Consider the following 57,671-nt stretch of genomic DNA (forward strand, 5'->3'; position numbering starts at 1 on the left):
CAAGTGCCATCATGGAGAACAAACAAGAGAGTGAAATCAGTGTTATTCAACAACTGCTATCACAACTTAAGTTGGAAAACCATGTATTTACGATGGATGCTTTACATTGTCAAAAAAAGACAGTAGCAGCAATTGTCGAGAGCAAAAACGACTACATCATTAAGGTAAAAAAAAATCAACCAAAACTCCAAGCCGCAATTCAATCCCAGACAGACCATGCAACTCCTCTGCAAGTCAAGATGGAGCATGATTTATCGAAAGGACGTACAGTCCAAAGATTGGTGGAGGTATTTTCCCCACCAGCAACCCTTGACCCAAGTTGGGAAAATGTCCAATCGGTGATACGAGTTACTCGTTCTGGAGAACGTGATGGCAATGTATTCAGTACTTTGAGTTACTATCTCAGTTCTTTGAGTCCAACATCTGAACGGATTGCCAAAGCGATTCGAGGGCATTGGCATATTGAAAATCGCCTACATTGGGTCAAAGATGTCATTTTTAACGAGGACAAGAGTCTTCAAAGGGCTGGGAATGCACCAATTAATCTATCAATTATCAAGACTTGGGTACTATCTATATTTAGAATGCATGGGTTTGAGTCGATAAAGTCTGCTATCGACCAAATATCTCACAATATACCTGCCATGTCATCTTTACTCTTTTAATCTCTCTATTACCCATTCTTGAAACAGCCCTGCCTTTTTTAAGGGGGGCTGGGGGGGATCTAGTGAATTCTTAAATGGTTTCTGAGAGGAAATAGCTATAAATGGGAAGTTACATCGGGAATGAAGTTCTGTAAATAGAGGGGAGGACGCACATAGGTCATTTTATTCTGCAAAGGTGGGAGATCGAAAGGCTTAGGCAAAACATCCTCGTAAGGAATTTTCGCCAATAGATGATTGATACAGTTGAGTCTTGCCCGTCGCTTGTCATCGCCATCGATTACATACCAAGGCGATAGCTGAGTGTCTGTAGCATTAAACATATCATCCTTGGCTTTAGAATATTCTACCCAACGCGATCGCGCCTCTAAATCCATCGGGCTGAACTTCCATCGCTTGCGAGGATCCTTAATCCGATCTTGAAATCGAGCCTCCTGTTCGGTATCGTTCACTGAAAACCAATATTTAATTAAAATAATGCCCGATCGCTGAATCATGTTTTCAAACTCAGGACAGGAACGCAGAAACTCCACATATTCTTCGTGGGTACAATATCCCATGACATGCTCGACCCCTGCACGGTTATACCAACTGCGATCGAACAGCACCATTTCACCCGCCGCAGGTAATTCCGCCGTATAGCGCTGGAAATACCATTGCGTACGTTCTTGGTCGGAAGGTTTACCCAGAGCCACAATTCGGCAGATCCGTGGGTTGAGAGACTGGGTAATGCTTTTAATCGCACCACCCTTGCCAGCCGCATCTCTTCCCTCAAAGAGCACAACTACCTTCAAGCCCTCATGCTTCACCCATTCCTGTAGCTTGACGAGTTCTATCTGTAGGTGTTTTAGTTCCTTTTCGTAAATCTTTTTGGACAGCTTGGGCAACTCTAATAATTTAGACGGGATCGGATTATTTGTAGCTACCTCCGAATTGCCTAAATCTAATAAACTCTCTTCTCGCTTTGGCTCAGATTTCGCAGACTTGTCGCCATGATGCTTCTTAGATTTCGACATATGCTTATGCTCCTTGTTATACCAATTCACGAAAGCGTGATCGCACTTTGCGAACTAAAAACTAAACCTAGTAAGGGTTTTCAAGTTAAGAAATGGCTATGCCATTTCTTAACTTGGCATTAGAAATAGCTCTTAGAAAAAAATTAACGCCCAATACCAATATACTGATATCCCAAGGCTTTGAGAGCTTTTCCATCAAGGAAATTGCGGGCATCGACAATCACAGGATGGTGCATGAGTCTTAGCATCTTGGCATAATCGATCGCTAAAAACTCCTGCCAATCCGTTACTAGGACTACCGCATCACAGCCATCGGCTAAACGCTCTAAATCCGTTTCCACAATGACATTGGAAAAACCCTGCCGCAATCCCGATTGTGAAACGAGGGGATCGTAAGCTTTTACTCTTGCGCCTAAACGACTGAGTTGATCGATTAAGGTCAGGGCAGGAGCATCGCGCATATCGTCCGTATCGGGTTTAAAGGTCATTCCCAATAAGCCAATGGTTTTTCCCTTTAATATCTTCAGCGCTTGCTGTAATTTCTCAACTACCAGAATGCGCTGTAACTCATTCACCCGCACACAGGCCTTGAGGATTTCCGTAGAATATCCGTAGTCTTCCGCCGTATATATCAGCGCCGATACATCTTTACCAAAGCAAGAGCCTCCCCAGCCGATGCCAGCTTGTAAGAATTTCGAGCCAATCCGCGAGTCCAACCCGATCCCGCGAGCCACTTCTTTGACATCTGCGCCGACGCGATCGCAAATATTGGCGATCTCATTGACAAAGCTGATCTTGGTTGCCAAAAATGCGTTGGCGGCATACTTGATCATCTCGGCGGAGTTCAAATCGGTCACGACTACGGGCACTGGCGCAAGGGTTTTGTCTTCCGCAAAAGAGCGATCGATAATTGGCGTATAGAGTTCTTGCATTAGTTTGAGTGCGCGATCGCTATCACTACCAACCACAATGCGATCGGGATTAAACGTATCGTAAACCGCGACCCCTTCACGGAGAAATTCGGGATTGCTGACCACATCAAATTGAATTTGATCGTTACTTTGACCAGCCATGCCATCAAGGACGATCATCTTCACCCAATCCCCAGAACCAATGGGAACGGTGGATTTATTGACAATGACACGATATCCATCCGTCAGGCTTTCGCCGATGCTCCGAGCTACGGCCTCTACATAGCGCATATCACTGCGTCCATCGGCAAGTGAAGGTGTGCCCACAGCAATGAATAGAACTTCTCCATGCTTTACACCTGTGGCGATATCCGTTGTAAATTCAATCTTGCCTTGACGGATTGACTCGGTGAGGATTTCTGGTAGCCCTGGTTCATGAATCGGCGACTGTCCCGATTTCATCAGCTTAACCTTCTCTTCGTTATTGTCAACACAGATCACGTCATGTCCGATGTAGGCAAGACAAGCACCTGTGACTAAGCCGACATAACCCGTTCCAATTACACAAACACGCATACTTTTTTATCCATTTAAATATATCTTAATCCAGCAATTGGAGCTTGAGGAGAAATTCTAGCTCGCTCAATTCGCTAGGCGATCGCGAAAATAGGCGATCGTTTTTGACAGCCCTTCTTCCAAGGGGACAGTTGGTTCCCAGCCTAAGTGGAACTTGGCCCGCGAGATATCGGGTTGACGACGTTGAGGATCGTCTTGGGGTAAAGGTTTAAACACTAAGGCTGCTGTCGGATCGATCATCCGTTGAATTGTCTGCGCTAGTTGTAGAATCGTATATTCACCAGGATTACCCAAATTCACGGGACCAATATATTTGCCATTCATCAAGCGCATCAATCCTTCGACGAGATCCGATACGTAGCAGAAACTGCGAGTTTGGGAGCCATCTCCATAAATAGTGAGCGGGATTCCCTTAAGGGCTTGAACGATGAAATTACTAACGACACGCCCATCATTTTCGAGCATTCTCGCGCCATGGGTGTTAAAAATCCTCGCTACCCGAATTTCTACCCCAAATTGGCGATGGTAATCAAATGCTAGTGTCTCGGAAATCCGTTTGCCTTCGTCATAGCAGCTACGAATCCCTGTACAGTTGACATTGCCCCAATAGTCTTCAGTCTGAGGATGGATGAGCGGATCGCCGTAAACCTCAGAAGTTGAAGCGAGCAAAAGTCTGGCTCTACATTGTTTTGCTAATTCCAACATATGGAGAGTTCCTAGGAAGTTGGTTTTAGCAGTTTGAATCGGATCGGATTGATAATGAACGGGTGAGGCTGGGCAAGCTAGATGATAGATCTGATCGATATTTTCGATATTTTCGATCGCAATAGAATTGATAATGTCATGTTCTATAAATTGGAAGTTGGGATGATCGAGCCACTGTTCGTTATTCGATTTTCTGCCCGTATAGAGGTTATCTATACATATAACTGCATGACCAGAGGTCATTAAGCGATCGACTAGGTGTGATCCAATGAAGCCTGCACCGCCAGTAACGAGGATTTTCATGAATTTCTTTTTGCAAAAATGATTGATGACTTGATAAGTAATACCAAGTTAAGAAATGGCGTAGCCATTTCTTAACTCGAAAACCCTTACTAGATTTAGTTTTTAATTCACAAAAGTGTGACAACACTTTCGTGAATTGGTATAAGTGGGCTTAATTAAATATAAAACCCTAAAAGCTGCGGTGCACGCGCCGCGTGCGCCGCAGCTTTTAGATTTGGATTTTAATTATGCTGAGGTGCTTAACAATATTTCGCCAGATATTATTTAGCCAGATATTATTTAGCTAGATATTAAAAAGCCGTGGCGCACGCGTAGCGTGCGCCACGGCTTTTAGGGTTTTATATTTAATTGTGCTTACTTAACTTATTTTCTAAACACATTATTGATGAGAGAGTAGGGATTGATAATATTCCCCAAAAATCTAGTGGTCGAGTTCAGTAAGCTAGAGCCAAAGGATGGACGCACGACGATGACATCGCGATCGCGTAATCCAGGATTAGATTCCTCACTCATTGGTAAATTGAGATCGGCAACCAGATCCCGACGCATAATCGTGCCATCGGGATTGACGCGATAAAGCTCGACCGCCCGCCAGTCTGCGTCATTGGTGAGCCCGCCTGCATAGGAGATCGCTTCTGTAAACGAACTGTTGGGTCTGAGTTGCAAAGCTCCAGGACGCACGGCTTCTCCTACGACCTGTACGGTAATCGTTGTCGGCGAAAATGTTGCCTTAGCAACCTGTAGATATTCAGAGGGGTTCGTTTTCGCTAACCTTGGAACGGTGATCAGATCGCCATCGGTGAGGGTAATATCCTGACTGAGATCGGCTTTCGTAATTAGGTCTAGTAAGTTTGCTTTAACAATGGTGCGCTGTCCCTTATCATTCAGTCTTGAAATTTGGACGTTGCGAATATCGGCGATTTCCGTTACGCCATTGGCGGCTTGTAACGCGCGACTGAGGGTAACTGGTCCACCACCTGAGGCAGTTCCCGCCGAGGTCGAGGCTCCCGTAAGCCCTGTGGAAAGTACCCCATTCCTTGAGTAGACTAAGGTTTGCGGGCCGACTCGATTCACCTCACCCACGATCGCTACTTGAATGGTGAAGGTGTCAGGAGAAAAGGTGGAATTGCCAACCAGTCTGGTCTGTGATGCACCTGCCTCAGCTAGAGGTGGCACGAGGATCGAATCACCATCAAGAATGCGAACATCTTGGCTAATATCTCCCTTTTCCAATAAATCTTGGAGGTTGATCTTGATAATGCGCCGACCTGCAATGCCATCACGACGAGAAATTTGAATATTGCTAATATCGGCTCTTGAGGTGATTCCTGCGGCGGATTCGAGCGCTCTGGTTAGAGTTGCCGCACTAGCCCCCGTGGATGCAGTGCCAGCATAATTCAAAAATCTTGGGCCAGGGCGATTTACCTCTCCTACGACGGCAATATTGAGGGGGCGAGGCGTGAGCAAGGATATATTAACGATATTGCGGACGAGGAAGGGGTCGAGCTTTGTGCGGAGTAACGTAGTGGCTTCATCGAGTCCCAATCCCTCTAATTTAATGGCTCCAATTAAAGAAATATTAATAGTTCCATCGGGAGCGATCGTTTGGGTTCCCGATAGTTCGGGGACATTAAAAACATCGATCTTAATGTTATCTCCCGCGCCTAGGGTGTAGCGAAAGGAATCCTGAGATTCGCCCACGTTTAATTTGGGGGTAGCCAGATTAAACTGAGCCGATGGCTTGAGATTAGAAGTAGGAGGCTGGGGTGATGTTGACGGAGTTTGGTTTGTGGTTGTTTGCGCCCAAATCGGTAAAGGAGTACAAGCTATGACTGTAAATAGAATTAATTTGCCAAATTGAGATATATGCATAAAAGTACTCCTTAATCCAACCATCTCATCCTTAGAAAATGAACATCTGCCATAATAGGCTGACCCTTGTACAATATTAGAGGCAGTTTTTGCAAGATTTGGCTGTCATTGTATCAGTACAACTCGTAATTTATCTCAGTAATTTTCTCAGTAATTTCCCCGAAATATAATGCGATCGCCTCAGGTTATTTATATAGATGCAGTAGGTACTTTGTTTGGGGTGGATGGTAGTGTGGGTGAGCAGTATGCACAGGTTGCGGCGAATTTTGATGTTAAGCTCGACCCTACATTAATTAATCGTGCATTTTATCAAAGTTTTCAAGCGGCTCCAAGGATGGCTTTTCCCCATTTGCAGGGGGCTGATATTGCTGAGGCTGAATATGTATGGTGGCGATCGCTTGCGGAGCAGACCTTTAGGCAAACAGGGGATTTTGCGAAGTTTTCCGATTTTGATGCTTTCTTTCAGAGTCTCTATGCATACTTTGCTACGGCTGCGCCTTGGTTTGTTTATGAAGAGGTCTTCCTCGCCTTGGATTTTTGGCAGCAGCAAGGGATCTCCCTCGGCTTACTATCCAATTTTGACAGTCGTCTCTATTCCGTAATATCAGAGTTAGGATTAGCAGATTACTTTCATTCCATCACAATATCGACGGAGGTTGGTGCTGCCAAGCCCGATCCCTTGATCTTCCAGAGCGCCCTTGCCAAACATCACCTAGAGCGATCGCCTGATTTGGCTTGGCATATTGGCGATAGTTTCAGTGAAGATTATCAAGGAGCGACATCGGTAGGAATGAATGCTTTTTGGCTAAATCGCGATCGCTCTATTGCTAACGCTCCCCATTCTAACGATCCTCAAAAGCAAGCAGCCCGCAGTATTAATCAGTTAACTGATTTACTGAGTTAACCCCATATAAGCAAAAAAGCAAAGCATCTCTCTACCTAATTACAATCCAGATAGACCTGCGCCGCAGGTCTTACCCACTGCTCTCTCTTATTTCTACTAATATTTCTCTACTAACAATGTTTACAGGACTCGTACAAACCATCGGTATCATCGAACATCGCGATCGCGATCGCTTGGCGATCTATTGTCCCGATCTCGTCGGTAAAATTGCGATCGGTGATAGCGTCGCGGTGAATGGGGTCTGTCTGACGGCAACTCAAGTTTCTGCTACCAATTTTGTTGCCGATGTTTCGCCCGAAACTCTCGGTCGCACTAACTTTGGCGATCGCCGTTTGAAATATGTAAACCTCGAAACCGCTTTAGCAGTGGGCGATAAAATTGGCGGGCATTTTGTATCGGGACATATTGATGGTATGGGGAAACTAAGCGATCGCATCCTCGTCGGTAATTCATGGGAACTCAGCTTTGAAGCAATTCCCGAAGTCGCTCGCTACATTGTATTTAAAGGCAGTATTGCGATTAACGGAATTAGTCTTACCGTCTCCTATTGCAATGAATCAGGTACGAATTTTCGTGTTGCTGTCATTCCCCATACCTATGAAAACACTACTTTAAAGGATTTAGATATCGGTAGTTGGGTGCATTTAGAAGGCGATCTACTGGGTAAATATGTCGAAAAATTTCTGAAAGTAGCCAATAATTCCGCTTTGCCCCAGACCAGATCGGTAATTACTCCAGAGTTTTTGCTAGAACATGGATGGGGATAAATATCTCAAAGTGAGTTCGGGATAATTTGAAATGGGTTTTGAGAAAGGGTTTGCTACGCAAACCCTTTCTCAAAACCCCAAAGTAAAAGCCTTGCGTAGCAAGGCTTTTACTTTGGGGCTTTTAATATTTGCCAGCTTAACCCGAACTTTAACCCGAACTGACGTTAGAGCTACATTCACTTGATTTAGGACAAATCAAACCGCAAGAGTTGGTTGGCGGCGCTTCGCGCCGCCAACCAACTCTTGCGGTTTATGTCTACACTTAGCGACAGCTATAAATTTAATAAATCCTTAGTGATTATTGAGGCTCATGCAAAATCAAATTTCCGATGATGCTGATTTGCGCGATCGCTTTGTTCCAATAGTTGATACCCAGATTGAAGGTCGCAAAATTTATGACTACGCCTTAGAAGGCTTACGAGGACTGGCAGCGCTCTGGGTTGCTTACTCGCATATATTTTTCTACGAATTTAAGCTCGATCCTGCTTACCATCCCACCTTTTCCTTTGGCTCCCTTTTTAATGCAGCTCATGGTGGGATTTTAATCTTCTTTGCCTTATCTGGGTATGTAATTGGACTCACCAATCAACTACCCTTTACCAAATCCAATGCCATTCGGTATTTATTAAGAAGATTTATTCGCCTATATCCTATCTATATAATTGCGATTATTTTAGGCGTACTGTCTTCTCCCACGGACTCATGGAAAACGATCGTGGGCAATTTGTTTTTCTTGCAAGGTGGCGTATCGGCATTGTTATCTGGCAATGGAGTGCTGTGGACTTTACATTATGAAATCGTTTACTACATAGTCTTTCTCGCTATTTGGTATTTTCGTCCCCAAGTTATGCCGTTAATGCTTGGCTCTCTAGTGGTGGCGATCGTCTCTCCTTGGATTCCTTGGTTCCCATCCATTATTTCGGGTTATGCCGTAGGCTGGATATTTTGGCTATTTGGATTATGGCTGGCTTGGAAAAAGCCAAGTTCTGGATCTTTGGCGAAATTGCCAGTTGTCTCCTATATCCTGCTCTTTATCGCTACAGACAAGCTAACCATTGGTAAAACCTTACTCGCTAACCTTGGGTTTACAGGAATTGCCCTACCAGAAATTAGTATCACCGACTTTGTTTACTTTCCTCTATGCGTTTTGCTGTTTGCCGCCCTCACCAAACGCCAAATTCCTCATTTACGTCTGCTTGGTGCGATCGCGATCGCTTTGCCCCTATTTCAAACCAGCTATCTTTTGGCAACCAAACAACTTTTTAACGCTGAGGGTTGGGTAATTGCCGCAGTGCAAATGTTCTTGGGCTTTGGGCTTTGGGGCTGGACAATGAGTCCCGATATATTTTCCAAGCTGACGTTTTTTGGCAGTATCTCCTACGGTATATACGTCTTGCATATGCCGATGCTGAATTTTATGCATAGATTTCCCGCTGTGAGTGGCTCCCCCAGCAGTTTTATAATTCGCCTACTGATTTGGCTGGCGCTAACTCTTGGTATTGCTTATCTGTTGGAACTCAAAATGCAACCTCAGATCAAGCGATGGTTTCAAAAAAATGTCCTCGATCGCATCTAATACCAATTCCCAAAATGGCAACGCCATTTTGGGAATCTCAAAACCTTACGGGGTTTATTTTTTAATTCACTGAAGTGTTGGCTCACTTTAGTGAATGGGTATAATACCAAATCACAAAATAGCTACGCCATTTTGTGATTTTAAAACCCTTACTAGGTTTGTTTTTCAATTCCCAAAAGTGTAGCCACACTTTTGGGAATTGGTATAAGTAGCTAGGCGCAATTAAATATAAAACCTAAAAGCCTGTGGCGCACGCGCAGCGTGCACTAAAGGCTTTGATTCTGGGTTTTAATTATGTCCAGCTACATAGGGTGATTGCCATAACTTTATTTTATTTGCGTTCCTTAAAATGAAATAATGCTTTCTGTAAACTTCTTTACAATTGCTTAATACTCTTAGGAATACTTTTACAGAGATCATGGAACGTACTTTTTTGGCAGTTAAGCCCGATGGCGTGCAACGTCACCTAGTCGGAGAAATTATTCGTCGTTATGAAACTAAAGGCTTCAAGCTCGTCGGACTGAAATTGTTGCAACCCACCCGCGAATTAGCCGAAAGCCACTATGCAGTACATAAAGAAAGACCATTTTTTGTAGGGCTGGTTGACTTTATTACCTCAGGGCCTGTTGTGGCAATGGTATGGGAAGGGGATGGCGTAGTGGCTTCAGCACGCAAAATTATTGGAGCGACCAATCCTCTAACCGCTGAGCCAGGAACAGTTCGTGGTGATTTTGGTGTAAATATTGGACGCAATATCATTCACGGTTCTGATGCGATCGAGACTGCTCAAACGGAGATTGCGCTGTGGTTTAAGCCCGAAGAGCTGGTGGAGTGGAAACCTAGCCTAACTGCTTGGATTTACGAATAAGTAACAAGTAAGTAGCTGGGCATAATTAAAACCCAGAATCAAAACCTGTAGCGCACGCGCAGCGTGCGCTACAGGTTTTTGAGTTTTATATTTAATTGCGCCAGTTACTTATCGCTGTCGCCACTTGCGTCAGGACAAATTGCGTCAGGACAAAATCAAAAGCCAAGAGGGGAAGGGCTACGCGTTGCACAGCTCTTCCCCTCTTGGCTTTTATATACTTGCTATACTTGTCAATGTTAATGACGCTGATGTTATGGATCGGTTATCCCATCTCTACAAAAAGGATTATTGACAATTCTTAACAATTTGATATATTTGTTAATGTGAACGCAAGTTTGCACTAAATAAATTTTTAACCTAAACACAAAAATGACAACAGCAGTACAGAGACGCGAAAGCGCATCTATCTGGGATCAGTTTTGTAACTGGATTACAAGCACCAACAACCGTCTATACATCGGTTGGTTCGGCGTAATCATGATCCCATGCCTCTTGGCAGCAACCATTTGCTTCGTAATCGCCTTTATCGCAGCACCTCCAGTTGATATTGACGGTATCCGTGAACCAGTAGCAGGTTCCTTGCTATTCGGTAACAACATGATTTCTGGCGCAGTCGTTCCTTCCTCGAACGCGATTGGCCTGCACTTTTACCCCATTTGGGAAGCAGATAGCCTTGATGAATGGCTATACAACGGTGGTCCTTACCAATTGGTAATTTTCCACTTCTTGCTCGGTATTTTCTGCTACATGGGTCGTGAATGGGAATTGTCCTACCGCCTCGGTATGCGTCCTTGGATCGCCGTAGCCTACTCTGCACCAGTAGCCGCCGCAACCGCAGTATTCTTGATCTACCCAATCGGACAAGGATCCTTCTCTGACGGTATGCCTTTGGGTATCTCTGGTACTTTCAACTTCATGATCGTATTCCAAGCAGAGCACAACATCTTGATGCATCCTTTCCACATGTTGGGAGTAGCAGGTGTGTTCGGCGGTTCCTTGTTCAGTGCCATGCACGGTTCCTTGGTAACCTCCAGCTTGATTCGTGAAACCACCGAAAACGAAAGCCAAAACGCTGGTTACAAGTTTGGACAAGAAGAAGAAACCTACAACATCGTTGCCGCTCACGGTTACTTCGGTCGCTTGATTTTCCAATACGCTTCTTTCAACAACAGCCGTTCCTTGCACTTCTTCTTGGCTCTATGGCCAGTAGTTGGCATCTGGTTCACTGCATTGGGCGTAAGCACCATGGCTTTCAACTTGAACGGTTTCAACTTCAACCAATCGATTTCTGACAGCCAAGGTCGTGTCGTACCATCTTGGGCAGATGTAATCAACCGCGCTAACTTGGGTATGGAAGTAATGCACGAGCGCAATGCTCACAACTTCCCTCTCGATTTGGCTGCTGTTGATGTAGCACCTGTTGCTATGGCTGCTCCTGCTATCAACGGTTAATTCCGAGTGATGCTCTAGTCCAAATCTAGATAAATAAAAAAGCTCTCCGAAAGGGGAGCTTTTTTATAGTAGTAGCCAGTTATGTTAGGACAAAAACAAAAACCAGAAGAGTGTTGCGGCGCTTTGCGCCGCAACACTCTTCTGATTTTTATGTCTTAAATCAAAACCCCAAAGATGGGGAGAGGCGCGAAGCGCCTCTCCCCATCTTTGGGGTTTTGATTTGTTCTAATGTGAGTGGCGGTGTTTTATAACACAACTCTCTTTTTTTGCTTTAATTAACCTGACTAGAGTTATACCTAATTTATCTATAAAGACGATATTTTTGTGCGATAATTCAAAAGAGAACGCGTAAATAGCTTTTCCTGTGAGCTTTGTATATGCATATATGGCAAGTTAAAGATCGCATTTTGGACTTGGTTAGTAAATATAAGTCTCAGGTAGATTTTTTTGCGATTCGATTAGAACGATCGCAAGGGGCTGATATTTTTTTACGCAGTGGCAAGGTCGAAACCTTGAGTACAGGGATCTCACTCGGCGGACAGGTGAGGGCTTGTCATCGAGGTGGCTGGGGATTTGCTAGCTTTAACGATCTAGATAGTTTAGAACTAAAAATCAAAGAAGCGATCGCGGCAGCTAAATGGGTAGGTAATGCCGAAACTTTATTAGCAGCCGTAGAGCCTTTACAGGCAAAAGTATCCCTCATTAAAGAAGATCCCCAACAGATTCCCCTGATTGACAAAAAAGATCTTTGCACTCATTACAGCGATATTTTGCGATCGGTTTCCGATCGCGTAGTGAGTACTTCAGTCCGCTATGGGGATTGCACGCAGCAAGTCCTCTTGGTCACCTCAGAGGGGACGACGATCGAGCAAGAATGGGCTGACTGGGAATTAAGAGCTTCGGCGATCGCCAGAAATGGCGATATTGTTCAAACTGGTCGAGAAACCTTTGGTTCCAGACGCGCCTATGGCGATCTGCTAAATTTAGAGCCCCAAGTAATCGGTGCGGCTCAGCGAGCCGTTACAGCCTTGGATCTACCAATGGTACGGGGTAATAGTTACACAGTTGTGATTGACCCGATTTTAGCAGGATTGTTCGTTCACGAGGCTTTTGGGCATCTTTCGGAGGCTGACATGCTCTATGAAAATCCTGACATGTTAGAAACTATGAGCCTTGGTCGAAAATTTGGCTCGCCCGATTTACAGATTTTTGATGGGGCGGACATCGCCGAACATCGTGGTAGCTATCTGTATGACGATGAAGGCGTAGCAGCAACTACAACTCAGTTAATTGCCGATGGTGTATTAGTTGGTAGATTGCATTCGCGAGAAACTGCGGGAAAGTTGGGTGAAAAGGTTACAGGCAATGCTCGCTGTTTGGATTATCACTATCCGCCAATTGTCCGCATGACTAATACTTGGATTGCCAGAGGAAATATTCCTGTTGCTGACTTGTTTAACGACATTCCGATCGGTGTGTATGCCAAAAATTGGCAGGGAGGAATGACCAATGGTGAAATGTTTACCTTTACCGCAGGGGAGGCTTGGATGATTCGCCATGGCAAAATTGCTGAACCCGTAAAAGATGTCACCATCTCAGGCAATGCCTTTGAGACTTTGGCGGATATTGAGGCGATCGGTAACGACTTTATATGGGACGAGTCGGGAGGTTGTGGCAAGGGTGGACAAAGTGGTTTGGCTGTTGGCTGTGGTTCCCCAAGTTTGAGAATTAAGAATGCGATTGTTGGAGGTGAGCACCATGGCTAGAGTAAAAACTGAACTCAGAGAAGTTAATTTTCAGTTGGTGCAGACGATCGCCAATCAGCAGCTAGCAGAAGATCGACTCAACTTACAGTTGACGCGATTAAGGTTGATGTGTGATTTTGTATCAGCTTTGAATGCGGCTCAGACTATTAATGAAATCTATCAAATTGCTCTCAATGGCATTTGTCCTGCTCTCCGAACTTCCCGAGCTGCAATACTTACTAATGACTCTAGGCATTGTCTGCGTTACCGAGAATCCGTGGGGATTAGTCAAGAATATCAGCGGGAAATCGAGAATTTTTTTGAAGGCTTTGATAATCGCGAAGAATTTAAACATCGCACTTTTCCTTACTGTGCCATATTACCTAGCGATCGAACTTTACAAAGGATTTGCCATGATGAAAATATCGGAGCCTTAGCCGTATTTCCCCTAGAGTACGAGCATCGACATTTAGGAGACATAGTTGCTTATTTCGATCTACCAAGACAGTTCACCGAAGAAGAAGTCCAGTTAACCCAAACTATTGTTACTTATATTGCGATCGCTTTAACGCGTAAGCAAGCAGAGCAAGCCCTCAAAAGTAGCCAACAATTCATTCAACGCATCGCCGATACGACTCCTAATATTCTCTATATCTACGATATTGAAGAAAGTCGTAATATTTACTGCAATCAAGCAATTACCCATTTGCTGGGCTATACTCCTTCAGAAATACAAGCAATGGGGGAATCAATGATTTCCAGCATTATTCATCCCGATGACTTACCTAAGGTCAACGAACACTATCAAGATATTCGCGATAACAAAATGGAAGACCTATTTGTTATTGAGTATCGCATGAAAGATATTCATGGCAAATGGAAATGGTTTTACAGTCAAGAAACTATTTTCTTGAATAATGATGATGGTAGTGTGAAGCAAATTATTGGTGCGGCCTCGGATATTACGGAATTAAAAGAAGTAGAAACGAGATTGCAATCATCCCTTGCTGAGAAAGAAGTCCTGTTAAGAGAAGTTCATCATCGAGTTAAAAATAATCTAAGTGTAGTTGATAGTTTGCTATCGATGCAAGCTCGCCATGTCAGCGATGTGGAAGCCCTGAAATCCCTTTCCGATAGTCAGCGACGGATTCATACAATGTCACTCATCCACGAACAGTTATATCAATCTCAGGATGTGGATAAGGTTGATTTTTGTGAATATCTCCAACGGTTAGTTGTGAATCTCTATAGTTCTACAAACTTTAATGCTAGCGATATTGAATTAAAGTTAGATATTAAGCCCACCTTGTTAAATATTGACACGGCAATTTCGATGGGGTTGATTGTGAATGAATTATTAACTAATGCCTTTAAATATGCATTCCCAAATCACAATAAGGGGCTAATTGAAGTAGTTTTATATAATTCTATAGAAGATCATGTTTTGCATTTAATTATTCGTGATAATGGAATTGGGCTTCCGCAGACTGTTGATTTTAAGGCGACAACTTCTCTGGGATTAAGATTAGTGAGGATTTTAACGCAGCAATTGAGGGCAAATCTAGATTTATCCTGTTCTATTGGTACTAGTTTCCATTTTACTTTGCAGACAAGTTGATAGAGACAACCAAAGGCAATAGGCGGCGTGAAGCGCCGCCTATTGCCTTTGGCTTTTGATTTGTCCTAGTTATACCAAGTTATACCAATTTCCAAAAGTGTTGTCACACTTTCGTGAATTGGTATTATCTCTTACGTTGCTATATTTGCTCATCCTGTTACGAAAAAAATCTCAAATAAAAGCTCTCAATCACAAGCTAATTAACGTGAGTTTGGGATAATTTGAAATGGGCTTTGAGAAAGGGTTTGCGTAGCAAACCCTTTCTCAAAGCCCAAAAGTAAAAGCCTTGCTATGCAAGGCTTTTACTTTTGGGATCTTAAAATTTGCTAGCTTAACCCGAACTGACGTTAATTCAAGCATTGCTATAGGATTGTAATTTACGCGCCGAATCGAAACGGGTGGCAGTAATAGGATAATAGATTAAGTATTTGTAAAAAATCAAGAATAAATACCTATGTTATCCGCTTACCGCGACCATGTTGCCGAACGTGCCCAGCAAGGCATTCCCCCTTTACCCTTGAATGCAACGCAAACTTCAGCGCTTTGTGATTTGTTACAAGCTCCCCCTGCTGGCGAAGAGGCATTTTTATTATCGTTGCTACGCGATCGCATTCCCCCTGGAGTTGATCAAGCTGCCTATGTCAAGGCTGGCTGGCTAACGGCGATCGCTAAAGGTGAACATCAATCACCCCTAGTTTCGCCAACCTTGGCCGTGGAACTACTGGGAACGATGGTGGGCGGGTATAACGTCCAGACCTTAATCGAGCTATTAACCAATGATGAGTTGGGAGAGCTTGCCGCCACAGCCTTGAAGAAAACTCTCCTAGTATTTGATGCCTTTAATCAAGTCTTAGAACTATCAAAAACTAATGCTAGAGCGCGATCGGTGATCGAGTCTTGGGCTGCCGCAGAATGGTTTACCAGTCGTCCTGTCCTACCCGAAACCTTGACAGTTACGGTATTTAAAGTAACAGGTGAAATCAATACCGATGACTTTTCTCCCGCCTCTCAGGCTTTTTCCCGCCCTGACATTCCTCTCCATGCATTGAGTATGTTGGAATCGATGATGCCTGAAGGCTTACAAAAGATCGCCGAACTCAAGCAAAAGGGGCATCCCGTTGCCTTTGTGGGTGATGTCGTGGGAACGGGATCTTCGCGCAAATCGGCGATTAACTCGGTGCTATGGCATATTGGCAATGACATTCCCTTTATCCCCAATAAGCGATCGGGGGGTGTAATTTTGGGAAGTACGATCGCTCCGATTTTCTTTAATACTGCTGAAGATGCGGGAGCTTTGCCGATCCAGTGCGATGTCTCAAATTTAGAGATGGGGGATGTAATTACCATCCATACTCGTGAAGGTAAAATTACCAATGCGGCTGGTGAAACCCTCTCTACCTTCAGTCTCGCTCCTGATACGATCGCCGATGAAGTGCGGGCGGGTGGACGAATTCCCCTCCTAATTGGACGCAGTTTGACCGCTAAAACGCGCCATGCGATCGGACTACCCGCAAGTGATATCTTTATTCTTCCTGCTATTCCTGCCGATACTGGCAAAGGCTATACCCTCGCTCAAAAGATAGTGGGCAAAGCTTGCGGTGTTGCGGGTGTGCGCCCCTTCACCTCCTGCGAACCCTTGATGACGACCGTGGGTTCCCAAGATACAACAGGACCGATGACCCGTGATGAGTTGCAGGAACTCGCTTGTTTGGGATTTAGTGCCGATCTCGTGATTCAGAGCTTCTGTCATACGGCCGCCTATCCCAAACCCACCGACATCAAAACCCACAAAGAACTTCCCGATTTCTTTTCCAATCGTGGCGGTGTTGCCCTACGCCCCAATGATGGCATTATCCATTCTTGGTTAAATAGAATGCTCTTGCCCGACACCGTCGGTACTGGTGGCGATTCCCATACCCGTTTCCCCTTGGGCATTTCCTTCCCCGCAGGTTCGGGATTAGTCGCCTTTGCTGCGGCTCTTGGCATTATGCCCCTCGATATGCCCGAATCGGTCTTAGTCCGCTTTACGGGTGAATTGCAAGCTGGTGTTACCCTCCGCGATGTCGTGAATGCGATTCCCTATATTGCGATTCAAAGAGGTTTGCTTACCGTGGAGAAGAAGAACAAAAAGAATGTCTTCGCTGGGCGAATTATGGAAATTGAAGGTTTACCCGATCTAAAAGTCGAACAAGCCTTTGAGTTAACCGATGCCACTGCCGAACGTTCCTGCTCTGGCAGTACGATCGCGCTCAGTACGGAAACAGTTGCCGAATATCTGCGATCGAATATTGCTTTGATGAAGAATATGATCGCCCGTGGCTATAGCGATGCTAAGACTCTCTTGCGCCGTATCGCCAAAATGGAAGAATGGCTTGCTAATCCCTCGCTCATGAAAGCCGAGCCCGATGCCGAATATGCGGAAATTATCGAAATCGATCTCAATGAGATCAAGGAGCCCATTGTTGCCGCACCAAACGATCCAGACAATGTGAAGTTGCTCTCGGAAGTGGCAGGCGATCGCGTGGATGAAGTGTTTATCGGTTCCTGCATGACTAATATCGGGCATTACCGCGCCGCTGCTAAGGTTCTCGAAAAAGAAGCTGCTGTCAAAGCGCGTCTCTGGGTCGCCCCACCTACCCGTATGGATGAGTTCCAACTTAAGGAAGAGGGTATTTACAGTACCTTTGGTGTTGCTGGTGCAAGAACGGAAGTTCCTGGCTGCTCTCTCTGCATGGGCAATCAGGCAAGGGTCGCCGATGGTGCAACCGTCTTCTCGACTTCTACCCGCAACTTTAATAACCGCATGGGCAAGGATGCTCGTGTCTATCTCGGTTCGGCAGAACTAGCGGCGGTCTGTGCTTTACTCGGACGCATTCCCACGGTGGAAGAATACAAGGCGATCATTACCAGAAAGATCGATCCTTTTGCCAATGACCTCTATCGCTATCTCAACTTTGACCAGATTGCCAATTTTGAAGATCAAGGTCGGGTGATTGCGCTTAAGGATATGCCTCGCATTGAGGATATTTTGGGTATACCTGTGGCTGCGAAGTAGTAAAGCTAAGGCAGCGCTAGCAAATTTTAAAACTCTAAAAGCAAAAGCCTTGCGTAGCAAGGCTTTTGCTTTTGGAGCTTGAGAAAGGATTTGCGTAGCAAATCCTTTCCTTGGATGATTTGCTGCTTTACGGTGACATTCATCTGCTTGACTCCGCGATCGCCTAGGGTCAAAAAATCTATTGCGATCGCCATCATCAAATGATAGGAAAAAAGTCACGGGTTTTAACTGAACCAACATTTATGGGGGCTTGTCTAAAAGGGCATAGTTCACCAAGCAGATATAAACCAATGAAAGTTTCAAGTCTCGCCTTACTTGCCGTTACCTTACTCAGCACTTTAGCTTTCAATCCCACTAAAGCATCAGCAGCCGAGCTAAACATCAATTTGACAAACCATCAAAGCAATATTGCTGTGGGAATTGGAGACAATAAGCCTCAATACCAAGCTTCTGTAACGAGAGAACAACAACGTCGCATTGAAGAACAACGTCGCATTGAAGAACAACGTCGCCTTGAAGCGCAACGTCGCCTTGAAGCGCAACGTCTTGCCGAACAGAGGGCACGTGAATTGAGAGAGAAACAAGCACACCATAACCAAACGCATCGTTAGACAGTGATCTTGAAAGTTTGGAGATGTTTCGCTTATTCATCCGTAAGAAGTAAAACCTTTAAATATTCTCTCTAGATCGCTAATTGATATAGCTGCCGCCAACTGTATCAGGACATAAAACCCCAAAGAGAGTTGCCGCGCGGAGCACGGCAACTCTCTTTGGGGTTTTGATTTTGTCCTAACAAAACTGGCGGCAGCTATAAGTTTCAAAACAACACGATACAGCCATCGTTATTCGATAGCACGACTACGGGCTTACCCTCAAGGGATGGGTCAAACACTCGCTCGCAGCTAACGTAGAAGCAGTTACAGTCAACCAGAGCTATCATTTGATATCTGTACGAAAATCTTATTCTAGCAAGCTAGGGTTAAGACTGGGGGCGATCGCGATCGCAGTAGTCATGAATGAATTTACCATTTACAGAATGGACATCGCAGATTGAAGATTCAGCAGTTTTCTTCTTTGAGTCGGTTACGGCAACGACACCAACAAATGTATTAAGCCCCACATAGCGATTCCAAGGAAAAATCAGAAATTCACCATATTCAAATTCTTTAATTGGCACTGCATAGGTATTGACAGTATTTTGCTCTTTTCTAGTGAGGTATCGATAGCGAGTTTCATTAAAATTAGTTTGATAAGATGCCAAATTGAGGCTATTGTCGAGAAAAGTATTGTTTTTAGAAAAATATTGTTCCTGCTCTCGATTAATTAGCTTTAGGACTTGCTTTGTTCCAGATTGTCTGGCTTTGTTAGGAAGGGATAGAATAATTGGTATGCAATGGATGATCCCAATCGCGAAGATGCCTAGAAAGATCATTGCTGTCCATTTCATAGATTTTTGCAGCTTTCCACTAGAACTAAGAAATAAAACTTACCATTTCGTAATTTATAAATTGGTCTTGTAGTGATCGACTTTTATCTGATTACGTTAAGGTTACACTCTAGCAGAACATATTAAGAGCTACGCACTGAATCCTACTTTATTTGTTATAAATCTATGAATAGAAAATTTGATGACCAAATTGTTTTAGTTACGGGTGGGAGTTCAGGTATTGGGAGAGCCACAGCGATCGCTTTTGCTAAAGAAGGAGCGCAAGTTGTTATTGCAGATATAGATTCTATTGGTGGTGATGAGACGATTCGTATTATTCAGGAAAACGATGCTAAGGCTAAGTTCATTTATACAGATGTGTCTCAAACTCAATCCGTAGAATCACTCATTACTTCTATTGTCAGTACATTCGGTCATTTAGACTGTGCTTTCAATAATGCTGGAGTCAGTTCTCAAACTAAAGCTTTAACCGCTGAATCTCTCGAAGATGATTGGGAGCGCATTATTTCTATTAACCTTAAGGGCGTATGGCTTTGTATGAAGTATGAGTTACTTCAGATGCAGTCTCAGGGCAAGGGGATAATCGTTAATACTGCCTCTACGGCTGGATTAATTGCTCATGCTGGGCATTGTGCTTATGCTGCCAGTAAGCATGGAATTTTGGGACTTACAAGAACGGCTGCTCTTGAATATGCTCAAACTGGGATTCGGATTAATGCGGTTTGTCCTGGTTATATTCGTACTCCAATGCTGGAAAGGGGAATGCATCGTGATGGAGGTAGCAATGCACTGGAAATGGCAATGATTGCTAAACAACCTTCGGGTCGTCTAGGGACTGCTGAAGAAGTTGCCGAAACTGTACTTTGGCTTTGTTCTGATTCTGCTTCATACATTATGGGGCAAAGTATTGTCATAGATGGTGGATTAAGTATCCAATAGAAGACACTAGTTTCCCAACCCCCCTATGCTAAAGCACCCTAACCATATTGACTAGGGTACTTTTGATTTAATTCAGATCCTTATCAATACCAGTAGGAAAACCTACTATCCCCATTTTCCATTAGAACTATTCATTCATGGAACTAAAATCCGCTAGACCCAAATCAAAACTCAGATACCTACGCCTGTTATTTTTCATCCACTGTTTTTAAAGTAAGTACTCATGCCTAACTCAGAACTGATAGTCGTTATGATGACCGCTCCCGATCTAAATCTTGCCAATGACATTGCCAAAATACTTATCGAAGAAAAACTTGCTGCTTGCGTTCAGGTATTGCCCCCTATGACATCTACCTATATCTGGGATGGGCAACTATGCCAAGAATCAGAGCATCTAGTTTTAATCAAAACCCTAGCAAACAAATATGAATCACTGGCAGCTAGATTGACTGTTCTACATCCCTATCAAGTACCCGAAATCATTGCTATACCAGCGATCGCAATTGAGCAAAATTATTTACTCTGGGCAAAATCTATTTTGATGTAAACAAAAAAAGCGATCGCCTTTTGCGGAAGTGAGATCGCTAGTTATTCGATTTTGCAGATCTTTCCACTGCAATAAGTTTTACTTAATGACAATGTCTATCATTGGAATAAGGCTTGCGGGGGTAGGCGTATTGACGGTTATGCTGGGACAAAAAGATAACGGGAAAAGTAAGAATTAGAAACAAGTGGTATAAACTAGATTATGAAACGATTATGAAACGTTAGTTTAAAAATGTCCATGTTGGATCGACCCCAAAGTTTGCCAGAAGTCCATCGAACGATCGCCATTCCCCAGCGAGGTTTTTGGCGTAAGCTGCTTGCTTATGCGGGACCTGGGTACTTAGTTTCTGTAGGCTATATGGATCCTGGCAACTGGGCGACGGATATTGCAGGCGGATCAAAATTTGGCTATACATTGCTCAGCGTCATTATGCTGTCAAATTTAATGGCGATCTTGCTGCAATCCTTATGCGTCCGTTTGGGGGTTGCCACGGGACGCGATCTCGCCCAAGCTTGTCGGGATTATTTCAGTCCTAGGGTGAGCTTGGTACTCTGGGTATTGTGCGAACTCGCGATCGCCGCCTGCGATCTTGCTGAACTATTGGGAAGTGCGATCGCTTTGCAACTGCTTTGGGGGATACCGCTGGTTTGGGGGGTATGCATTATGGCTCTAGATGTCATTATCTTACTGCTCCTGCAAAGCAAGGGATTTCGCTATGTTGAAGCCTTGGTGATTACCCTTGTCGCCACGATCGCAGGCTGCTTTATTGCCCAAATTATTTTTGCCCGTCCCGATTTGGGGAGCATTCTTACGGGTTTTATTCCCGATCATCGGATCTTACAAAATACAGAAATGCTCTATATTGCTGTGGGAATTTTGGGAGCAACGGTGATGCCCCACAATCTCTACTTGCATTCGGCGATCGTGCAAACTCGCGCTTGGGAAGCAACTTCGGAAAAAAAGTGGGAAGCGATTAAGTTTGGCACGATCGACTCAACCTTAGCGTTATCGCTCGCCCTCTTTATCAATGCGGCAATTCTCATAGTTGCGGCGGCCACTTTTCATACCAATGGGTATCAGGATGTTGCCGAGATTGAGGATGCCTATCAATTACTTTCCCCTTTATTAGGAGTGGGCGCAGCTAGTGCTATCTTTGGCTTTGCTTTGTTAGCTTCGGGACAAAGTTCGGCTTTAACGGCGACCTTGGCAGGTCAGATTGTGATGGAAGGTTTTTTACGTTTGCAATTACCTCCTTGGTTGCGTCGCCTCGCCACCCGACTCCTTGCCGTGATCCCTGCTTTAATCGCGATCGTCATTTTTGGTGAAAAAAGTACGGGACAACTGCTGCTATTGAGTCAGGTTGTGCTGAGCTTGCAGCTTTCCTTTGCCGTAGTCCCTTTAGTAATGTTTACTAGCGATCGCCGTTTGATGGGTGAGTTTGTCAATCCTCGTTGGCTCAAGATCTTGGCTAGTGCCATAGCTATCATTATTGCTAGTTTAAATATCTGGTTAATCATCCAGACTGTTCAGGGATGGCTGTCATAATCTTTGTGGCGCAAACCCAAGAAGCCAAGTGGCGCTCGCCACTTGGCTTCTCTATATTCCTTGGCTATTCTTTGGTGATATTGCCAATTCTTACCCAGCCTTCTTCTTTAGTGCTTTCGTTACGGACGTAAACCCATTCGCGATCGGGGGTTTCTCTCATGACCGCTACCTTCGTGTTATAGTCTGCACCGCCCACATTTTTGGCTGACTGACTGGGATCGGCTCGAAATACTAGTCCAATGCTGGCATTTACTTTTCCTAAATATTTGGCATCGTTGGGTTTGGGCTTAGCTTTATAGGTCGGCTGGGGCATCACTGGTACTTTGATCTCGGCGATCGGTGATGTGGGGACGGGGGCAGCCTTTAAATCGTTGGTAAAAGTGGGTCTTTGGGGATGTCTTTGATAAGGCAAAATGACGTAGTACCAGCCCACCACAATAACTGACGCGATTAGTCCTAAGCTAAACGCTAAACTTGTACCCGATTTTGCAGTCTCTGGAAATCTCATTCACGCGCACCTAATCAATATCAAAATCTCTAGCAAAATAGATGATTGAGTGAATAGATTACCCTAAGTTCTTCAAATTGAATAGAGATTTTTGCATGAAGCGATCGCAATGGAACATGATATAGCTGTCGCAATTAAATATAAAGCCCCAAAATATTTAGCTCACGCGTAGCGTGAGCTAAATATTTTGGGGCTTTAATTGAGGGTCTCTGAGACGATCGCGCCATCGCTACTAACCCATGCAATCTTAGGAATGCCTCGCGATCGCGCTTGGTCGCGAACATCCTCAACGGCGCGAAACTGCAACTCTAATTCAACGGCTTCGAGATCGGCTGACTGCCGCAACTGCGCAGCATGGGCAAAGGCTGCCTGAACCGCATCGGGTTCCTTCGCCACCACCAAATAACTAGAATTTGTCAGGGTTTGGGGTAATCGCGACTGTAAAGCCTGTTGCAGTTCTTCAAGGTTGAGGCAGAAACCGATGCTAGGGTAGCTGACATTTTGAGGGTGATAAACTCCAAGCAGGCGATCGTAACGACCGCCTTGGGCGATGACATAATTATCACAAGCAACTTCAAACACGATCCCCGTGTAATAGTCAAAGGTCTGCATAAAGCTGAGATCGAGGATTAAGCGATCGCTATTGCCCCCCGTACTTTCCCATAGATCGATTAAGGATTTCAGGTAATTAATTTCGCCAGTCAGTCCCGATGTCCATGCACTGGTGGACAAACGACTCAACAGATCCTTGGGCTTGCCGCGCAAGTCGATGAGTTCGATCGCATAGCCTTTAACATCGGCGGGCAAATCCATTTCGGCAATAGCAATGCGATCGAGGTTAGCAAGGCATTGACGTACCTTGGCCCGATATTGTTCTGGTAAGAGATCGAGTAATGCGGTCGTCAGTCTGGCATCGCCGAGGATAATTTGCCAATTTTGCAGCTCTAAGCGATCGAGACTTTCGGCTAAAAGCATCAGAATTTCACCGTCAGCCATTAGCCCTGAAGCGCCGAGCAATTCTACCCCTGCTTGAAATGATTCTTCAGAGGTATGATTGGCTCTGCGCCGAAATACATTGGCATTGTAATAAATGCGCTGTGGACAGGTTGCCACATGGCTCCCTAAACGAGCCGCATAGGCTCTAGCGATCGAGGCGGTAAATTCGGGACGCAATCCTAAAATATCGGTACTGTTACTAGGCAGTTGGATGACAGATTCGGGATCGACGGCTCCACCTGCGGTAAGCGATCGCAAATGTTCGATCGTGGGGGTAATGATGCGTTGATAACCCCATAACTGAAAAACTTGTTGAATGCGGCTTTCGATCCAACGCTTTTGAGCAACGTCTAGGGGAAGTAAATCTTTTGCGCCAGTCGGCAGTTGATGCACCATACAATTCTCTCAGTCTTCGCCTTTTATCGTACCGTAGTTCTAATTCTATTTGTCATTATCTGCCCAACCTAAAAGATTGGAGAGCCAGCCCCGTTTTTGGGGCGGTGGGAGAGGGGACTTGGGGGTTACGGGAGCATCGGGCTTGGGGTTGGTGCTTTTATTGTTTTTATTATTGTTTTTGGAGGGGATGCTGGGGGGGGCAGGATTATTAACCTCCTGCATATGTTTTAGGGCTAATGGTTCTTGCGGATTAAGCTGTAGCGATCGCGTCAAGCTCATTTTTGCCATTTGCAGTTGATTGATATTGATATAGACCACTCCGAGCATGGCGTGGCATTGACTGTTATTTTTATCGAGTTGCAGAATTTCTCGCAAATCCTTAAGTGCCGATTTCCAATCTCCCTGACTCATGTAAATTTCGCAAATCTTGAGGCGATCGGCGATCGCGCTATTATCATTGCTTTCAATTCTGGTCTGAATTACGGTATCATCCGACTCCGCCTGCCGATTAATAGGGGGCTGATAGGAATAGGGAGAGGGATTCGCATAGCTGGGCTTAGGAGGTGGTGCAGGATAGCTTGCGGTATAGGGTTTGATACTCTTAGGGGGCGGTATAACCTTAGGCTGTGGTATGGGTGGGATAGGATAATTGGGAGCACCGTAAGAGCTGGTATTTTGGGTCGCAGACATCGGCGTGAGTACGGGCGGCATATTTACGTCTCCGTACTGATAGCCCTCCTTGTAGAGAATGTAAACTAGATTTAGTTCGCTGATCTGCCCTGTATATTCCAAAATATTTGCGAGCGATTGATACTGCACCTTGGCAATCATCGAGACCGATCGCTCATAAAAACCATCGCTAGGAGCCATCATTAACTCGCAGGCAATCTTAGAATGGATGGGCACATTACGGGATTTTTGCATTAAGCGCTTGGCAAGAAGCTGAAAGATCCCTTGATAGGCTTTGCGCTCTTCCTCTTGCATCAAAACGTTATAGGCAGGATTAACGAGCTTAGCTAAATATTGGGTAGCAACTTCCTTTTCTTCGGGGGCAAATCCATAAACATCAGGGTGCAATATCCGAGCAATACTCAAATAGACATGACGAATATAAACAGGACTGCTAATGATTGGTAGTCCCAAAGCCGCATAGTAGTCATGATTAAACTGACTAATGCCTCGATCAATGCGGATAAACTGTTGCCTTGGCTGTTTGGGCTGATTCATGTTCGCTCGCTATGACCATGTCTGGATAATGGTGGCGATCTGATGATTTATTTAATACTTATACCAACTAAACCCCAAAAACCCAAAATCTATCCCAAAATCTACATAGTAATCTTAAATATAGCTACCGCCAGTCTTGTTAGGACAAAATTAAAACCCAAGATCGTGTTGCCGCGCTCCGCGCGGCAACATGATCTTGTTTATGTCCTGATACAGTTGGCGGTAGCTATATTTTACGAAAAAGCCCTTGGCGCACTTCGCAATTTTCCAGAGGAGAATGGTGGTGCGAAGCGCCACCATTCTCCTCTGGAGATTTATTAATAATGTAGAGGCAGAGCCGCAAGGGGTAATAGAGAAAACCCAATCCAAAATAGCGATCGCCAAGAAAATTGTGGTAATGGTTCGGGCTCGGCTAATAAAAAGTCAATCCGTTCTTCGAGGCGATCGCTGGTATTGGTCGAACCAAAGGCAGCCGAAAAGGTTTGGGTCGGCATAGTATTGCCACTAACCATTGTTAATAAGGACTCCGCTAGCAATAACCCATCGGCGTACTGAGCTGCCCAGCGATCAGCCCGCAGTTCTCGTAATAATAGCAACTCTTCCCATAGGGTTTGCGTATTGGGCAACCAAGGCATCACTTGCCGCAGACAGCCGAGCCAGAAAAACCAAAAGGTATCGCGGTAATGAGCGTGGGCGCGTTCATGGCATAAAACGGCTTCTAGGTGTTCGCGATCGAGGGTATCAAGCAATCCTTGACTGACAAAAAGATGCGATCGCCAAAAGCCGATTTGAGCCGCAAAGAGCATAGGCATATTTAGCAATCGCAAGGGTTCATCGATCGAGTTCACCTTTTTTAATTCGACCACAAGATTTTGCAATTTCTGTAATGACTGCCAACCATTGAAGGCAAGTTGCAGCGATCGCCCTAGGCAGTAAATCAGAAATACTAAGGCGATGCCATAGCTGAATCTTCCTGTGGGCAAGCCGATCATTTGCCCTTCAAATCCCATGCATAGCACGGCGATCGCTGTCATCACTACGAGCATCGGTGGGAGGACAAAGCACACTAAAGCTTTTTGCCAGCGTTCTTGCCAACGTCCTTGCCAACTAAAATGCGCGTCACTACTATGTCCCCAGCCGTAGCGCAAGCCCCAAGCGAGGAATAACGACCCAAAGATCATTACCGAATGTACAGAGAAAAAGGGCATGGGCTTATCCTTCCTGTGGTTGTTCTCGCGATTGACGGATGGTTTTGAGGCGTGCGGCGATCGCTTCTAATTTATCGACGCTAGCCCGATCGAGGTCGTTGGCAAAGGCTGCCACAATGTCGGCATCACCCACTTCTAAAAAACGGTTGAGTTGATGATAAACCTTTAAAGTCTGTGCTTCTTCACGGGTGATCCGCGCTTGCCAATAGAGCGCTCTCCCTTCTTTTTCGCAGTGAATCCAGCCCTTTTGCTCCAATCGCCGCAATACGGTCATCACCGAACCATAGGCTAGCTCGCGATCGGGATCGGACAAAATGCGATCGTGGATATCCGTCGCGCCTAATCGCCTGCTATCCCAAATAATATTCAGTATCTCTGACTCTAAAGGCCCTAGGGATAACTGTTTTGGTCGGTGTTGGGGTAAGGGGGTCATAACTCAATCAGCATGATTTGTTATCACTATAGCTCTTTCTAAGTAGCTGAGCATAAAAAACAGAGCCAAAACCTTTAGCGCACGCGCAGCGTGCGCTAAAGGTTTCAGGATTTGATATTTAATTGCGCCCAGTTACTTATAACTCTTTGTTGTTGTCGCAATCCTAAATAACGTGAGTTCGGGATAATTTGAAATGAGCTTTGAGAGAGGGTTTGCTCCGCAAACCCTCTCTCAAAGCTCAAAAGTAAAAGCCTTGCTACGCAAGGCTTTTACTTTTGAGCTTTTAAGATTTGTCAGCTTAACTCGAACTGACGTTAAATAAATTGTGAGTTATGACTAAAGTACCATCCGCAGGATGTGCAACGTAATTGCTGTCATGCATCCTCAAAATAGAAAAATAGAGGTCTTTTTCTGTTCCCAGTAAATTAGATAGGCGCAATTAAATATAAAACCCAAGAGCTGTAGTGTGCGCTACAGCTCTCGACTCTGGTTTCTAATTATGCCCAGCTACTTAAAAGCGCCAAACTAAGTAGTTCATCATAAATAATTAAAAATCAAGACCAGAGAGCGTACCGCCCGCTTAGCGGGCGGTATGCTCTTAGCTACTTAATCCCAATTAAAAGCCCAATTAAAATTTTAAGGACAATAACCTATGCTCTCGATCAATGCGATCGCCCAAGGTCTACCGCGAAGTATGACCTTGCTTGCCACCGCCGAAGCAGAGAATGCTCCCATAATTTTGTCGGGAGTATTACTGACCCTTGTGATTATTTATTTTGCCAGTAAGGTGGGCAGTGAAATTGCCAAACGCTTGGATTTACCGCCTGTTTTGGGGGAATTGGTGGCTGGGGTGCTTGTGGGCGTGTCGGCTTTACGGTTAGTAATTTTTCCCGAAGGTGGGCTGACGGCGGCAGACTCGCTCGTGATGTCCGCATTACAGGCGCTTAACCCACTCACTCCCGCAGCCATTGAGCGCATCTTCATATCTCAAAGTGAAGTGATTTCCGTTCTCGCCGAGCTAGGAGTGATTATTCTGCTATTTGAAATCGGTTTAGAGTCGGATTTACGGCAACTCAAAGAAGTCGGGGTACAGGCGATCGTCGTTGCCTTTGTTGGTGTAGCAGTTCCCTTTGCCGCAGGGACAGCAGGGCTCATGTATTTTTTTCATGTGGCGGCGATTCCTGCCATTTTTGCTGGAGCGGCGCTTACTGCTACTAGCATCGGGATCACTTCTAAGGTATTGGCGGAACTAGGGCAACTCAAATCTAAGGAAGGACAAATTATCGTCGGAGCCGCAGTCATCGATGACGTTCTGGGCATCATTGTTTTGGCTGTGGTCGCTAGTTTAGCGAAGACAGGGGAGGTGGATATTCAGAAAGTGTCGATCCTGTTAGTGAGTGCGATCGCTTTTCTATTTGGTTCGGTTCTTTTAGGGGGATTTTTTAATAAGACCTTTATCACAATCGTTGATAAGCTCAAAACAAGGGGAAATATTGTCATTCCCGCCTTTATCTTTGCCTATTTCATGGCATTTCTCGGTAATGCCATTCACTTAGAGGCAATCTTAGGAGCCTTTGCCGCAGGGCTGGTATTAGATGAAACGGATGCGCGCAATGAATTGGATGAATTGATCAAACCTGTAGCGGATTTATTAGTACCTATTTTCTTTGTAACTGTGGGTGCTAGAGCCGATCTCAGCGTTCTCAATCCCATGATCCCCGAAAATCGTAGCGGTTTACTCATTGCCATTTTTCTATTGTTGGTGGCGATCGCGGGCAAGATCGTCACAGGCTGGGTCGTATTTGGACAGGAGAATATTAATCGATTGGCGATCGGGATTGGGATGGTTCCCCGTGGGGAAGTGGGGCTAGTATTTGCAGGAATTGGTACGGCTAGCGGTGCAATTAATAAACCCTTGGAAGTAGCCATCATTATTATGGTGATTCTGACTACGTTCCTCGCACCGCCATTTCTGCGGATTGCCTTTGGTAAAACCGCCCAAAATAATGCCGAACGATAGCAGTCTTGTAAACAGGCTTGTATAGCTGTCGCCAAGTGAAATAGGACATAAAACCCAAGAATTAATTGGCGGCGCGAAGCGCCGCCAATTAATTCTTGGGTTTTGATTTGTCCTATTTCAAGTGACTGTAACTATAAAACAGTGTTGCTGCGCTCCGCGCGGCAACACTGTTTTACTTGACCCTTGTGGTGCTGCGCTGTAGCTGCCGATCGCAGATTTCCTGACTCATGGCAGGCTCAAGACAAGCCAAGCCTTGGCAAACCATGGCGATCGCTTGAGGATTGGGTAAATTTTTATCGATACGCTTCATGACCACAGGTAGATATTGGCGATCGAGATAGGCATATTGCTCTGGATTTGTCCTCACTAATGTATGATTGCGAAACCAATCAAAGGCAACCAGTAAACTAGGACATGCCACGGGGCTATTGGTAATCACATGTCCAAAACGTTTGAGCGCTAACTCAGCCCGATCGAGATAGTCTAATTTTTCGGTCAGGCTGGCAATACGGACTAAATTCGCGATCGCAATGCCATTAGGAGAAGGAGTCGCATTATCTTGATAATTGCGTTCTCGCAACAGCAAATGCTGACTCGATTCGCTCGTAGTATTGAAATAGCCGCCAGAAAGCCCATCCCAGAAGTCGCGATCGAACTCAGCTTGAATAGCGATCGCCTGTTGTAAATAAAAATTTGCCTCTTCGGGAATGGCTTGATGGAGATCTAGCAGCGCCTTGATCAGCAGCGCATAGTCCTCGGACTGTGCTGCTACCGTCGCTTGCCCTTCATAATTGATTCTTTGTAAGCGTCCTTCTATCCATTGGTTATCCAGAATAAATTTCGCCGCATTAACTGCAAGTTGTTTGTAAATTGGCTTTTGGAAAGCGCGATAGGCTGTCACCAAACCTGAAATCATCATTGAGTTCCAAGCGACGATCGCCTTCGTATCGGTGATGGGAGGAACTCGCCCTTCCCAATCAATTTCGCGAATATCCACTTGACTCCGCGCGACGGGAAAAGCATCCGTTGGACGGGAATATTCACCATAGCGCAGACGAAATAGCTTGGTTAAGCAGGCTTCTACCTCTGGCGATAGTTCTCCATGATGTTTCCGTTGCAAAACATTTGTTTCTTCAAAGTTGCCAGCTACCGAAATCGTAAATTCCTGTATTAAGACTTCGAGTTCGGTAGCACTAAATATCTTCTTCAGTTCGGGATAGCTCCATACCCAAAACTTGCCCTCCTTTCCTTCACTATCAGCATCTTGAGAAGCATAGAAGCAGCCTTCCTCGGCTAGCATCTCGCGTTGTAGCCATGTAGCCGTTAATTCACAACTACGCGCGATCGCGGGTTCCTGCAAGCCTGAGAGCCAGAGATTCGCCACATACTCCATAATCAATCCATTGTCATAGAGCATCTTCTCAAAATGGGGCACTGTCCAAGTGTGATCGACGGTATATCGATGCCATCCCCCCGCCACATGATCGAAAATTCCACCTAGGACTAGATCCAGCCCCCGTTGGCGAGCCTTATTCTTCAGTGTTGCTTCCTCCGATTCAAACCGACTTGCCCTCAATAGGAAGTTGGCATAGGGAATCATCGGAAAACAAGTGCCATAATCGCGATTGGTAACTACTTCGGCGCATTTCGCAATCCCATGGGCTAATACCTCATCACTGATGATGGGGACGGGAATGAGCTTATTGACTTGATGGAGATTGCGAACGATCTGATCTTTATATTCTTGAATGTCATGATTGCGTTCGTAATAAATTTCCAGAATTGATTGGAGTACCCTCAAAAAACCAGGTCTACCATAGCGCGGCTCGATCGGAAAGTATGTCCCCCCATAAAAGGGAACTAGATCGTCGGGAGCTAAAAATAAATTTAGCGGCCAGCCACCACTTTCCCCCATAATCTGGACGGCTTGCATGTAGATGCTATCTAGGTCTGGACGTTCTTCCCGATCGACCTTGATCGCCACAAAGCGATCGTTCATGTAATCTGCAATTACGGTATCTGAAAAAGCTTCATGCTCCATCACCGTGCACCAATGGCAGCTAGAGTAGCCTATGGACAGAAAAATCGGTTTATTGTCGGCTCGCGCCTTTTCTAGGGCTTCATCCCCCCAAGGATACCAATCGATCGGATTATCGGCGTGTTTGCGAAGATAGAGGCTTTGCGATTGCGCGAGACGATTGGGCATAGGGCAAAATGGAAAGCGAAAATGGGTAAAGGTAGTTTAACCAGTCTAACTCTTTGTTTCGCAAATTATAGCTATAGTCGCCTGACTTAAGACAAATCAAACCCCAAGAATTGACTGGCGGCGCGAAGCGCCGCCAGTCAATTCTTGGGGTTTATGTCCTAATACATTTGGCGATAGCTATAAAACCCAAACCCAGTAAGTAATACCAAAGCTCAAAATGGCGTAGCCATTTTGAGCTTTGGTGTTACTTGCCGCTCTGCCGATGGAGCCATGCTTTGAGGTGACTGGGTACGGTTGTGAAATGGACGTAAATGTAATGAGTCGGAGACGATCGCTGGGCGGGGATAGCACCGATGGTGAGTTTGTTTTCTAATATTAAGCTTCCAGTTGCTGAGCTTTCAGTAACTGAGCTTCCAGTTGCTGAGCTTTCAGGCATTGATTCAGAAAGCCCCTGTGCTAAGAGTGTCTTGGGATTTGGTGCTTGACCCTTTAAAACCTTGGCATAAATTTCCCCTTCAATGGCGATCGCCTCTCCCTCTTGGTCGTTAATCTGGAGATGAATTTTCAGATTACTTAAAATAGGAACATCCTGATCGGAGAAAATCTCAGCCCCATAGGGAGAAAGTCGCCGCAGTTCGCCTTCAAAAATATCCGTACCCAAATGCTTCTCTTCTAAAATACGATAGGTAATGGGAATCGGTGTGGGTAATACTTGGAGGGATGCACTAAGAGAAGGAAGTCCTAGGTTGTATTTCCCATTAATCCCCGCAATATCGTAGATGGATATGGGTTGTGAAGTTCCTTTAGGCTCGACTTCCATTGAACCATTGATTTCAACGATGTCCTGCACCTCATGGTAGGTGGTCTCCGAAATCAAAATCTGTCCGCCCACGGTATAGGATTCAATCCGAGCCGTGAGATTGACGTGATTGCCCACTACGGCATATTTCGCACGGGATTGCGATCCAATATTCCCAGCCACCACTTCCCCCGTATTAATGCCAATACCCATTGCAATTTCAGGCAATTGCATCTGCGTGAGTTTGTCGTTTACCGATCGCATTGCCAACTGCATGGCGATCGCACTTGCCACGGCGCGTGCCGCATCGTCTTCACGATGGATTGGCGCACCAAATAATACCAAAATCGCATCGCCAATAAATTCATCAATTGTGCCTTCATAGGGTGCGATCGCCTCGGTCATCGTGCCGAGAAAGACATTCAAAATTTCCACCACTTTCTCAGGGGGCAATTTTTCGGAAATGGTGGAAAAGCCACGCAGATCGCACATGAGGATGGTCACTTTGCGGCGATCGCCCCCTAGTTTCAGTCCTTCTGGAGTCTCCAATAAACTTTTAACGACAGCATCGGTTAGGTAGCGACTGAAGTAAGTGCGAATTTGGGCTGCCGTAATCGCCAAATAACTCGTGATGATCGTGCCACCGCCAAAAAAGGCGATCGCCGCAGGCACGAAGGGGAGCCACCAGCCATAGTTAAAGGCGATGACACACATTCCGATCAAACTTCCCGCCAGTAGTAGCACGCTCAGAGAGCGCATCACTAAGATCTGAATTTCTCGATCCTTAACCCTGACATTGCGCCATTGCCAGATCAGGGTCGAACCAGCGAGCGACCATCCAAAAATCCACAACCATTCCCAAGGTTTATCCCAAGTCTGAATTCTGGGTCTGCCATCAAGGGTACTGCCGAGGATATGGCTGACAATCTGCGCGTGAACTTCTATGCCCGAAGTCTGAATTCGGCTGCTGCCAATCCCATTATCGAGGGGCGTAAAGAATAAATCCTTTAAACTAACCGCTGTCGTTCCAATCATCACTACGCGATCGCTCAATAGATCGGGTGGTATTCGGTCTTCTAATACATCCGCCATACTGACAAATCGAAAACCATGCCGCGATTGGCGGAAATTAATGATGAATTGATGTCCACCCACATCGGCATGACTGTAACCACCATCATTGCTCTTGAGTCGTGGTGGGGTCAAAGCTTGTTCAAAGGGAACCGATTTCTCTCCATCGAGGTAAAGCAAGGCTAACTGTAGACCAAAGCTAGGGGTAGTTGTGCTGTCAGGGAGTCGGAGCGCTAGCAAACCCCTGCGAATGCGTCCATCGGCATCAACGGGAAGATTGATTGCCCCAAGGCGATCGGTAGCCGCTAAAGCAGGGGGAGGATTGATATCGGAACTCGATACAGCATAATTTGCATCCATCAGATCGGCTTTTTTGATAGCAGCAATCAAGGTCGGAGTAGTTTTAAATAGTTCTTCTAATTGGGCATAACCTTCGCCTACGGGAAAATCGCGAGCCAGATCTAAACCGATCGCACGGGGCTTTTGTTGGCGGACTTTATGCAGGAATTTGGCGAGTAAGGCATCGTCGATCGGCCATTTTTTATATTGGCGCAGATCGGTTTCATCGATGCCAATAATCACAATGCGCTTGTCTTCAGGTTCAAGCGATCGCCACCGATAGAACTGATCGAACAGACCGAGTTCTAATGGTTCTAAAGCACCGATCAAGCGCAGTCCGATCGCGATCATTGAAATCGTAGGAGCAGCGATCGCGATGCCTCTCCATTTCCATAAAATACTTTTTAAAATACTTCTCAAAGTAGGTTCTCGCTGAGGTAATACCAATTCACAAAAGTGTTGTCACACTTTTGTGAATTAAAAACTAAACCTAGTAAGGGTTTTCAAGTTAAGAAATGGCTACGCCATTTCTTAACTTGGTATAAGACCGCTATAGCCTTAGAAACCATTTAAGAATTACTTTCTGTGGTCAAAAACTCTAAGAGATCCCCCTCAATCCCCCTTAAAAAGGGGGAAGAATTTAATTCTCCCCCCTTTTTAAGGGGGGCTGGGGGGATCTATCCAATTCTTAAATGGTTTCTTAATTCAAAGTTATAAAGCTTGCTTTTGTAAAATCAAAGCATAGGGAAGAACCTTATCCAAACTGGCGGATTTTAGTAAAGCAGTCAATTCTTCTAAGGCTTCAGGGTCACTCGGTACGGTGAGCTGGGTTTCTGCTAAGGTCTGCAACGTTTCAAACCAAATCCCCTGATTAGCTAATAACGCGGCACGCTCTATCGGTTGCGATATTTTTTGGAGCTTTGTCGCCAATTGCTGATCTGGTAAAACCCGTTGCATCTTACCCTGCACCGTCTTATTTTCCGCTAGATATGACATCAGAGGATTTTTCTTGGCGATGATGGTAAATTTCCAAGTATAGATTTTACCAACTTCTAAGCTGGGAGCCTCATTAGGGATTTTTAGTGCCACGATTCCCGCATCATTATTGAGGGTAAAAGTTTTGGTATAAATTTGTTTTTTCTGAGATTCGGGGAAAGTGTTCTCGGCATCGGGTTGGGGTAGGGTCGGAATATCCTCAGACAAAGTAAACTTGACCGAACCAGCAATGGGAGGAGTGAGGAAATAAAGGGTGGGACGTTCTGAGATTGTTCGAGGTATTGGTTTGTTCTCGGTTAATAGGTCGGGGATCAGGGCAATTAGGCAACCATCTTGACAAATGCTGCGGGTGATTCCCGATGCAGAAGTCTTAGGGGCATCAAGATCGCTAGGCGGCACGTAACGTACTCGTCGTGATTGCGCCTGTACCGAGGGGGAGAGGGCTAGAGATAGGGCAATTGCGGCATTTATCGCCAAGCAAGAGCAGAAGGATGCTAAAAAGAATTTTTTTAAGAATTTTTTGGGTAAAAACATAATGCGATCGCCTCTAAAAAAGTTCGCTGTAAGAATCGTAAATGAGCGGTCAGGGATTGGGCTGTGATTTTGTAGGGATTGGTTAGTGATTTCGCAGGGATTGGGCTGTGATTGGCAAGCGTAAGTAGCTAGGCATAAGTAAACTTAAAACCTAAGAAGAGCGTACCGCCCGCTGCGGGCGGTACGCTCTCTGTTTTTGGGTTTTAATTATGCTGAACTATTTAGCATGATGTTTTGGGGATCTTCATGGCGCGATATTTAAGACGCGATTGGGATATCGAGCTAGGATATTGATCTAGGATATTTAGTTAAGTACTTAATTAAGAATGCAACTTCTCTCAAAAAGTTGCTACGGACATTCGACGGAATATTTCCATCCCGTTTGGCACGGCAAAGCGTATTATATTATTTAGAAAAACTTATTTAAATTGCTATAAAAATATGGATATCTTGTCAGTAGGTTGGTTTAGTGTACTCGGTATGTTTACACTTTCGATCGCTTTTGTTGTCTGGGGACGTAACGGACTATAGAGCCATTAGCCTTTATTGGTAAAGCAAATTTAAATAGCTTTGAGTAAAGGGGTTGCAGCGCTTTGCGCTGCAACCCCTTTACTCAATTCATGACCTAGTAATACCAATTCACGAAAGTGTGACAACACTTTTGTGAATTAAAAACCAAACCCAGTAAGGTTTTTCAAAGCTCAAAATGGCGTAGCCATTTTGAGCTTTGGTATAAGGGTTCTCAAAGCTCAAGGTTTGCTTATAGCGCATTGCGCTCAAACCCAAACTAGGGAAATTTTTGAAAGCCTTGCTTTGCAACGCTTTCAAAAATTTCCTTGTGGTTCGTTTGCTCGATAATTGCTGTAAAAAAATTGTTTAGTTAGCCTCGCCAATTAGGGTAAAGGCTGCCCAAGCGATCGGATCTGGATATTTCGCTTTAGTTGCCAGCATTGCTTGACGCAGCGCTTGAGCCTTATTTGGGTTCGCGAGAAATTTTTGATAAAAAGTGGTCATTAACAAAGTCGTCGGCTCGTCGGGAACTGCCCATAGCGACACCACTACACTCGGAACGCCTGCGGTAATTAGCGATCGCGATAAACCGATCACCCCATCTCCTGTTAATAATCCCTGCCCAGTTTTACAGGCACTGAGTACCACCAATTCCGCATTTAATCGCATTTGAATAATTTCGCTAGCTGTCAGAAATCCATTATCTTGAGCGCTAGGGGCAAGGGCGATCGCTCCAGGGATATCCCCTTTGCGATATTCATCTAATAGCCCGTGGGTAGCTAGATGGATAAACCGCGCCGTTTTCATTTTGGCAACCACTTCTACCTTGGTGGCTGCGTTACCCTTTAAAAATTTAGTATGGAGTAAAGCGGCGATCGCCTCGGCTTCTTTTTCGGCTCCTAACAAAGTAGGTAATGGGATCGGTGGATTGCCCAGACTTGGCATAGTGGGATTGCCCACGATCAGGATTTCTTGAAAGTTAATCCTTTGAGCCATTTGGCGGATCTGATGGGTGAGGTCGAGAACTTGAATGGCGGGGGCAATTTGGACGGTATAACGCTCTAATAAAAACTGATTTTGGGGATTAATCAAGGCTGCAAAGGGAACTAGAAATAGCAACGCTTGGGGTAAAAAAATTACTCTCGTATCGCTATCTGACGGTAGCAAGTCTTGGATCGGCTGAATCAGAATATTGTGGAGTTGCTTTAGTTGGTGATATTTCTCGAAGACATCCTTAGGATTTTGGGCGATTTCGCTCGGATCGTTGAGTATGCTGCGAATATCGACAATAAGTTCGACAAAGTTGCTATCTAGAGCGATTTGCCGAAAAGCGATTTCGCCAGAGGGTTGTATGACCCAAATATACAGCTTGGTATATTCTCCTTTAAGCTTGCCCTGACCGATGAAACTAGGATCGGTAATCAACGAATATTCCACCAGAACGGCGTTCTGCTGTTGGGCAATGCGACGAATATCGTTAATACTGACTGAAGGTAGGGAGAGAATGGGCGAATTAAAGCGTTCTTTTTCTTGATCAGATTTCGGAGTGGAGTCAGAGTTCAGCCGATGGGAGAGAAGCTCGGCAAAAGCACGGGCGCGTCCACGTTCGGCAATTACTAGGGCGGATTCAGGTTTGCCCTGCGCGATCGTAATCTGCTGGAGTAGATTGAAGGCATGTAGTTGGGTGTCAAAGATGGAAACCTTATCGCTATCGCTCAAATCGGAGCGCAAAGATTCGAGTAAGCTGAGAGCCGTGAGAAACTTCTGTTCGGCTTCGGGGTATTTTTGCGATCGCCAAAGTGTATAGCCCAAATTACTTAAAGTAAGCGCCTCAAGGCGGCGATCGCCGATCTGCTTGGCGAGTTGCCAGCTTTGTTCCTGCAAGGCTAGGGCGCGATCGTAGTCTTCTAAAAAAACATAGGCTAATCCCAAACCACCCACAGCGGTTCCTTCCATACGGGGATTTTTAATTTCTTTGGCAATGGTTAACGCTCGCTCGTAATTGGCGATCGCTTCTTGATATTGGTGCTGAATGTGATAGATTGAGCCAATATTATTGAGGGCATTTCCCGCTACTTCCCAAAAATCTTTTTGTTTGGCTAATTCTTGCTTGGCTAATTCTTGCTTGGCTATATTAAGACTTTGCTGATAATAGGCGATCGCTTGTTTGTAATCTTCATTAATGCCAGCTAATAATCCCAATTTATTTAGTAGGAAAACTACGCCATAGTTATCCCCCTCCGCCTTTGCAATCGCAAGGCTTTGACGATATAAAGCCTCTGCTTTGTCATAATTCCCAAGATCGTAATGGATACTGCCTAGACTTTCGAGAACCTGTTCTTCGCCTTGCCGATCGTTAAGTTCTTTTCTAATTATCAGTCCTTGCGTTTGTGCATCTAGAGCTTTAGCATAGTCCCCCACAAGGCGATAGTTATTGCCAAGATTACCTAAAGCATCCGCTTCCGTCTGACGATCGCCGATTTTTTTGGCGAAAGCGAGCCATTGTTGAGAGTAATCGATCGCCTGTTGGTATTGACCGAGCATTTTTGATGCTTTGGCGAAGGCTTCTAAAACCTTTTTTTCGCCTTGACGATTGCTTTGCTGGCGATAAATATCAAGGGCTTTGCGCCAACTAGCGAAGGCGCTTTCAAACTGCTTAGCGCGAAAATATTGGATTCCTGCCTGTAGTAGTTGATCGGCTTCAGATGCTTCTTCTTGACTGGGATTAGGAATGGAAGGATTTCTAATCCCCGCAGCTTCAGATAAGCTTGGCATTAGGATTAACGCACTAGCGATCGTCATTAGAAGAGCTTTACATTTCATCGATCAACCTACTCTTGGCAAGGCGGCAAGTTATTAGGATTAGAATTCTGTGCGGAACGAGTTGCGTCGTTAGAGGGTAAGGAGGCTGTAAGCGTTAAAATCGGTTTCTTGTTCTTGACGGGTTCGCATTTTTTGACATCGCCAGTATTGGCCTGTAGCTCAGCCGTGCGAGCTGCCGCGATCGCATTACTATTCAAAGTAGAAGCTAAAGTAGAAGTTGTGGCATTATCGCCAATTAAATTAACATTAGAGCCAAAGTCTCGATCTGATAATAGGGTTAGCACTTGAGGAGGGATGCTGCTAATACCGATCCCAATTTGTCCATCGACACCACTGGTTGTAGGTGTTTTCCCAACCACAAAACTCGTATCTGAGAGCAGGTGAATATTGATTAAATTATTACCACCATTGCCAGAGATAATGGGAGCTTGGTTACCAAATTGCAATGAAACATTACCCTGAGATGCCGAGCCAGCATTAGCCGCAAAGGTGTAGATGCTGTACTTGGCATCCTGAATATTGAATCCTGCCGAACCATTAATCGGCGTACCAGTGACGCGAAATCTTCCTGCGTTAATATTCACAATGCTATCGGTGATCCCATTTACCTGTCCCACGCGCAGAAATCCATTATCCACTAGCACCGAACCATTGGGAGCATTCAAATTGAGGGTTATTCCTCCACCGCCAGGATTATTGCGGATCAGGAAATTACCCGAAATATTGATGCTACCATTCTGGGCTGTTAAGGAAAGCGTCGGACTCCCATTGACTCCAAATAGAAACGAAGAACTGAATGCATTGGTATCGATCGCACTAGTATCAACATTAATATTATTACCAGCGATAAAATTGAGCGCAGTGAGCGGACTACCTAAGCTAAATCCCCCTACGGGAACGTTAATAAATATATTATTCTTGGCTTGAAAGGTAATCGAATTTTCGGCGGCATTGAAAAGGGAAGCAGTATTGTCAAGGATAATGTTGTTGGCTGCTTGCAAGATGACATCGCCCGAAATTCCCCTTAAGTCGGCATCGTTGATATTAATGTCCGTACCAGCAAAATCGGCAAAGGCAATTATTTGACTATTGAGTTGCGTTGCCACGAGAGGACTACTGGGATTACTACTAATCGTAATATTATTCGGGTCTAGCAGCAGTTTTCCTACGGTTCCATGGAAAGCCGTCGTATCAACTTTCCCTTGGAAGATCAGATTCTCTTTGCCCGAAACTTCTACAAATCCGCCATTCCCAATCGTTTTACCCCCTCTAGCCCAAATGCTGCCTAAATAGGCTGTAGTGCGATCGCTCCATAGGATGACCTTGCCGCCATTCCCTTGATTGGTTGCGTCGGCGTGAATAGTGGAATCCTGCGTCACAAAGGTATATTGAGAATTGGGAACGATGCCTTTTCCATGTAAATCGCCACCAACAAGGACATTACCACCACCGAGAGCCCCCGAAGCGTCGAGCTTTGCGCTTACCAAGCCGACGCGATCGCCTAAAACGTTAATCTCGCCACCCTTAGCTGTGCTAGATACATCTAGCTTTCCTGAGGCGATCGCCATGCCCGCCTGATTGGGAATTGCGCTGCCTGCGACTAGCAAATTGCCCGACGCATCAGTATCTAATTTTGTAATCTGGCGGAGGTACGCCGAACCCGTAAGTAAATTGGGCAGATCCTTAGCAAGCAGCGGCGTTGTCGATAATTCTGTTTGCGTTGCGATGGGTAATTCTAAACTGAGCAAACTCCCTTCTGGGGTGATTTTGACATATTTGCCATCGGGAACGGCGGCGATCGTAATTTTGCCCGATGGGGAAGCGATCGTCCCTGTATTAATTACGAAACCACCAACGAGGGTAATGCTTTGACCTTCCTTAACGGAGAGATTCCCTGCATTGACAATGACCGCTGGCGGATTGTTCTGAGGAAGTCCCGTCACTGAATTCGCTAACCCAAAGGCTTGAGGATTGCCAGTAAGTTGTTTGATCGCATCAATTCCCGTATTCATGCCGAACCAGCCATTGCTCAACTGAATTCCATTGGCAGTGGTCGCCGTAAAAGATGCGGGGACATTTAAACTTGCCCCAGAGCCAAAAATAATTCCCGCAGGATTTAGCAGATAGAGGTTGGCATTACTACCTGTTACCTGAATTAACCCGTTAATTACGGAAGGATTTCCCCCCCCAACCCGCGCCAAAATATTCTGGATACTAGGATTGGCAATGAAGTTGGCGATCTGTCCTTGGCTTAAGCCAAATTGCTGGAAACTGTGATAGAGATTTGCGGCTGCTTGCGTGCCACCATTAATATTCAATTGCTGGGCATTTTTGATGTCAGGGGTGACAATTGTACCTAAATTGCCATTACCCTGAGTGGGGGTGATCGATTGGGCGAATGCACCCCCACCCATCACCAGAGGTTGAGTGAAGAAAAGAGCGATCGCTATCTGTTTAACTTGCATGAAATTACTCTTGACAATAAACATTAGCTTTCTCCTCGATTATGAAAAAAGTTTTGAAGTACTTAAACTAACTAAATTAAAGGCTAAAATCGCTTGCTTTTACAAACCTACTTTGACTATCTTAGCGACATCGTGACATACCCGACACTCATTTTTTTCTGTAAACAAAAAAATAGAGTATGGGCTTCCTCTTTCACTGGGAGAGCCTTGTTAGAGCCATCTCTAATCTGGACTTATCCTCCCTCCGCAGGTTTTACTCACTCCATAGTGGTACTAACCAAGAATTGACTGGCGGCGCTTCGCGCCGCCAGTCAATTCTTGGGGTTTGATTTGTCCTCATTCAAGTGACTGTAGCTATATACCAAATCCCAAAATGGCGCTGCCATTTTGGGATTTGGTATTGCGGTTATCAAACAGTCAGACATTTGCCTTCAATGATCTCGCTATTCCCTTTGGCGTTGCTCCTGAGTCCGATGGGACGAGTCGTACCAGTGCATTCAAATTTGGACAGACTATATCCAAAACCCAGTAAACTCGTTAGCATTAAGTAAGTCCTAATCAATTAACAAATCAATCAATTTTTATGTCGGAAGCCATTCTTCTCAATACTTTTTTCTGGGCTGCCATTGCCCTACTCGCGATCGCCACCAGCGGAATTGGCTATCTTACCTATTTGGAATGGCAGGATCGTCGCCGTCGTGGAGGAAAAAGTTAAACCACTCATACATCCTATCTCTTGACCAAGACGCATTCCATGCTAACCCAAGGTTAATCGTTCCCACGAAACTCTCAGGTAGAGATGCCTCATTGACTGCCAAGCAAAATTTAAAGGTGGCGATCTGTTCCCATTGTTTGAGATGTTTGAATACGCGCACGATCGCTTGACGATAGGGATGATTGGGTTGTTCGTACCAGTCCTCGGAAACTTCGTTGGAGCGATCGAATCCTAAGTGGACGAGGGAAAGCTGTTGGGAGCCATCCTGAGGCGATCGCGCTGATCGGTCTTCAGTATCAGCATTGGCAAATAAATGGGCAAAAGTTGGAGATGTCTCCTCCTGTAAGAGCAGATCGTTAGCTGAGGCAACTTCTCGCAAGCGATCGAGCCATCCTAAGGGTTTATCCTCTGTCCACCGAATGCCGAGGGTGACGAGCTTTGACTGCAATAGCAAATGTCCTAGCTTCTCCGCCTTGGTTTCGAGATAGCGCGAGTTGTGTTCATTGGTTTCGATCAGCAGGGGCAAGCGTCCCACGACTTCAATATCGAAACCTTTGAGCCCAGCGAGTTTGCGAGGATTGTTGGTAATCAAACGCATTTTTTTGATGCCGAGATCGTGCAAAATTTGTGCTCCCACACCATAGGTTCGTAAATCGGCTCCAAATCCTAATTTTTCGTTAGCTTCAACCGTATCTAATCCCCCATCTTGAAGGTTATAGGCTTTAATTTTATTAATCAAGCCGATCCCGCGTCCTTCTTGACGCAGGTAAACAACTACGCCCCAATTGGCAAACTCGATCATCTTTAAGGCGCTCTGCAACTGTCCGCGACAATCACAGCGCAAAGAACCGAGAGCATCACCCGTCAGGCATTCCGAATGCACACGGACTAAAACTTCATTATCGGGAAAATCCTGCAAATCGCCCTTAACGATCGCTAGATGCTCCGTATTATCAATGGTGTTGCGATAGGCATAGACCTTAAAGTTGCCAAATAGTGAGGGTAAATTGGCGATGGCTTCTCGCCGTACAAAGCGATCGTGCGTGAGGCGATAACTAATGAGATCGGCAATGCTGATTAATTTCAAGTTATGCAGCTTGGCATATTCCATCAGTTCGGGCAATCGCGCCATTGAGCCATCATCATTTTGGATCTCGCAGATTACGCCTGCGGGATAAAGCCCCGACATTTGTGCTAGATCCACCGCCGCCTCGGTATGCCCAGCCCGTTTGAGCACACCACCGTCCCTTGCCCTGAGCGGGAAAATATGTCCTGGTCGCCGCAGATCGTTGGGGCGTGTATGGGGATTAATGGCGGCTTGAATGGTGCGGGAGCGATCCTCTGCGGAAATTCCCGTGGATGTCCCATCCACCGCATCAATACTGACCGTAAAGGCAGTTTGATGGCTATCGGTGTTGCGATCAACCATCAAGGGTAGGTTAAGTTCATCTAGGCGATCGCCTGTCATCGATAGGCAGATTAGTCCTCTTGCCTTTACCGCCATAAAATTTATCATTTCAGGTGTGGCGAACTGAGCCGCACCAATTAAATCGCCTTCATTTTCACGGTTCTCATCATCGACAACGATGATGAGACGACCAGATTTAAGGTCGTTGAGGGCATCGGGAATAGAGTCAAATTGAAACTTAGTCAAGGCTTACAGTAATGGCTTCAGGCTATTTATATCCATCATATAGCAATCTCTATAGTGCTTGACCGAGAAATATACAGAGTAGCTTTAGGGATGCTGTCAGCGCTACTTGTAGCGCCATTTATACCAATTCCCAAAATGGCAACGCTATTTTGGGAATCTCAAAACCTTACTGGGTTTGGTGTTTAATTCACAAAAGTTGTCACACTTTCGTGAATTGGTATTACTACCCCAAAGGAGGAAGGCGGCGCTTTGCGCCGCCTTCCTCTCTTGGGGTTTGATTTTGTTTTATAGCTATAGTCAAAACCCAATAGAGAGTTGCGGCGCTTCGCGCCGCAACTCTCTATTGGGTTTTGACTGGCAATCTGGCGGAGCGCTGCCCATCAATGGTCAAGGGAATATTGGTATAGATTCATGAAATTTCAGGAACATTTAGGCTCCTTATACAGTCTGATATGAAATATACATAAAAATGTATAGGAGAAAACTCAAAATGACAAATCAGCCTAAACGTTCTAGCACTGCGTTACTTGTTGCAATTAGTTTTATCGGAAGTTCGGCAATTTCCACGATCGGCGCAACCTCTGCATTTGCTCAGACTACGTTTAATGATGTGCCTACGGGGTATTGGGCGCAAACTTTTATTCAAGAATTAGCCGCAAGAGATATCATTAAGGGTTTTCCCGATGGGGGATTCCGTCCAAACGATCCAGTAACCAGAGCGCAGTTTGCCGCAATGCTCAGTAAAGCTGTAAATAAGGCTCCTGTGAGGGGTACTGTTACCTTTGTTGATGTTTCCTCAACCTATTGGGCAGCCCCCGCAATTCAAAAGTCTTACACCACGGGCTTTATGTCTGGATATCCAGGTAACGTCTTTGAGCCTACCCAGAATATTCCTCGCGTCCAAATTTTAGTTTCCCTAGCGAATGGCTTAAGTTATTCTGCTAGCCAACCAACTGAAACGACTTTACAAACCTATGCCGATGCTTCAGGTATTCCGAACTATGCCAGAAATAGCGTAGCTGCGGCAACGGAAAATCGCTTAGTGGTTAATTACCCCAACGTGCAATTTTTGAATCCTAATCAAACAGCCACTAGAGCCGAAGTTGCAGCTTTTATCTATCAAGCTTTGGTGAGATCTGGTCAAGCCAATGCGATCGCTTCGCCCTACATTGTGGGGCAAACCACTACGCCCCCAGTTCAAAATCAAACCAGAATTCCCGCAGGCAATATAATTGCCCTTCAGTATTCTAAGGATAAGATTTTGTTGGGACCTGATGAAAAAGTGCCTTTGACACTAAATGTCGCTCAAAATATTGCCAATTCTCAAGGAGCTATTTTGATTCCTGCGGGTTCTCAAGTAGTTGGTGAATTACGTACCGTGTCAGGTGGGACGCAATTCTTTGCTAGCGAACTTGTGTTTGCTAATGGTCGTAGAGTCCCGATCAATGCAACTTCTAAGGTTGTTACCACAACCGAAAAGGTTGATAAGGGGCTGAGTGCTGGCACTCTCGTTAGAAATGCTGCTCTCGGTGCAGGCGCAGCCGCAGCGATCGCTGCCGTTACAGGTGATCGAGCGATCGCCACTGAGGAAGTTCTTGGTGGTGCGGGTATTGGCACATTAATCGGTCTATTCCTAGGTCGCGACAGTGTAACTCTTTCTTCGGTTAACCCCAATACTGATCTAGCTGTAACTCTTAACTCAGATTTACTCCTCTAATTACAGCGCTTTGCGCTGACTTAAAACCCAAGAAAAATTTTAAAAGGCTTGCGAAGCAAGCCTTTTAAAATTTTTCTTGTATCCCTTAAAGTCTCAATAGGCTGTAATACAAATGCCCAAAATGGCAACGCCATTTTGGGAATCTCAAAACCTTACTGGGTTTGGTGTTTAATTCATAAAAGTGTTGTCACACTTTCGTGAATTGGTATAACGTCAGTTCGGGTTAAGCTAGCAAATTTTCAAAGCCCCAAAGTAAAAGCCTTGCGAAGCAAGGCTTTTACTTTGGGGCTTTGAGAGAGGGTTTGCTACGCAAACCCTCTCTCAAAGCCCCAGATATGAGTGGTGGCGCTTTGCGCCGCCACTCATATCTGGGGCTTTATGTTTTCAGCAAAACTTGCACTTATCGCTATAGTCAGTAATGTTAGGACAAAAATCAAACCCAATAGAGAGTTGCGGCGCGAAGCGCCGCAACTCTCTATTGGGTTTGATGTCCTGACTTAAGTGAATATAGCTATAAAATAAAAACGAGCGGACAAAAATGAGCAGATAAAAATGAGCGGAGCTATGGAAGATCGCACGGAAATATTACGTCAATTCATGAAGTTAGCGAATATATCGAGCTTTCAAATTCTTAGCGATCGCACGGGGGTATCTCGGAGAGCGATCGATACTCTACGTAAAGGCAACGCAGCGACCTTGAAGTATAGCAATTTAGCTAAATTGGCAGAGATTTTAAACATTGAAGTAAATGAATTGATTGCCCAGTTTATTCCGCCAGATCTAAGTCCAGATCCATCTCGAAATCCAGATCTAAATCTAGATCTAAATCTAGATCTAAATCCAGATCTGCAAGATGCCAATGACAACGCCGATGCATCTATTGTCACGATTGCTAATTTACGGACTGAATATCAGCGGCTACAGCAAAAATTAGAGCATCAAACCCAAGAATTGCGATCGCAGTTTGAGAGGGAAACCTTTTACCAATTGGAATCGTTACTGTTACAACTGCCATCAGCGGCACATGCCGCTCAAAATAATCCCAATATGCTTGCTAAAAATATTTTGCCCCTCTGGCGACCTTTAGAGCAACTCTTGCAGAAATGGGGGATTACGACCATTGGTTTCGTTGGGGCAGAGGTTGCCTACGATCCTCAAAACCATCAATTAATGGAAGGAAGCGATCGCATTGAGGAAGGGGTTCTGGCGATCGTTCGGTATGTGGGCTATCGGAAGGGTGAGAAATTGCTATATCGAGCTAGGGTTGCAACCATCACAGAATTGTCTCCAAGGAGTGAGATATAGAAATAATGCATGGGTTGTGAATAAATCTAGACTTTTGACTCGATTCTCAAGAATTTTAAATATCATAAAACAATGCCAACTTCCATTGCTCTCATCGCTCATGACTCCCAAAAAGCTGACATGATGGCGTTAGCCCAAAAGTACCAAACGACCCTATCGCGCTATCACACTATTGCTACTGCCAATACTGGTAAACAGGTTCAAGCCGCCACTGGACTACCGATAGAACTCATAAAATCGCAGCGGGATGGCGGAGATATTCAAATTACGGCTCGTGTGATTGCAGGGGAGATTGCCTGTGTTCTTTGGCTCTGCGATCCCGATCAACTGCAAACGATCGCTGCTAGTCTTCTTAATCTATTGCGGATATGCCAAATCTATAACGTTCCACTTGCTACCAATCTCTCGACCGCTAATGCTTTGTTACAGTCTCTCCAAAAAAGTCGCGTCGCGCATCTGATATTTAATCCCGTGGCTGGACAGGGGAATCCTGATGCAGATCTGGCGATGATTCGTCAGATATTGGAGCCGCAGATCCAATTGAACGTTATTTTTACAAAACCTGATTTGAATCCGACCGATCAGGCAAAAGCGGCGATCGCTTCGATTCAAAGGCGGCGATCGCTAATTTCTGACACTAATTTTGTCATTGCCTCTGGTGGCGATGGAACGATCTCCGCCGTTGCCAATGCTCTCATTGGGACGGGGATTCCCCTTGGGATCATTCCTAGAGGTACTGCTAATGCTTTTTCCGTCGCTTTGGGCATTCCCACAGGGGTAAAGCAGGCTTGCGAAACGATCCTTACGGGCAATACTTGCATTGTGGATGCCGCCCGTTGCAATAGTTCTCCCATGATTTTGCTGGCTGGTATTGGCTTTGAAGCAGAAACGGTCGAACGAGCCGATCGAGAGATGAAAAATCTCTTAGGTCCTCTTGCCTATCTCATTGCGGGAGCGCAACAACTGTTGGAACAAAAACTCTTTGCGGTTGAGGTGGAAATTGATGGTTCCGTTACTGAATTTCATTGCGGCGCGATGACAATTGCTAATGCTGCCCCACCGACCTCAGTATTGGCGCAAGGATTGGGAGAAGTGATTCCCAATGATGGATTATTGGATGTGACGATCGCGGTTTCCAAAAATGAAAGTCTCACCCTTACCGATCGCCTATTAGCGATCGATGTTATTGGTAAGCTATTTACTTCTGCATTAGTGAAAACGCCGATTGAGAATGAAGTTTTAGCCTGTTTTAGAACGAACAAAATCAAGGTAACGGCGACTCCACCTCAAAAAGTAGTAGTTGATGGCGAGATAATTGGCACAACTCCAGTGGAAATAGTATGTATTCCCGATGGATTAACTCTTTTTGCTCCATTGGTGAACAGCCTCATTCCCGCGAAAAGGTCAGATGAAGCTTAGCGAAGTTCTTTTTGCCTAAGGCAAAAAGAACTTATTGATAGTACAATCTTCTGCTCGCAGTCAAAAAAATATCCTGAGAATGCGGGTAGAATTCTTGAAATGTACTTCAAAACCTCAAATATAGCTGCCGCCAGTTTTGTCCTATACAGTTGGCGGCAGCTATATGAGTGGCGGCGCTTCGCGCCGCCACTCATATTTGGGGTTTTACAGCAATGAGCATTTTCATGGTTCATGATAGAATTTTTATGCTAACCAAGTGTTAGACCTAAAAACCTTAGATGAAACTTCAGGTTTTATAGTTTTATTGATACGACTTAGGAGTATCTAGCCATGTCAAATAAAGTTGTATTACTCGACAAAGCCCAAATAAGTCTGGATAGCTTGCAAAAACAAGATTATTTGAGAGTTATCAAAACGATCGAATCCTTAGCGACTTTTCCTTTTAATACGTCACTACAAGTACATAAGTTGCATTTAAAGGAGAATTATTTCCTCGCAAGAGCAGGCTTAAAGTATCGATTGATTTTTCAGTGTCAAGACGATGAAATAATAGTCACTGATATTGTCAATCATGATCGACTACAAAGATTGTATGGCTCCATATCAAAGAAGGAACTTACAATTGAAACCGCTTGATTCTTTCAACTTTGACGTAAGAAGATGTATTACTGAACTTAATGAGTTTGAAAAGCTTCTCGATAAGGAAGAACTTCGAGAAGCTCAAGATGTACTACCATTTTTTAGAAGTAATTTACATCTATCGGCATTTATAGCTTCTTATGTAGCAGGAATAGTGAAATTTGATAGGATTAAACATGAATTTGCCGTTTTTGGCGATTTTCGTGCCGATCTAGTTGTTGGGGACTCGGTCAGTGGGACTTACTGCTTTATTGAATTTGAAGACGCTACTAAAAATAGTATTTTTGTCGAAAAGGGGCGAAGTACGTCTGATTGGTCTCCTCGATTTGAGCATGGCTTTAGCCAAATTGTTGACTGGTTTTGGAAGCTTGATGATTTTAGAAATACTGCCCAATTTCGTGCTGTTTTTGATAGTGATAGTATCAATTTTTATGGAATGCTAGTAATCGGTAGAGAGTCTTTCCTGTCACCTATAGATAAAAATCGACTTAAATGGAGATTAAACAAGGTGTTGATCGATTCTCAAAAAATAATTTGCATCACTTTTGATCAATTAGCTAGAGATATCAAAGATAGATTATCTTTATACCAACTAAGTTATGAGTCAGATTTATTTACGGAAATCGATTCTGATTTATTAGATATAGAGGAAGATGCTTAAAGCTTGCCCATATTGGCTTTCATGATAAATCGCTCAAGGGTGACAATCTCTACACGATCGCCATAGGGAATATATTGCTGTAAATCTCCTGAGATATAGAATTCGCGCAATGTCCAACCTTCGCCACCGAGAACTAAATAAGCTTTTTGATAATTGGGATTCTGTTCCATCGCATCCATTAAGCAAATTACCTCAAAGGGAACCTTCTGCTCGGCAGTGCCACCCACTTGCTGCCACTTTAAGGAAATTAAAATATTGCGATCGCCCCGATTTGCTACTACATCAATTTTATGTTTACCTCCGCCTGGACGGCTGCCGATATATTGCTGAGACTGGGAGAGATAGCCTCCGTAGATTAAAGAATGCAATACCATTTGTTCTAAAACGGCTCCAGTCTCAGTATTGCGAAGACTCATGATAGTTCTAGCCCCCAGTCGATTCCCTTGCTAAACCCTTTATAGGCGAGCATTTCCTTGGCGGGGACGCGATCGCCATTACAACTAATTCTTCTAGGAGCATCGAGAATTTTATACTCAAATCCCAGATCTTTGTAGAGGGAAAGAATGCGATCGGTTGCTTGATTAGAAGCGATCGCAGGGCAGTTTTGATTGGCTAACCATTGGGCTAAGCGCTCTTGTTCTGACCATTCAAAGCCATTTTTAGAATATTGTCGAAATTCTACATCGTAGGGAGGATCGGCATAAATTAGATCGTTTGCCGCAATTTTGATTTTGCCAAAATCTATGCTGGTAAACTTCCATTGTGAAAGTGTCGGTTTATAGGCGCTGAAATCGGAATTGTAATTAATGGTTTTATATTTCCCAAAGGGAACGTTAAATCCCCCCTTTTGATTAAAACGACATAGCCCATTATAACCAGTGCGGTTGAGATAGTAGAAGAGTTGCGCTGCGGTGCGAGTATTTCCCTCTCCATTCAGAATCAACCGATTGAATTCATCCCGTTGGGCGTAATAAAAAGTGCGGTCATATTTCGTCTCAATATCCAAACATAAACCCCTCTGTAACCATTTGTAGAAGTTGATTACATGGGGATTGATATCATTGAGTAAAGCCTGTTTCGGTTGTAAACCTAAAGCGATCGCTAATCCGCCACAAAATGGTTCTACCAATCGGCGATCGCTATATTTCTGCCAAGTATTCTGCAAATATTGGACGAGCCAGCGCTTACCACCAGCCCATTTCAAGGGAGGGGTAAGGCGTTCTGGTCTTACCGTAGATCCAGTGATATTAGCCACTTGTTTTGCTGAGGGCGTTATGAGCAGAGATGAGCGCGGCGACAGTGGCATGGTAAACAGGGAAATTAATGCTTACCTAATCTAGTACCACTAGGCAGCAACTAGCAAGCCTGCACTAGATTGCTTTGGCAATACATCAACCACATCCAACTTGGCACAGTAGGCGATATCTTCCGCACCATTGAGGTTTAGTAGGCGTTTACCGTGGCTAGCTTGATAAAACAGCTCCTCCACCTCTCCTTTCCATGTCTTGTACAGCGTTGCCGCCGCTACCGCCTCATCGTTACCAAAATCAGCTTCGTCTTCGAGGTTAGCCGCGATCGCACCTGCGCAGGTCGTATCCTCTAGGGAATAACTACCTTCCCAGCCAGAACCGACGATCCACACTGTCTCAGGCTTTGTTTCGCGCAAATATTTCAATACCGAACCGAGATTAATCATCGCGCAGGCTAAAACACTTTTAGCATTCTGGACTTTTTGGAGCGATCGCGTACCATTGGTGGTGCTCATAAAGATCCGTTTGCCTTTCACCACATCAGGCGTAAAGTCAAAGGGAGAATTTCCCAAATCAAACCCTTCTACCGTCTTTCCCCCCCGCTCGCCGACTCGGATCCGTAATTCTGGTGGATGCGCTTCGCTCACCCGTAAAAGCTCGTCAAGATCGGAGAATACTTGCACTCCTTCGGCTCCCGCAGCAAGGGCTGTGGCGATCGTAGTAGTTGCTCGCAAAATATCAACGGCGATCGCGCAGTCTGGATTCCCTTCAGTCGGAACTAACTCAGGGGTGTGATAAACAAAGATTTTCATTTACGGATCTAATGGTTGAGCTATCTACTATAAATTAAACTCTATGATCGTTTGTTTTGCAAGTTGGCAAGGACAAGAAGGGCTGAATTGCCTTGATTTTCCGATCATTTCCTCGCGTTACAATTAAGTAGCTAGGCATAAATAAACTTAAAACCTAGAAGAGCGTACCGCCCGCTACGCAGGCGGTACGCTCTCTGGTTTTGTTTTTTAATTATGCTGATCTACTTAGGAGCTTTAGGAAAAGTTAGTTATGGACTTTAGTGCCGCCTTACCAATTTTTGCAATTACCTTACGTGAAGGCGTAGAAGCTGCCCTCGTGGTAGGGATTGTCATGGCATATCTCAAAAAAGCCGATCGCAGTGTACTCAATCCTTGGGTGTATGGCGGTATTGCTACAGGTGTATTGGCGAGCTTTGTCGTCGGTATATTACTAAACTGGTTTTTAAAACAGGTCGAAGGTACTGATCCCGCTCAAGCTGCTTTTTACGGGCAATTGTGGCAGGGGATTTTAGGGCTTACGGCGATCGCGATGTTAAGTTGGATGTTGGTCTGGATGACTGAAAATGCTAAGGCTCTGAAGGGGGAAATCGAGGGGAAAATCGGTAAGGCGATCGCGAATGAACAAACAGCAGGTTGGGCGGTGTTTGTGCTGATTCTCATTGCGGTCTTGCGCGAGGGTTTTGAAGTAGTCATCTTTATTTCGGCAAAGTTGCAAGGCGGAGTTGTCCCGATTGTCGGGGCGATCGCGGGCTTAGTTGGAGCCGTGGCGATCGGAATTGCCCTATTTCAATTTGGAATTCGGATCGATCTAAAAGTCTTCTTTCAAGCGATGGGAGTTTTCCTGTTACTGATCGTTGCAGGGCTAGTCATCAGTGCGATCGGACATCTCGATAGGGCGATCGCTGCCTATGCCGAACTCTCACAGACTTCTATCTGTTTTCCTGCATCTTCTACTGTGGAAATGAGTTCTTGCTTGTTGGGTGGTTTGGTTTGGGATGTGCATGATGTTCTACCCGATAAAGAATTTCCAGGAATATTACTTAAAGCGATGTTTGGTTTTCGCGATCGCTTATTTTTAGGACAAGCGATCGGCTATTTCACTTTCCTATTCTCTGCGGGATTTCTCTATTTCCAAAGCCTCACCGTCAAGCCTATTCAGAATGTTAAGTAATCCCCAAGATGAGTGGCAGCGCGAAGCGCCGCTACTCATCTTGGGCTAGGGGCGGCGCTTCGCGCTGCCCCTAGCCTTATTTCAGAACTCTAGTGGCATTAGCGATCGCCGCTAAAGCCACACCAACATCGGCAAAAACTGCTTCCCACATCGTTGCCAAGCCGAAAGCCCCAAGTACGAGAAATATAGCTTTCACGGACAATGCGAAAATGATATTTTGCCAGACGATGCTGTGGGTTTTACGGGCAATTTGAATCGCTTCAGCGATCTTGGTCGGAGAATCATTCATAATCACGACATCCGCCGTTTCAATCGCCGCATCGGAACCCAAACCGCCCATGGCAATACCGACATCCGCCCGAGCGATTACAGGCGCATCATTGATGCCATCGCCCACATAAATTGCTTTCTCTGATTTGCCTAATTTACTGATAATCTTCTCGAATGCATCGACCTTTCCTTCAGGCAACAGTTCCGCGATGTAGGAATCGAGTCCTAACCTGCCTGCAATATCGGCAGCTACACCATTGTTATCCCCAGAGAGCATGATTACTTGCTTGATGCCGATTTTATGCAGATTTTGGATTGCCTCGATCGCATCGTCTTTGATTTCATCCGCAGCGATAATGTAACCTGCATATTTTGTATCTACGGCAAGATGCACCACGCTACCTGATACTTTGCAAGTATCGTGGGCAATGCTTTCTCGATGAAGGAGGCGATCGTTGCCAGCAATCGTCAAGCGATCGCCTAGCATCGCCCGAATCCCATGCCCAGCAATTTCTTCGTAATGGGAAACCTTGGTTAAATCCAATTCTCCTTTGTAGGCTTCCTTAATCGACTGCGCGATCGGATGGGTCGATTGGGCTTCGATATGACCTGCAATAGATAGTAATTCATCTTGGCTAAAGCCCTGTTCGGGGACGATCTGCGTTACTTTAAAGGTTCCCTTGGTTAAAGTTCCCGTCTTATCGCAGACAACCGTTTTTACATCGTTTAAGACATCTAAGAATGTCGAACCTTTGATGAGAATGCCGCGTTTCGCAGCCCCACCTATACCGCCAAAATAGCCAAGGGGAATGCTAATCACCAGACCACAGGGACAAGAAATCACCAAAATGACTAGGGCGCGGTATACCCATTCAGCTAGGTTTGCCTTAGGAATCAGCAGTGGGGGAACGATCGCGATCGCTAAGGAGATAAATACCACAATCGGCGTATAGATCTTGGCAAATTTAGTGATTAATTTCTCGGTTTCCGCCTTTTTGCTACTGGCATTTTCGACTAAATCGAGAATTTTTGCGATCGAGGACTCTCCAAATAACTGGGTGACTTGAATCTCTAAAATTCCAGTTTTATTGATGGTTCCTGCAAGGGCAATATCTCCTACGCGGACAGAACGCGGTATGGATTCGCCCGTGAGTGCTGAAGTATCTATTTGCGAAGTTCCCGCAATCACGAGACCATCGAGGGGAATCTTTTCGCCTGCGGTAACTGTAATGATGTCGCTGATCTGGACTAGATCGGGAGAAGTCTTAGTAATTACGCCATCAACTTTTAGGTTGGCATAGTCGGGACGAACTTCTAAAACCGCTTTAATTGATCGCCTTGAGTTGCCTACCGCATAGTCTTGGAAGAGTTCTCCTACTTTAAAAAACAACATCACACCGACCGCTTCAGGCAATTGATGAATGGCGATCGCTCCCAATGTGGCGATGGTCATCAAGAAGTTCTCATCAAAAATTCTACCCTTCAGAATGTTCCTGCCAGCAGTCATCAGCACGTTCCAACCGCTTAATAAGTAGGCAGGAATCAGAATCAAATACTCTGCCACGGCATAGGGCGTATTATGCAGTTGCTCGTTGTAAATGGAACCAATCAAAAACAGGACAATCACCACAAGCACGGGAATAGCTTCTTTCTGGAGATCGAATTCCTCAGAACCATGACTATGATCATGTCCGTCATGCCCATCATGGTCATGACTGTGATTATGCCCGTGATTCTGAGAGCTTTGAGGGTGTTGTGCCCCTTCGTCATGAGCGTGATGATGGCTCTTAGCGCTTTTAATCGGCTCGTCACCGCAACAATTTTTCCCCATACCTATACCTGAATACTTGAACAACTATTCAATAGATTAGCAGTAAACTGGTGTAATACCAAAGCTCAAAATGGTTTAGCCATTTTGAGCTTTGAGAACCATTACTGGGTTTGGTTTTTATAGCTGCCGCCAACTGTATCAGGACATAAAAGAGAGTTGCCGCGCTCCGCGCGGCAACTCTCTACAAAACTGTCGGAAGCAAGCGCAATTATGGCGGGATCGCCATAATTGCGCTTTAAGACTCAACTTCTTGCAAATGGTCGGCAACTTCTCGGTAGAGATTGACAATATGCTCGTCTGCAAGGCTGTAATAAACATTGCGTCCTTCCTTGCGGTATGTGACTAATCTCGCCGATCGCAAAATTCGCAGTTGATGGGATACTGCCGAATCGCTCATTTTCATAGCGATCGCTAGATCGCAAACACATAATTCCTGTTGGGCGAGAGCCGATATGAGGCGCAGTCGATGGGGATCGGATAACACCGCAAAAAAATCTGCCATTTGTTGAGCTTGCTTGAGCGCGACTAGCTCAGACTGGCAAGCTGCTACTTTATCTAAATGCACCAGATGAATTTCACAGTTTGGCGCATCATCAGTTTTGGCAGACTGGGTTCTGGCAGACTGTGGTTTCGATTTGGCTGGCATGGCAATAAAATTTGATAATAATTTAATGATAATTTAACAATAAAAATTGATAATCATTTTCAACTTTAATATTAACTTAGGCGATCGCCTAATACCAATCCCCAAAAGTATGGCTACTCTTTTGGGGATTACAACCCAAACCCAGTAAGGGTTTTAAAATTACAAAATGGCTACGCCATTTTGTAATTTGGTATAAGTAGCTAGGCATAATTAAAAACCAGAGCCAGAATCTGTAGCGCACGCGGAGCGTGCGCTACAGATTCTGAGGTTTGCGTCTGGCTACTTAGGCTAGGACTTAAACTCCAAAGCGAGAAGAGAGCTACGTCGTAGTCCTCTTCTCGCTTTGGGGTTGTAAGTTTATTTGTTTTAGCCAGTTATACCAATTCACGAAAGTGTGACAACACTTTTGTGAATTAAAAACCAAACCTAGTAATACCAAAACTAAAAATGGCGTAGCCATTTTTAGTTTTGGTATTACTACCCTAATCGCTGCATAATAGAAATAAAACCAATGAAGACGATCCTGTAAGTTAAGTAAGTTAAGTGGATTGTCTCGGTTAAACAGAGCAAGCAATTAGAGCAAGCAATTGAGTTAGCAATGCATTTTATTGACCGCGTTACGATACAAGTGAAGTCTGGAGATGGTGGTGATGGGCTAGTCGCATTTCGCCGCGAGAAATATGTACCTGCGGGTGGTCCAGCAGGTGGCAATGGCGGTAATGGTGGCTCGGTGATTTTGCAGGCAACAACGGATCTGCAAACCCTCTTAGATTTTCGCTTTGAGAATATCTTTAAGGCTGAAAATGGTGAACGTGGTGGACCTAGTAACATGACGGGGCGCAAAGGCAACGATCGCGTGATTAAAGTTCCCATCGGTACGGTGGTCATGAATGAGGAGACGGGCGAAGTTCTGGGCGATCTCACTGAGGTGGGTCAAACTCTATTTGTGGCAAAAGGCGGTAAAGGTGGACTGGGAAATAAATATTTCTTGAGTAATCAAAATCGGGCTCCTGACTACGCCTTACCAGGGTTGCCAGGAGAAGAACTCACCCTCTATCTGGAGTTAAAGCTGATCGCGGAAGTGGGGATCATTGGTTTACCCAATGCTGGTAAATCGACGCTGATCTCCGTCGTATCGGCAGCTCGTCCTAAAATTGCTGATTATCCCTTCACTACCCTTGTCCCAAATCTCGGTGTTGTGTCTAAACCATCGGGCGATGGGATCGTTTTTGCGGATATTCCTGGATTAATTGAAGGCGCATCTGACGGAATTGGCTTAGGGCATGACTTTTTGCGTCATGTCGAACGCACAAAGTTGCTCATTCATCTGATCGATGTCACCCAAGAGGAGCCTCTAAAGGCTTATCACACCATTCAAGAGGAGTTAGAGGCTTATGGTCACGGCTTAGCGGATAAGCCGCAAATTGTGGCGCTAAATAAGATCGATGCGATGTTGCCTGAGGATGTGGAGGCGATCGCGGCGCAGTTCGATTTTCCGATTCTCTCCATTTCGGCTGCCTCGAAAAAGGGACTAGATAAGCTGCTGCAAGGGGTCTGGAAGCTATTGGAGCAGTTCGATCTCGACAATCCCTAATTCATCATCCTAATCCATAAAACAATCCATAAAAAAACATAAATTCTGTGCATCGCACCGACTCTAATACCAATTCACGAAAGTGTGACAACACTTTTGTGAATTATAGCTGTCGCCAAATGTATTAGGACATAAACCCCAAGAATTGAGTGGCGGCGCTTTGCGCCGCCACTCAATTCTTGGGGTTTGATTTGTCTTCATTCAAGTGACTGTAGCTATAAAAAACAAACCCAGTAAGGGTTTTCAAAGCTCAAAATGGCGTAGCCATTTTGAGCTTTGGTATAAATCCTTTCCTTTTTATTTGAACATGAAGAAATTGCCAAAAACGGCGAGGGTAGTTATTTTTTTGTTGGGCATATCCGTTTCGTACAGACTAAACAATCCAAAGTTTTGCTGTTTGGTGGCATTACCGATGACGGGTTTGAGTGCTACTTTGCCTTGGGAGATCACAAACTTGCAAGACTGCTGAACGGTGATCGGGATATTGTCACCCCCACAAAGGGAGTTTTTCCCCGTTTCGGAAAATTGCTCGGTGGCATATTCGACATAGCGCTCTTTACTAGGGTTGGTGGTCGCCATGATCCCAGCGATCGCGATACCCACAATTAAAACTGTTTGTAATTTCATTTTGTAATTGCATAATGGCAATCGAAAATTATTTCATGATTGGCGCGATCGCTTCTTGGCTGATTTGGCAAATTTCCCGATGACAATGCCCGTTGCTGGCGACGATTGTCCCCCACTGGCGAAGTTCGAGATTGTTGTAAGACAGCAGGGATAGGTCGGAATGGGTGAGTTGTCCACCTGCTTCGGTGAGAATGATTTCGGGAGCGCAGTAGTCCCAATCCTTAGGGGCAGATTTGCCCGAAACAGAGATATAGACATCGGCATGACCCGAGGCGATCGCTGCAAATTTACCGCCAATGCTACCAACGGCAATTTCGGCTG

At 45.1% G+C, this 57,671-nt stretch carries 48 protein-coding genes and 1 pseudogene (1 of these 49 running past the window's edge); 24 read left to right on the plus strand and 25 right to left on the minus strand.

The window, feature by feature from the left end; genetic code table 11:
- Positions 1-665: ISAs1 family transposase (locus PseudUWO310_RS06360; protein WP_142599906.1), on the plus strand; the 665-nt coding region annotated here is incomplete at its 5' end.
- Between the two features lie 95 nt (positions 666-760).
- Here the strand turns inward: PseudUWO310_RS06360 and ppk2 are convergent.
- The 4 genes from ppk2 to PseudUWO310_RS06380 form a co-directional block, all read right to left on the minus strand.
- The gene (ppk2, locus tag PseudUWO310_RS06365) at positions 761-1,678 is read right to left on the minus strand and encodes a polyphosphate kinase 2 (protein ID WP_223805561.1); all 918 of its coding nucleotides are present in this window, start codon (positions 1,676-1,678) and stop codon (positions 761-763) included.
- A gap of 143 nt (positions 1,679-1,821) precedes the next feature.
- Entirely contained in the window at positions 1,822-3,165 is a 1,344-nt protein-coding gene (locus PseudUWO310_RS06370; RefSeq protein WP_055074445.1) for a UDP-glucose dehydrogenase family protein, read from the minus strand.
- A gap of 66 nt (positions 3,166-3,231) precedes the next feature.
- Positions 3,232-4,173 carry a UDP-glucuronic acid decarboxylase family protein gene (locus PseudUWO310_RS06375; RefSeq protein ID WP_142599907.1) on the minus strand — a complete coding sequence of 314 codons (942 nt, stop codon included), beginning with the start codon at positions 4,171-4,173 and terminating at the stop codon, positions 3,232-3,234.
- A 363-nt stretch (positions 4,174-4,536) separates the two neighbouring features.
- Positions 4,537-6,045, minus strand: a complete 1,509-nt coding sequence (locus tag PseudUWO310_RS06380; RefSeq protein WP_142599908.1) for an SLBB domain-containing protein — start codon at positions 6,043-6,045, stop codon at positions 4,537-4,539.
- Between the two features lie 169 nt (positions 6,046-6,214).
- Here PseudUWO310_RS06380 and PseudUWO310_RS06385 point away from each other — a divergent pair, with 169 nt between their 5' ends.
- The 8 genes from PseudUWO310_RS06385 to acnB all read left to right on the plus strand — a co-directional run bounded on the left by PseudUWO310_RS06385 (position 6,215) and on the right by acnB (position 18,030).
- Complete coding sequence (locus PseudUWO310_RS06385; RefSeq protein WP_142599909.1) at positions 6,215-6,949, plus strand: HAD-IA family hydrolase; 735 nt, start codon at positions 6,215-6,217, stop codon at positions 6,947-6,949.
- Positions 6,950-7,065: 116 nt separating this feature from the next.
- Positions 7,066-7,716 carry a riboflavin synthase gene (ribE, locus tag PseudUWO310_RS06390; protein ID WP_142599910.1) on the plus strand — a complete coding sequence of 217 codons (651 nt, stop codon included), beginning with the start codon at positions 7,066-7,068 and terminating at the stop codon, positions 7,714-7,716.
- A 310-nt stretch (positions 7,717-8,026) separates the two neighbouring features.
- Complete coding sequence (locus tag PseudUWO310_RS06395) at positions 8,027-9,292, plus strand: acyltransferase family protein (protein ID WP_142599911.1); 1,266 nt, start codon at positions 8,027-8,029, stop codon at positions 9,290-9,292.
- 418 nt (positions 9,293-9,710) lie between these two features.
- Positions 9,711-10,160 (plus strand): nucleoside-diphosphate kinase, encoded by a 450-nt coding sequence (gene ndk, locus PseudUWO310_RS06400; RefSeq protein WP_142599912.1) that lies wholly within the window; start codon positions 9,711-9,713, stop codon positions 10,158-10,160.
- A gap of 369 nt (positions 10,161-10,529) precedes the next feature.
- Positions 10,530-11,612, plus strand: coding sequence for a photosystem II q(b) protein (gene psbA / locus PseudUWO310_RS06405; RefSeq protein WP_009626479.1), 1,083 nt, complete (start codon positions 10,530-10,532; stop codon positions 11,610-11,612).
- Between the two features lie 377 nt (positions 11,613-11,989).
- Complete coding sequence (locus PseudUWO310_RS06410; RefSeq protein WP_142599913.1) at positions 11,990-13,378, plus strand: TldD/PmbA family protein; 1,389 nt, start codon at positions 11,990-11,992, stop codon at positions 13,376-13,378.
- The gene (locus tag PseudUWO310_RS06415) at positions 13,371-14,975 is read left to right on the plus strand and encodes a histidine kinase dimerization/phosphoacceptor domain -containing protein (RefSeq protein WP_190315927.1); all 1,605 of its coding nucleotides are present in this window, start codon (positions 13,371-13,373) and stop codon (positions 14,973-14,975) included. The genes PseudUWO310_RS06410 and PseudUWO310_RS06415 overlap by 8 nt, the downstream gene beginning before the upstream one ends.
- A 454-nt stretch (positions 14,976-15,429) precedes the next feature.
- On the plus strand, positions 15,430-18,030 hold the full coding sequence (acnB, locus tag PseudUWO310_RS06420) for a bifunctional aconitate hydratase 2/2-methylisocitrate dehydratase (RefSeq protein ID WP_142599915.1): 2,601 nt from the start codon (positions 15,430-15,432) through the stop codon (positions 18,028-18,030).
- Between the two features lie 26 nt (positions 18,031-18,056).
- Here the strand turns inward: acnB and PseudUWO310_RS22770 are convergent, their stop codons facing one another.
- Positions 18,057-18,224 carry a hypothetical protein gene (locus tag PseudUWO310_RS22770; RefSeq protein ID WP_190315928.1) on the minus strand — a complete coding sequence of 56 codons (168 nt, stop codon included), beginning with the start codon at positions 18,222-18,224 and terminating at the stop codon, positions 18,057-18,059.
- 96 nt (positions 18,225-18,320) lie between these two features.
- On the opposite strand from PseudUWO310_RS22770, the gene PseudUWO310_RS06425 reads away from it, so the two are divergent.
- The gene (locus tag PseudUWO310_RS06425) at positions 18,321-18,641 is read left to right on the plus strand and encodes a hypothetical protein (protein ID WP_142599916.1); all 321 of its coding nucleotides are present in this window, start codon (positions 18,321-18,323) and stop codon (positions 18,639-18,641) included.
- Positions 18,642-18,856: 215 nt separating this feature from the next.
- On the opposite strand, the pseudogene PseudUWO310_RS06430 reads toward PseudUWO310_RS06425, so the two are convergent.
- Both PseudUWO310_RS06430 and PseudUWO310_RS06435 read right to left on the minus strand, forming a co-directional pair.
- Positions 18,857-18,970: pseudogene (locus PseudUWO310_RS06430) on the minus strand (impB/mucB/samB family protein); the annotation flags it as partial.
- 39 nt (positions 18,971-19,009) lie between these two features.
- Entirely contained in the window at positions 19,010-19,477 is a 468-nt protein-coding gene (locus PseudUWO310_RS06435; RefSeq protein ID WP_142599918.1) for a type IV pilin-like G/H family protein, read from the minus strand.
- Positions 19,478-19,642: 165 nt separating this feature from the next.
- On the opposite strand from PseudUWO310_RS06435, the gene PseudUWO310_RS06440 reads away from it, so the two are divergent.
- From PseudUWO310_RS06440 to PseudUWO310_RS06450, 3 genes are all read left to right on the plus strand, one after another.
- Positions 19,643-20,416, plus strand: a complete 774-nt coding sequence (locus tag PseudUWO310_RS06440) for a glucose 1-dehydrogenase (RefSeq protein ID WP_142599919.1) — start codon at positions 19,643-19,645, stop codon at positions 20,414-20,416.
- A gap of 223 nt (positions 20,417-20,639) precedes the next feature.
- Entirely contained in the window at positions 20,640-20,963 is a 324-nt protein-coding gene (gene cutA / locus PseudUWO310_RS06445; RefSeq protein ID WP_142599920.1) for a divalent-cation tolerance protein CutA, read from the plus strand.
- Positions 20,964-21,194: 231 nt separating this feature from the next.
- Complete coding sequence (locus tag PseudUWO310_RS06450; protein WP_142599921.1) at positions 21,195-22,508, plus strand: Nramp family divalent metal transporter; 1,314 nt, start codon at positions 21,195-21,197, stop codon at positions 22,506-22,508.
- A 64-nt stretch (positions 22,509-22,572) separates the two neighbouring features.
- Here PseudUWO310_RS06450 and PseudUWO310_RS06455 read toward each other — a convergent pair whose 3' ends face one another.
- The 5 genes from PseudUWO310_RS06455 to PseudUWO310_RS06475 form a co-directional block, all read right to left on the minus strand.
- Positions 22,573-23,016, minus strand: a complete 444-nt coding sequence (locus tag PseudUWO310_RS06455) for an SH3 domain-containing protein (RefSeq protein ID WP_142599922.1) — start codon at positions 23,014-23,016, stop codon at positions 22,573-22,575.
- Positions 23,017-23,211: 195 nt separating this feature from the next.
- Complete coding sequence (locus PseudUWO310_RS06460; protein ID WP_142599923.1) at positions 23,212-24,408, minus strand: ATP phosphoribosyltransferase regulatory subunit; 1,197 nt, start codon at positions 24,406-24,408, stop codon at positions 23,212-23,214.
- Between the two features lie 45 nt (positions 24,409-24,453).
- Entirely contained in the window at positions 24,454-25,635 is a 1,182-nt protein-coding gene (locus PseudUWO310_RS06465; protein ID WP_142599924.1) for a DnaJ domain-containing protein, read from the minus strand.
- 317 nt (positions 25,636-25,952) lie between these two features.
- Positions 25,953-26,843, minus strand: a complete 891-nt coding sequence (locus PseudUWO310_RS06470) for a M56 family metallopeptidase (protein ID WP_223805562.1) — start codon at positions 26,841-26,843, stop codon at positions 25,953-25,955.
- Positions 26,844-26,847: 4 nt separating this feature from the next.
- Entirely contained in the window at positions 26,848-27,276 is a 429-nt protein-coding gene (locus tag PseudUWO310_RS06475) for a BlaI/MecI/CopY family transcriptional regulator (protein WP_055076011.1), read from the minus strand.
- A gap of 652 nt (positions 27,277-27,928) precedes the next feature.
- Here PseudUWO310_RS06475 and PseudUWO310_RS06480 point away from each other — a divergent pair.
- The gene (locus tag PseudUWO310_RS06480; RefSeq protein ID WP_223805563.1) at positions 27,929-29,296 is read left to right on the plus strand and encodes a cation:proton antiporter; all 1,368 of its coding nucleotides are present in this window, start codon (positions 27,929-27,931) and stop codon (positions 29,294-29,296) included.
- A gap of 172 nt (positions 29,297-29,468) precedes the next feature.
- On the opposite strand, the gene PseudUWO310_RS06485 is transcribed toward PseudUWO310_RS06480, so the two are convergent.
- The 3 genes from PseudUWO310_RS06485 to PseudUWO310_RS06495 all read right to left on the minus strand — a co-directional run bounded on the left by PseudUWO310_RS06485 (position 29,469) and on the right by PseudUWO310_RS06495 (position 35,241).
- Complete coding sequence (locus PseudUWO310_RS06485; RefSeq protein WP_142599925.1) at positions 29,469-31,502, minus strand: thioredoxin domain-containing protein; 2,034 nt, start codon at positions 31,500-31,502, stop codon at positions 29,469-29,471.
- Positions 31,503-31,746: 244 nt separating this feature from the next.
- A complete protein-coding gene (locus PseudUWO310_RS06490) occupies positions 31,747-34,131 on the minus strand; it encodes a CHASE2 domain-containing protein (protein WP_142599926.1) in 2,385 nt (794 codons plus the stop codon).
- 291 nt (positions 34,132-34,422) lie between these two features.
- Positions 34,423-35,241, minus strand: coding sequence for a DUF928 domain-containing protein (locus PseudUWO310_RS06495; protein ID WP_142599927.1), 819 nt, complete (start codon positions 35,239-35,241; stop codon positions 34,423-34,425).
- A 441-nt stretch (positions 35,242-35,682) separates the two neighbouring features.
- Here PseudUWO310_RS06495 and PseudUWO310_RS06500 point away from each other — a divergent pair, with 441 nt between their 5' ends.
- Positions 35,683-35,772: a cytochrome b6-f complex subunit PetN gene (locus PseudUWO310_RS06500; RefSeq protein ID WP_142599928.1), complete on the plus strand. Its 90-nt coding sequence runs from the start codon at positions 35,683-35,685 to the stop codon at positions 35,770-35,772.
- 345 nt (positions 35,773-36,117) lie between these two features.
- On the opposite strand, the gene PseudUWO310_RS06505 is transcribed toward PseudUWO310_RS06500, so the two are convergent.
- Both PseudUWO310_RS06505 and PseudUWO310_RS06510 read right to left on the minus strand, forming a co-directional pair.
- On the minus strand, positions 36,118-38,574 hold the full coding sequence (locus PseudUWO310_RS06505; protein ID WP_142599929.1) for a CHAT domain-containing protein: 2,457 nt from the start codon (positions 38,572-38,574) through the stop codon (positions 36,118-36,120).
- Between the two features lie 8 nt (positions 38,575-38,582).
- Complete coding sequence (locus tag PseudUWO310_RS06510) at positions 38,583-41,063, minus strand: filamentous hemagglutinin N-terminal domain-containing protein (protein WP_142599930.1); 2,481 nt, start codon at positions 41,061-41,063, stop codon at positions 38,583-38,585.
- A 349-nt stretch (positions 41,064-41,412) separates the two neighbouring features.
- On the opposite strand from PseudUWO310_RS06510, the gene PseudUWO310_RS22775 reads away from it, so the two are divergent.
- Both PseudUWO310_RS22775 and PseudUWO310_RS23570 read left to right on the plus strand, forming a co-directional pair.
- Positions 41,413-41,571, plus strand: a complete 159-nt coding sequence (locus tag PseudUWO310_RS22775; RefSeq protein ID WP_190315929.1) for a hypothetical protein — start codon at positions 41,413-41,415, stop codon at positions 41,569-41,571.
- A 51-nt stretch (positions 41,572-41,622) separates the two neighbouring features.
- The gene (locus PseudUWO310_RS23570) at positions 41,623-41,754 is read left to right on the plus strand and encodes a hypothetical protein (protein WP_263363397.1); all 132 of its coding nucleotides are present in this window, start codon (positions 41,623-41,625) and stop codon (positions 41,752-41,754) included.
- On the opposite strand, the gene ribBA is transcribed toward PseudUWO310_RS23570, so the two are convergent.
- Positions 41,705-43,408 (minus strand): bifunctional 3,4-dihydroxy-2-butanone-4-phosphate synthase/GTP cyclohydrolase II, encoded by a 1,704-nt coding sequence (ribBA, locus tag PseudUWO310_RS06515; protein WP_142599931.1) that lies wholly within the window; start codon positions 43,406-43,408, stop codon positions 41,705-41,707. The genes PseudUWO310_RS23570 and ribBA overlap by 50 nt on opposite strands.
- A 490-nt stretch (positions 43,409-43,898) precedes the next feature.
- Between ribBA and PseudUWO310_RS06520 the strand changes: the two genes are divergently transcribed.
- From PseudUWO310_RS06520 to PseudUWO310_RS06540, 5 genes are all read left to right on the plus strand, one after another.
- Positions 43,899-45,125, plus strand: a complete 1,227-nt coding sequence (locus PseudUWO310_RS06520) for an S-layer homology domain-containing protein (RefSeq protein ID WP_142599932.1) — start codon at positions 43,899-43,901, stop codon at positions 45,123-45,125.
- A 552-nt stretch (positions 45,126-45,677) separates the two neighbouring features.
- Entirely contained in the window at positions 45,678-46,430 is a 753-nt protein-coding gene (locus tag PseudUWO310_RS06525) for a helix-turn-helix domain-containing protein (RefSeq protein WP_142599933.1), read from the plus strand.
- Between the two features lie 72 nt (positions 46,431-46,502).
- Positions 46,503-47,849 carry a methylglyoxal synthase gene (locus tag PseudUWO310_RS06530; RefSeq protein WP_142599934.1) on the plus strand — a complete coding sequence of 449 codons (1,347 nt, stop codon included), beginning with the start codon at positions 46,503-46,505 and terminating at the stop codon, positions 47,847-47,849.
- Positions 47,850-48,179: 330 nt separating this feature from the next.
- Complete coding sequence (locus tag PseudUWO310_RS06535) at positions 48,180-48,485, plus strand: type II toxin-antitoxin system RelE family toxin (RefSeq protein ID WP_055076375.1); 306 nt, start codon at positions 48,180-48,182, stop codon at positions 48,483-48,485.
- On the plus strand, positions 48,442-49,149 hold the full coding sequence (locus PseudUWO310_RS06540; RefSeq protein WP_223805564.1) for a Shedu immune nuclease family protein: 708 nt from the start codon (positions 48,442-48,444) through the stop codon (positions 49,147-49,149). The genes PseudUWO310_RS06535 and PseudUWO310_RS06540 overlap by 44 nt, the downstream gene beginning before the upstream one ends.
- Here the strand turns inward: PseudUWO310_RS06540 and PseudUWO310_RS06545 are convergent.
- From PseudUWO310_RS06545 to PseudUWO310_RS06555, 3 genes are read right to left on the minus strand one after another with little or no spacing between them, the layout of a single operon-like run.
- Positions 49,146-49,565, minus strand: coding sequence for a PD-(D/E)XK nuclease superfamily protein (locus tag PseudUWO310_RS06545; protein ID WP_009626126.1), 420 nt, complete (start codon positions 49,563-49,565; stop codon positions 49,146-49,148). The genes PseudUWO310_RS06540 and PseudUWO310_RS06545 overlap by 4 nt on opposite strands.
- Complete coding sequence (locus tag PseudUWO310_RS06550) at positions 49,562-50,455, minus strand: DNA adenine methylase (RefSeq protein ID WP_142599935.1); 894 nt, start codon at positions 50,453-50,455, stop codon at positions 49,562-49,564. Before PseudUWO310_RS06550 ends, PseudUWO310_RS06545 begins: the two co-directional genes overlap by 4 nt.
- A 39-nt stretch (positions 50,456-50,494) precedes the next feature.
- Positions 50,495-51,211, minus strand: coding sequence for a 2-phosphosulfolactate phosphatase family protein (locus PseudUWO310_RS06555; protein ID WP_142599936.1), 717 nt, complete (start codon positions 51,209-51,211; stop codon positions 50,495-50,497).
- A 250-nt stretch (positions 51,212-51,461) separates the two neighbouring features.
- On the opposite strand from PseudUWO310_RS06555, the gene PseudUWO310_RS06560 reads away from it, so the two are divergent.
- Positions 51,462-52,382, plus strand: coding sequence for an FTR1 family protein (locus tag PseudUWO310_RS06560; RefSeq protein WP_142599937.1), 921 nt, complete (start codon positions 51,462-51,464; stop codon positions 52,380-52,382).
- 76 nt (positions 52,383-52,458) lie between these two features.
- Here PseudUWO310_RS06560 and PseudUWO310_RS06565 read toward each other — a convergent pair whose 3' ends face one another.
- Together PseudUWO310_RS06565 and PseudUWO310_RS06570 are read right to left on the minus strand one after the other, a co-directional pair.
- Complete coding sequence (locus PseudUWO310_RS06565; RefSeq protein ID WP_142599938.1) at positions 52,459-54,483, minus strand: heavy metal translocating P-type ATPase; 2,025 nt, start codon at positions 54,481-54,483, stop codon at positions 52,459-52,461.
- 235 nt (positions 54,484-54,718) lie between these two features.
- The gene (locus PseudUWO310_RS06570; protein WP_142599939.1) at positions 54,719-55,129 is read right to left on the minus strand and encodes an ArsR/SmtB family transcription factor; all 411 of its coding nucleotides are present in this window, start codon (positions 55,127-55,129) and stop codon (positions 54,719-54,721) included.
- A 598-nt stretch (positions 55,130-55,727) separates the two neighbouring features.
- On the opposite strand from PseudUWO310_RS06570, the gene obgE reads away from it, so the two are divergent.
- On the plus strand, positions 55,728-56,723 hold the full coding sequence (gene obgE, locus PseudUWO310_RS06575; protein ID WP_142599940.1) for a GTPase ObgE: 996 nt from the start codon (positions 55,728-55,730) through the stop codon (positions 56,721-56,723).
- 297 nt (positions 56,724-57,020) lie between these two features.
- Here the strand turns inward: obgE and PseudUWO310_RS06580 are convergent, their stop codons facing one another.
- Both PseudUWO310_RS06580 and PseudUWO310_RS06585 read right to left on the minus strand, forming a co-directional pair.
- The gene (locus PseudUWO310_RS06580; protein WP_055074888.1) at positions 57,021-57,350 is read right to left on the minus strand and encodes a DUF4359 domain-containing protein; all 330 of its coding nucleotides are present in this window, start codon (positions 57,348-57,350) and stop codon (positions 57,021-57,023) included.
- 28 nt (positions 57,351-57,378) lie between these two features.
- On the minus strand, positions 57,379-57,671 hold the 3' end of the coding sequence (locus PseudUWO310_RS06585; protein WP_263363399.1) for a 3'(2'),5'-bisphosphate nucleotidase CysQ. It continues 535 nt past the right edge of the window; the window shows 293 of its 828 coding nt (coding positions 536-828); its start codon lies beyond the right edge, outside the window; the stop codon is at positions 57,379-57,381.

It is taken from the genome of Pseudanabaena sp. UWO310 (assembly GCF_006861605.1).
Taxonomy (GTDB): domain Bacteria; phylum Cyanobacteriota; class Cyanobacteriia; order Pseudanabaenales; family Pseudanabaenaceae; genus Pseudanabaena.

What these genes read in the sequence shown, in the direction of transcription:
- PseudUWO310_RS06505 (WP_142599929.1), bottom strand. Translation starts at nt 38,574, where the DNA reads ATGAAATGTAAAGCTCTTCTAATGACGATCGCTAGTGCGTTAATCCTA.
- PseudUWO310_RS06375 (WP_142599907.1), bottom strand. Translation starts at nt 4,173, where the DNA reads ATGAAAATCCTCGTTACTGGCGGTGCAGGCTTCATTGGATCACACCTA.
- ribE (WP_142599910.1), top strand. Translation starts at nt 7,066, where the DNA reads ATGTTTACAGGACTCGTACAAACCATCGGTATCATCGAACATCGCGAT.
- PseudUWO310_RS06435 (WP_142599918.1), bottom strand. Translation starts at nt 19,477, where the DNA reads ATGAAATGGACAGCAATGATCTTTCTAGGCATCTTCGCGATTGGGATC.
- psbA (WP_009626479.1), top strand. Translation starts at nt 10,530, where the DNA reads ATGACAACAGCAGTACAGAGACGCGAAAGCGCATCTATCTGGGATCAG.
- PseudUWO310_RS06475 (WP_055076011.1), bottom strand. Translation starts at nt 27,276, where the DNA reads ATGACCCCCTTACCCCAACACCGACCAAAACAGTTATCCCTAGGGCCT.
- PseudUWO310_RS06370 (WP_055074445.1), bottom strand. Translation starts at nt 3,165, where the DNA reads ATGCGTGTTTGTGTAATTGGAACGGGTTATGTCGGCTTAGTCACAGGT.
- PseudUWO310_RS06485 (WP_142599925.1), bottom strand. Translation starts at nt 31,502, where the DNA reads ATGCCCAATCGTCTCGCGCAATCGCAAAGCCTCTATCTTCGCAAACAC.
- PseudUWO310_RS06525 (WP_142599933.1), top strand. Translation starts at nt 45,678, where the DNA reads ATGAGCGGAGCTATGGAAGATCGCACGGAAATATTACGTCAATTCATG.
- PseudUWO310_RS06530 (WP_142599934.1), top strand. Translation starts at nt 46,503, where the DNA reads ATGCCAACTTCCATTGCTCTCATCGCTCATGACTCCCAAAAAGCTGAC.
- PseudUWO310_RS06540 (WP_223805564.1), top strand. Translation starts at nt 48,442, where the DNA reads ATGGCTCCATATCAAAGAAGGAACTTACAATTGAAACCGCTTGATTCT.
- PseudUWO310_RS06395 (WP_142599911.1), top strand. Translation starts at nt 8,027, where the DNA reads ATGCAAAATCAAATTTCCGATGATGCTGATTTGCGCGATCGCTTTGTT.
- PseudUWO310_RS06460 (WP_142599923.1), bottom strand. Translation starts at nt 24,408, where the DNA reads ATGGTGCATCAACTGCCGACTGGCGCAAAAGATTTACTTCCCCTAGAC.
- PseudUWO310_RS06500 (WP_142599928.1), top strand. Translation starts at nt 35,683, where the DNA reads ATGGATATCTTGTCAGTAGGTTGGTTTAGTGTACTCGGTATGTTTACA.
- acnB (WP_142599915.1), top strand. Translation starts at nt 15,430, where the DNA reads ATGTTATCCGCTTACCGCGACCATGTTGCCGAACGTGCCCAGCAAGGC.
- PseudUWO310_RS06560 (WP_142599937.1), top strand. Translation starts at nt 51,462, where the DNA reads ATGGACTTTAGTGCCGCCTTACCAATTTTTGCAATTACCTTACGTGAA.
- PseudUWO310_RS23570 (WP_263363397.1), top strand. Translation starts at nt 41,623, where the DNA reads ATGTCGGAAGCCATTCTTCTCAATACTTTTTTCTGGGCTGCCATTGCC.
- PseudUWO310_RS06385 (WP_142599909.1), top strand. Translation starts at nt 6,215, where the DNA reads ATGCGATCGCCTCAGGTTATTTATATAGATGCAGTAGGTACTTTGTTT.
- PseudUWO310_RS06510 (WP_142599930.1), bottom strand. Translation starts at nt 41,063, where the DNA reads ATGTTTATTGTCAAGAGTAATTTCATGCAAGTTAAACAGATAGCGATC.
- PseudUWO310_RS22770 (WP_190315928.1), bottom strand. Translation starts at nt 18,224, where the DNA reads ATGGCGATCGCAATAGATTTTTTGACCCTAGGCGATCGCGGAGTCAAG.
- PseudUWO310_RS06535 (WP_055076375.1), top strand. Translation starts at nt 48,180, where the DNA reads ATGTCAAATAAAGTTGTATTACTCGACAAAGCCCAAATAAGTCTGGAT.
- cutA (WP_142599920.1), top strand. Translation starts at nt 20,640, where the DNA reads ATGCCTAACTCAGAACTGATAGTCGTTATGATGACCGCTCCCGATCTA.
- PseudUWO310_RS06550 (WP_142599935.1), bottom strand. Translation starts at nt 50,455, where the DNA reads ATGCCACTGTCGCCGCGCTCATCTCTGCTCATAACGCCCTCAGCAAAA.
- PseudUWO310_RS06380 (WP_142599908.1), bottom strand. Translation starts at nt 6,045, where the DNA reads ATGCATATATCTCAATTTGGCAAATTAATTCTATTTACAGTCATAGCT.
- PseudUWO310_RS06480 (WP_223805563.1), top strand. Translation starts at nt 27,929, where the DNA reads ATGCTCTCGATCAATGCGATCGCCCAAGGTCTACCGCGAAGTATGACC.
- ppk2 (WP_223805561.1), bottom strand. Translation starts at nt 1,678, where the DNA reads ATGTCGAAATCTAAGAAGCATCATGGCGACAAGTCTGCGAAATCTGAG.
- PseudUWO310_RS06455 (WP_142599922.1), bottom strand. Translation starts at nt 23,016, where the DNA reads ATGAGATTTCCAGAGACTGCAAAATCGGGTACAAGTTTAGCGTTTAGC.
- PseudUWO310_RS06555 (WP_142599936.1), bottom strand. Translation starts at nt 51,211, where the DNA reads ATGAAAATCTTTGTTTATCACACCCCTGAGTTAGTTCCGACTGAAGGG.
- PseudUWO310_RS22775 (WP_190315929.1), top strand. Translation starts at nt 41,413, where the DNA reads ATGGCGCTGCCATTTTGGGATTTGGTATTGCGGTTATCAAACAGTCAG.
- PseudUWO310_RS06580 (WP_055074888.1), bottom strand. Translation starts at nt 57,350, where the DNA reads ATGAAATTACAAACAGTTTTAATTGTGGGTATCGCGATCGCTGGGATC.
- ndk (WP_142599912.1), top strand. Translation starts at nt 9,711, where the DNA reads ATGGAACGTACTTTTTTGGCAGTTAAGCCCGATGGCGTGCAACGTCAC.
- PseudUWO310_RS06565 (WP_142599938.1), bottom strand. Translation starts at nt 54,483, where the DNA reads ATGGGGAAAAATTGTTGCGGTGACGAGCCGATTAAAAGCGCTAAGAGC.
- PseudUWO310_RS06450 (WP_142599921.1), top strand. Translation starts at nt 21,195, where the DNA reads ATGTCCATGTTGGATCGACCCCAAAGTTTGCCAGAAGTCCATCGAACG.
- PseudUWO310_RS06470 (WP_223805562.1), bottom strand. Translation starts at nt 26,843, where the DNA reads ATGCCCTTTTTCTCTGTACATTCGGTAATGATCTTTGGGTCGTTATTC.
- PseudUWO310_RS06495 (WP_142599927.1), bottom strand. Translation starts at nt 35,241, where the DNA reads ATGTTTTTACCCAAAAAATTCTTAAAAAAATTCTTTTTAGCATCCTTC.
- PseudUWO310_RS06410 (WP_142599913.1), top strand. Translation starts at nt 11,990, where the DNA reads ATGCATATATGGCAAGTTAAAGATCGCATTTTGGACTTGGTTAGTAAA.
- PseudUWO310_RS06465 (WP_142599924.1), bottom strand. Translation starts at nt 25,635, where the DNA reads ATGAATCAGCCCAAACAGCCAAGGCAACAGTTTATCCGCATTGATCGA.
- obgE (WP_142599940.1), top strand. Translation starts at nt 55,728, where the DNA reads ATGCATTTTATTGACCGCGTTACGATACAAGTGAAGTCTGGAGATGGT.
- PseudUWO310_RS06415 (WP_190315927.1), top strand. Translation starts at nt 13,371, where the DNA reads ATGGCTAGAGTAAAAACTGAACTCAGAGAAGTTAATTTTCAGTTGGTG.
- PseudUWO310_RS06425 (WP_142599916.1), top strand. Translation starts at nt 18,321, where the DNA reads ATGAAAGTTTCAAGTCTCGCCTTACTTGCCGTTACCTTACTCAGCACT.
- PseudUWO310_RS06570 (WP_142599939.1), bottom strand. Translation starts at nt 55,129, where the DNA reads ATGCCAGCCAAATCGAAACCACAGTCTGCCAGAACCCAGTCTGCCAAA.
- PseudUWO310_RS06440 (WP_142599919.1), top strand. Translation starts at nt 19,643, where the DNA reads ATGAATAGAAAATTTGATGACCAAATTGTTTTAGTTACGGGTGGGAGT.
- PseudUWO310_RS06545 (WP_009626126.1), bottom strand. Translation starts at nt 49,565, where the DNA reads ATGAGTCTTCGCAATACTGAGACTGGAGCCGTTTTAGAACAAATGGTA.
- PseudUWO310_RS06520 (WP_142599932.1), top strand. Translation starts at nt 43,899, where the DNA reads ATGACAAATCAGCCTAAACGTTCTAGCACTGCGTTACTTGTTGCAATT.